Annotated in this window: 42 protein-coding genes and 1 other annotated feature; of the genes, 40 read left to right on the forward strand and 2 right to left on the reverse strand. The window is 53.5% G+C overall.

Annotation, left to right across the window (positions count from 1 at the left end; translation table 11 throughout):
- The first annotated feature begins 352 nt into the window (after nt 1-352).
- The 32 genes from mraZ (at nt 353) to PKO01S_RS21685 (ending at nt 35,729) form a co-directional block, all read left to right on the forward strand.
- The gene (gene mraZ, locus PKO01S_RS21530; protein ID WP_127533502.1) at nt 353-790 is read left to right on the forward strand and encodes a division/cell wall cluster transcriptional repressor MraZ; all 438 of its coding nucleotides are present in this window, start codon (nt 353-355) and stop codon (nt 788-790) included.
- Nucleotides 791-836: 46 nt separating this feature from the next.
- Complete coding sequence (rsmH, locus tag PKO01S_RS21535) at nt 837-1,787, forward strand: 16S rRNA (cytosine(1402)-N(4))-methyltransferase RsmH (RefSeq protein WP_127533503.1); 951 nt, start codon at nt 837-839, stop codon at nt 1,785-1,787.
- Between the two features lie 112 nt (nt 1,788-1,899).
- Nucleotides 1,900-2,316 carry an FtsL-like putative cell division protein gene (locus tag PKO01S_RS21540; protein WP_127533504.1) on the forward strand — a complete coding sequence of 139 codons (417 nt, stop codon included), beginning with the start codon at nt 1,900-1,902 and terminating at the stop codon, nt 2,314-2,316.
- A 9-nt stretch (nt 2,317-2,325) separates the two neighbouring features.
- Entirely contained in the window at nt 2,326-4,578 is a 2,253-nt protein-coding gene (locus tag PKO01S_RS21545) for a penicillin-binding protein (RefSeq protein ID WP_127533505.1), read from the forward strand.
- A gap of 133 nt (nt 4,579-4,711) precedes the next feature.
- Nucleotides 4,712-6,670 carry a stage V sporulation protein D gene (locus PKO01S_RS21550; protein WP_127533506.1) on the forward strand — a complete coding sequence of 653 codons (1,959 nt, stop codon included), beginning with the start codon at nt 4,712-4,714 and terminating at the stop codon, nt 6,668-6,670.
- Between the two features lie 161 nt (nt 6,671-6,831).
- A complete protein-coding gene (locus PKO01S_RS21555; RefSeq protein ID WP_127533507.1) occupies nt 6,832-8,319 on the forward strand; it encodes a UDP-N-acetylmuramoyl-L-alanyl-D-glutamate--2,6-diaminopimelate ligase in 1,488 nt (495 codons plus the stop codon).
- On the forward strand, nt 8,316-9,746 hold the full coding sequence (locus PKO01S_RS21560) for a UDP-N-acetylmuramoyl-tripeptide--D-alanyl-D-alanine ligase (protein ID WP_127533508.1): 1,431 nt from the start codon (nt 8,316-8,318) through the stop codon (nt 9,744-9,746). Before PKO01S_RS21555 ends, PKO01S_RS21560 begins: the two co-directional genes overlap by 4 nt.
- A gap of 15 nt (nt 9,747-9,761) precedes the next feature.
- Nucleotides 9,762-10,724, forward strand: coding sequence for a phospho-N-acetylmuramoyl-pentapeptide-transferase (gene mraY, locus PKO01S_RS21565; protein ID WP_127533509.1), 963 nt, complete (start codon nt 9,762-9,764; stop codon nt 10,722-10,724).
- 99 nt (nt 10,725-10,823) lie between these two features.
- The gene (gene murD, locus PKO01S_RS21570) at nt 10,824-12,278 is read left to right on the forward strand and encodes a UDP-N-acetylmuramoyl-L-alanine--D-glutamate ligase (protein ID WP_127533510.1); all 1,455 of its coding nucleotides are present in this window, start codon (nt 10,824-10,826) and stop codon (nt 12,276-12,278) included.
- 46 nt (nt 12,279-12,324) lie between these two features.
- Nucleotides 12,325-13,422, forward strand: a complete 1,098-nt coding sequence (gene spoVE, locus PKO01S_RS21575) for a stage V sporulation protein E (RefSeq protein WP_127533511.1) — start codon at nt 12,325-12,327, stop codon at nt 13,420-13,422.
- Between the two features lie 7 nt (nt 13,423-13,429).
- Nucleotides 13,430-14,536, forward strand: a complete 1,107-nt coding sequence (murG, locus tag PKO01S_RS21580; protein WP_127533512.1) for an undecaprenyldiphospho-muramoylpentapeptide beta-N-acetylglucosaminyltransferase — start codon at nt 13,430-13,432, stop codon at nt 14,534-14,536.
- Nucleotides 14,537-14,754: 218 nt separating this feature from the next.
- Complete coding sequence (murB, locus tag PKO01S_RS21585) at nt 14,755-15,660, forward strand: UDP-N-acetylmuramate dehydrogenase (RefSeq protein ID WP_127533513.1); 906 nt, start codon at nt 14,755-14,757, stop codon at nt 15,658-15,660.
- Between the two features lie 15 nt (nt 15,661-15,675).
- The gene (gene murA / locus PKO01S_RS21590) at nt 15,676-16,962 is read left to right on the forward strand and encodes a UDP-N-acetylglucosamine 1-carboxyvinyltransferase (RefSeq protein ID WP_127533514.1); all 1,287 of its coding nucleotides are present in this window, start codon (nt 15,676-15,678) and stop codon (nt 16,960-16,962) included.
- A gap of 196 nt (nt 16,963-17,158) precedes the next feature.
- Nucleotides 17,159-17,926, forward strand: coding sequence for a cell division protein FtsQ/DivIB (locus tag PKO01S_RS21595; RefSeq protein WP_127533515.1), 768 nt, complete (start codon nt 17,159-17,161; stop codon nt 17,924-17,926).
- A 208-nt stretch (nt 17,927-18,134) separates the two neighbouring features.
- The gene (gene ftsA / locus PKO01S_RS21600) at nt 18,135-19,388 is read left to right on the forward strand and encodes a cell division protein FtsA (protein WP_127533516.1); all 1,254 of its coding nucleotides are present in this window, start codon (nt 18,135-18,137) and stop codon (nt 19,386-19,388) included.
- Between the two features lie 15 nt (nt 19,389-19,403).
- The gene (ftsZ, locus tag PKO01S_RS21605) at nt 19,404-20,537 is read left to right on the forward strand and encodes a cell division protein FtsZ (protein WP_127533517.1); all 1,134 of its coding nucleotides are present in this window, start codon (nt 19,404-19,406) and stop codon (nt 20,535-20,537) included.
- Between the two features lie 194 nt (nt 20,538-20,731).
- On the forward strand, nt 20,732-21,700 hold the full coding sequence (gene spoIIGA / locus PKO01S_RS21610; RefSeq protein WP_246070674.1) for a sigma-E processing peptidase SpoIIGA: 969 nt from the start codon (nt 20,732-20,734) through the stop codon (nt 21,698-21,700).
- Between the two features lie 35 nt (nt 21,701-21,735).
- Nucleotides 21,736-22,458 (forward strand): RNA polymerase sporulation sigma factor SigE, encoded by a 723-nt coding sequence (sigE, locus tag PKO01S_RS21615; protein WP_127533518.1) that lies wholly within the window; start codon nt 21,736-21,738, stop codon nt 22,456-22,458.
- Nucleotides 22,459-23,322: 864 nt separating this feature from the next.
- Nucleotides 23,323-23,724 carry a GntR family transcriptional regulator gene (locus PKO01S_RS21620; protein WP_127533519.1) on the forward strand — a complete coding sequence of 134 codons (402 nt, stop codon included), beginning with the start codon at nt 23,323-23,325 and terminating at the stop codon, nt 23,722-23,724.
- Nucleotides 23,721-24,410, forward strand: coding sequence for an ATP-binding cassette domain-containing protein (locus tag PKO01S_RS21625; protein ID WP_127533520.1), 690 nt, complete (start codon nt 23,721-23,723; stop codon nt 24,408-24,410). The genes PKO01S_RS21620 and PKO01S_RS21625 overlap by 4 nt, the downstream gene beginning before the upstream one ends.
- Nucleotides 24,407-25,237 (forward strand): hypothetical protein, encoded by an 831-nt coding sequence (locus PKO01S_RS21630; RefSeq protein ID WP_127533521.1) that lies wholly within the window; start codon nt 24,407-24,409, stop codon nt 25,235-25,237. The genes PKO01S_RS21625 and PKO01S_RS21630 overlap by 4 nt, the downstream gene beginning before the upstream one ends.
- Nucleotides 25,234-26,421, forward strand: coding sequence for a hypothetical protein (locus PKO01S_RS21635; protein WP_127533522.1), 1,188 nt, complete (start codon nt 25,234-25,236; stop codon nt 26,419-26,421). The genes PKO01S_RS21630 and PKO01S_RS21635 overlap by 4 nt, the downstream gene beginning before the upstream one ends.
- A gap of 225 nt (nt 26,422-26,646) precedes the next feature.
- Nucleotides 26,647-27,429 (forward strand): RNA polymerase sporulation sigma factor SigG, encoded by a 783-nt coding sequence (gene sigG, locus PKO01S_RS21640; RefSeq protein WP_127533523.1) that lies wholly within the window; start codon nt 26,647-26,649, stop codon nt 27,427-27,429.
- Nucleotides 27,430-27,607: 178 nt separating this feature from the next.
- The gene (locus tag PKO01S_RS21645) at nt 27,608-27,889 is read left to right on the forward strand and encodes a YlmC/YmxH family sporulation protein (protein WP_127533524.1); all 282 of its coding nucleotides are present in this window, start codon (nt 27,608-27,610) and stop codon (nt 27,887-27,889) included.
- Nucleotides 27,890-28,017: 128 nt separating this feature from the next.
- Nucleotides 28,018-28,878 (forward strand): peptidoglycan editing factor PgeF, encoded by an 861-nt coding sequence (pgeF, locus tag PKO01S_RS21650; protein ID WP_127533525.1) that lies wholly within the window; start codon nt 28,018-28,020, stop codon nt 28,876-28,878.
- A complete protein-coding gene (locus PKO01S_RS21655) occupies nt 28,875-29,591 on the forward strand; it encodes a YggS family pyridoxal phosphate-dependent enzyme (protein WP_127533526.1) in 717 nt (238 codons plus the stop codon). Before pgeF ends, PKO01S_RS21655 begins: the two co-directional genes overlap by 4 nt.
- Before the next feature lie 3 nt (nt 29,592-29,594).
- Nucleotides 29,595-30,059 carry a cell division protein SepF gene (locus PKO01S_RS21660; protein WP_127533527.1) on the forward strand — a complete coding sequence of 155 codons (465 nt, stop codon included), beginning with the start codon at nt 29,595-29,597 and terminating at the stop codon, nt 30,057-30,059.
- Between the two features lie 7 nt (nt 30,060-30,066).
- A complete protein-coding gene (locus tag PKO01S_RS21665) occupies nt 30,067-30,333 on the forward strand; it encodes a YggT family protein (RefSeq protein WP_127533528.1) in 267 nt (88 codons plus the stop codon).
- An 18-nt stretch (nt 30,334-30,351) separates the two neighbouring features.
- A complete protein-coding gene (locus PKO01S_RS21670; RefSeq protein WP_127533529.1) occupies nt 30,352-31,140 on the forward strand; it encodes a YlmH family RNA-binding protein in 789 nt (262 codons plus the stop codon).
- Between the two features lie 84 nt (nt 31,141-31,224).
- The gene (locus PKO01S_RS21675; protein ID WP_127533530.1) at nt 31,225-31,716 is read left to right on the forward strand and encodes a DivIVA domain-containing protein; all 492 of its coding nucleotides are present in this window, start codon (nt 31,225-31,227) and stop codon (nt 31,714-31,716) included.
- Between the two features lie 86 nt (nt 31,717-31,802).
- Nucleotides 31,803-32,123, forward strand: a binding site (T-box leader).
- A 51-nt stretch (nt 32,124-32,174) separates the two neighbouring features.
- Complete coding sequence (gene ileS, locus PKO01S_RS21680) at nt 32,175-35,276, forward strand: isoleucine--tRNA ligase (protein ID WP_127533531.1); 3,102 nt, start codon at nt 32,175-32,177, stop codon at nt 35,274-35,276.
- Nucleotides 35,277-35,381: 105 nt separating this feature from the next.
- Complete coding sequence (locus PKO01S_RS21685) at nt 35,382-35,729, forward strand: DUF5665 domain-containing protein (RefSeq protein WP_407669690.1); 348 nt, start codon at nt 35,382-35,384, stop codon at nt 35,727-35,729.
- On the opposite strand, the gene PKO01S_RS21690 is transcribed toward PKO01S_RS21685, so the two are convergent.
- Nucleotides 35,726-36,454 carry a TraR/DksA C4-type zinc finger protein gene (locus tag PKO01S_RS21690; RefSeq protein WP_127533532.1) on the reverse strand — a complete coding sequence of 243 codons (729 nt, stop codon included), beginning with the start codon at nt 36,452-36,454 and terminating at the stop codon, nt 35,726-35,728. The genes PKO01S_RS21685 and PKO01S_RS21690 overlap by 4 nt on opposite strands.
- Before the next feature lie 214 nt (nt 36,455-36,668).
- Here PKO01S_RS21690 and lspA point away from each other — a divergent pair, with 214 nt between their 5' ends.
- The 3 genes from lspA to PKO01S_RS21705 all read left to right on the forward strand — a co-directional run bounded on the left by lspA (nt 36,669) and on the right by PKO01S_RS21705 (nt 39,570).
- Nucleotides 36,669-37,202: a signal peptidase II gene (lspA, locus tag PKO01S_RS21695; protein ID WP_127533542.1), complete on the forward strand. Its 534-nt coding sequence runs from the start codon at nt 36,669-36,671 to the stop codon at nt 37,200-37,202.
- Nucleotides 37,203-37,228: 26 nt separating this feature from the next.
- Nucleotides 37,229-38,203, forward strand: a complete 975-nt coding sequence (locus PKO01S_RS21700; RefSeq protein ID WP_127533543.1) for an RluA family pseudouridine synthase — start codon at nt 37,229-37,231, stop codon at nt 38,201-38,203.
- Nucleotides 38,204-38,334: 131 nt separating this feature from the next.
- A complete protein-coding gene (locus PKO01S_RS21705; protein WP_127533533.1) occupies nt 38,335-39,570 on the forward strand; it encodes an LL-diaminopimelate aminotransferase in 1,236 nt (411 codons plus the stop codon).
- 60 nt (nt 39,571-39,630) lie between these two features.
- Here the strand turns inward: PKO01S_RS21705 and PKO01S_RS21710 are convergent, their stop codons facing one another.
- Nucleotides 39,631-40,125: an 8-oxo-dGTP diphosphatase gene (locus PKO01S_RS21710; RefSeq protein WP_127533534.1), complete on the reverse strand. Its 495-nt coding sequence runs from the start codon at nt 40,123-40,125 to the stop codon at nt 39,631-39,633.
- 587 nt (nt 40,126-40,712) lie between these two features.
- Between PKO01S_RS21710 and pyrR the strand changes: the two genes are divergently transcribed.
- The 5 genes from pyrR to carB all read left to right on the forward strand — a co-directional run bounded on the left by pyrR (nt 40,713) and on the right by carB (nt 48,155).
- Entirely contained in the window at nt 40,713-41,255 is a 543-nt protein-coding gene (pyrR, locus tag PKO01S_RS21715) for a bifunctional pyr operon transcriptional regulator/uracil phosphoribosyltransferase PyrR (protein ID WP_127533535.1), read from the forward strand.
- A gap of 61 nt (nt 41,256-41,316) precedes the next feature.
- Nucleotides 41,317-42,216 (forward strand): aspartate carbamoyltransferase catalytic subunit, encoded by a 900-nt coding sequence (locus PKO01S_RS21720; RefSeq protein ID WP_127533536.1) that lies wholly within the window; start codon nt 41,317-41,319, stop codon nt 42,214-42,216.
- A gap of 53 nt (nt 42,217-42,269) precedes the next feature.
- Nucleotides 42,270-43,559 carry a dihydroorotase gene (locus PKO01S_RS21725; protein WP_127533537.1) on the forward strand — a complete coding sequence of 430 codons (1,290 nt, stop codon included), beginning with the start codon at nt 42,270-42,272 and terminating at the stop codon, nt 43,557-43,559.
- 251 nt (nt 43,560-43,810) lie between these two features.
- Nucleotides 43,811-44,956, forward strand: coding sequence for a carbamoyl phosphate synthase small subunit (locus PKO01S_RS21730; RefSeq protein WP_127533538.1), 1,146 nt, complete (start codon nt 43,811-43,813; stop codon nt 44,954-44,956).
- Complete coding sequence (gene carB / locus PKO01S_RS21735) at nt 44,943-48,155, forward strand: carbamoyl-phosphate synthase large subunit (RefSeq protein ID WP_127533539.1); 3,213 nt, start codon at nt 44,943-44,945, stop codon at nt 48,153-48,155. Before PKO01S_RS21730 ends, carB begins: the two co-directional genes overlap by 14 nt.
- The last annotated feature ends 81 nt before the right edge of the window (nt 48,156-48,236 follow it).

The following is a 48,236-nucleotide window of genomic DNA, read 5'->3' on the forward strand; positions in this document are numbered from 1 at the left end:
AGGGAGAGCCTTTGAGGGTTTGGGTGGGTAGGGAGAGCCTTTGAGGGTTTGGGTGGGTAGGGAGAGCCTTTGAAGGTTTGGATGTTACGTGGGAGTCCAGAGGGCGCGGGCCCTTTGATCACTTGTATTTCGGGAGTCCAGAGGGCGGAGCCTTCGGAAATAGCCTCCGGAGTCCAGAGGGCACAAGTCCTCTGGCGCCCCCGCCCAGGGCGGGTTATATAATTTACTACCTAAAATTTATTGCGATATTATCAAAAAGGAGAAGGATTTTTATTTTAGGTGGCGAATAAGTGTGACTTAGTGGTGAAAAGTGGGGCGATGTGGTGAACTTGGGGGAAGGAGTGGAGCGGTCGTGTTCATGGGCGAGCATCAGCATAGCATTGATGACAAAGGCCGTCTCATTATTCCAGCCAAGTTTCGAGATGAACTAGGTTCTACTTTCATCGTCACAAGAGGTTTGGACAACTGCTTATTCGTGTATCCGATGAGCGAGTGGAGTGTGCTCGAGCAGAAGCTCAAAGCGCTGCCGCTGATGAAATCGGACGCACGCGCCTTTACCCGCTTTTTCTTCTCAGGGGCTACAGAATGCGAGCTCGATAAACAGGGAAGGGTAAATTTGCCGAAGCATCTGTGTGAATATGCCAAGCTGGATAAGGATTGTATGGTGCTGGGTGTGTCAAGCCGCGTGGAAATATGGAGCAAAGAAACTTGGTCGGGCTATTACGAACAGTCTGAACAAGCCTTTAACGAAATTGCCGAGAAGCTCGTCGATTTCGATATTAACTTTTAGAAGATACTCATCTTAGATTAAGCAGCAGGAACGGGAGGTTTGCCGCGTGTTTCAACATGTAACAGTGCTCATGGAAGAAGCGATAGAAGGGCTGGACATTAAGCCGGACGGCATTTATGTCGATTGTACGCTTGGCGGAGCAGGACATAGCTCGGGGATCGTATCAAGGCTTGGCGAAGGCGGCCGCTTGATCGCGTTCGACCAGGATGAATGGGCGCATGATAACGCGCAAGTCAGACTCGGGCCTTATATGGATAAAGTGACGCTGGTCAAAAGCAACTTCAGATATCTCGAGCAGAAGCTGCTCGAATGCGGTGTGCCGCAGAAGGACGGTATTCCTCAGGTTGACGGCATTTTATTCGATCTGGGTGTATCGAGTCCGCAACTGGACGAAGCAGAGCGGGGCTTTAGCTACAATCACGATGCGCCGCTGGATATGCGAATGGACCGCGGAATCGCACTGACGGCCGGAGACATCGTGAACACGTGGGACGAGCGTGACATCGCGCGTGTGCTCATCGAATATGGCGAGGAGAAGTTCGCCCGCAAAATAGCGAAAGTGATCGTTGCCGCAAGAGCGGAAGCGCCGATCGAGACGACGGGTGAACTCGTAGAGCTGGTGAAAGCAGGCATTCCTGCGGCAGCTAGACGAACGGGAGGCCATCCGGCGAAGCGGACGTTCCAAGCGCTGCGCATTGCCGTTAATGACGAGCTGGGCGCCGAAGAAGATGCGCTGGAGCAGGCGGTTCGTTGCCTGAAGCCAGGAGGCAGAGCTTCGGTTATTACGTTCCACTCGCTCGAAGACCGGATATGCAAGCAGACCTTCGCGCAATACCTCGAGAAATGCACATGTCCTCCGGACTTCCCGATGTGCGTATGCGGCGGTAAAGGGACGCTGAAGCTCGTCAACCGGAAACCGATTGTACCAAGCGAGGAAGAACTGGAAGCGAATCCGCGAGCCCGTTCAGCGAAGCTGCGGGTAGCCGAGAAGCTGTAAGCAGAGCGGAAGAATAACGAACGACGGAAACCGTAATCAACTGTACCTCAAGCAGTGAACATAGAATAGAGCCGGCAAACGGCGGACCGTATGAATGAGAGGGGGATCACGAATGGCTTATACGAATGGAAATCTGGCGCTTCAACCGAAGAAGAAGCCGCAGCAGCAACAGAAACAGCAACAGCTCTACCGGGATACGAAACGGACTGTCGTTGTGAAGAAGACGTTGCCTACTAAGGAGCGTCTGCTCGTCATGCTAATGATCGCGGCTGCTGTATTCGTCGCGTTCATTGTCATTTACCGAAGCTCGCAAGTATACGAGATGAAGTATGAAGTGAAGCAATTGACCGATCAGCAGTCGAAGCTGACGACCGAACTTGGCGACCTTCAGCAGATGGTTCAGACGATGAAAGATCCGAAGACGATCGCAGAAGCGGCCGAAGCGCAAGGTTTCTATTACCCGAATAACGAAGAAGATGCAATCAAAGTACGCAAAAAAGACACCGAGACGGAACTTGCAAGAAATTAGGTGACGGATATGAAGAGAAGAATTCAACTGCGCGTGCTGTTTTTGATCGGGGGGCTAATTACCCTCCTTTTTGTTGTCTTAATCGGCAGGTTGTACTGGGTCCAGGTTGTGAAAGCGGACTTCTGGCTCGGCAACGCCGAGCAGTATTGGGCGGCATCGGAGAAGCTGGTCGCCAAGCGCGGCGAGCTGACGGACCGGAACGGCGACGTGTTGGCAATGGACGGGAAATCCTATACCGTAGCTGTTAGCCCGGAGCAGCTGGATAAGCTAGGTATCGTCGATAAGGTGTCGATCAAGCTTGCTCAACTGCTCGGGATGTCAGAGACGTCCATGAAACAGATCGCAACGGCGCGTAATCCGGATAAGGGCAATGCGCTGTATGCGCAGCGCGAGGTTCGTCCGAAGGGCTGGAAGATCGATAAAGAACTGGGCGACAAAATCGAAGCATTCAAGAAAGAGCTGTCGGACGTAACAGGCAGCGTGGACGTCGGCATTTACTTGATGAATGAAACCAAGCGCTATTATCCGAAAAATACGATGGCGGCGCAGCTGCTAGGCTACGTCGATAAGGAAGGCAAAGCGAACTATGGATTGGAATCGTTCTTCGACACAATGCTTCGCGGCGAGGACGGTTACCGCAAGTACCAGAAGGACGGCAATCGGATTCAGCTGGACGGCGGATCGGTCGACTATAAGCCGGCCCACGACGGCAAGAATGTGATGCTGACGATCGACTCGGAGATTCAGAACTATGTCGAGCAAGCGATTCAGAAAGCGTACGACAAGTACAGTCCGAAGAGTATTACAGCTATCGCCGTCGATCCGAATACGATGGAAATTCTCGGTATGGCGAACCTTCCTAGCGCGAATCCGAACTATTATTGGACCCAAGATGCTGCAGGCTTTTATAACCACGCGACCCGTTCGTTATATGAGCCAGGCTCGACGTTCAAAATCGTAACGCTCGCCGGCGCCGTGCAGGAAGGGATCTTCAATCCGAATGCGACCTACATGTCCGGTTCCATTCGTGTGGCAGACCGGACCATTCGGGATATCAAGCGCGGCGGTTGGGGCCCCATCACTTATCTTGAAGGATTGAAGCGGTCGAGTAACGTTGCGTTCGTCCATCTCGGTTACGAGGGCCTCGGCGAGGACAAGCTGCGCAGCTATATTACGAACTTCGGCTTCGGTGCGAAGACGGGCGTCGAGCTTCCCGGCGAACTCGTCGGCTCGATCAAGTTCCACTATGCGAGTGAGATTGCGACGGCAACGTTCGGTCAGGGTGTATCGGTAACGCCGATTCAACAGGTAGCGGCCGTATCGGCCGTCGCGAACGGCGGCAAGCTTATGAAGCCGCTTATCGTCAAGCAAGTCGAGGACCCGGTAACGGGGAAGATTGAAGTTCGCAAGCCGGAAGTCGTCCGGCAGGTCATCTCGCCTGAGACGTCCCGTAAAGTAAGCGAGTATTTGGAGCAGGTCGTATCCGACCAAGAAATCGGTACCGGTAAGAACGCCTACATCGAAGGCTATCGTGTCGCCGGCAAAACAGGCACGGCCCAAAAGTGGGACAATACGGCTAATGGCGGCAAGGGCGATTGGTCAGATGATAAATTCGTCGTATCGTTCATCGGCTTTGCGCCGGTCGGCAATCCGAAGATTTTGGTCTATGTCGTCATTGACGAGCCGAACGACAAGTATGTCGGCGGCGGTGCCGCGGCTGCTCCAGTATTCAAAGAGATCGTTCAGCAAAGCTTGCGCCGCATGGGCATAAAGCCGCAACTGACAGCGGCGGAAGAAGCGGCTAATAAGAAGGAAGAAGCCGGAGAAGACAAGAAAGCGCCGACGATTGAGGTGCCGGATTTGAACGGCTTGAGTGCGATAACGGCAAAGTCGAAGCTGCAGGGCAATGGCATGCAATTCGTCGTGGTCGGCAACGGGAAGAACGTTGAGCAGCAAATTCCGCGTGCAGGGTCGGTCGTGCCGACAACCCAGCGGGTCTATCTGATTACGGAGAAGAGAGACAAGCTGACCGTTCCGGATTTGAAAGGTCTGTCGCTGCGCGATGCGATGGAGGTCAGCACGCTGCTCGGTATGAAGACGGTCACAGAGGGCGAAGGCTATGTCGTCTCTCAGACGATGGCGAAATTAAAAGGCGAACGGGTGCTGAAGCTGGTGCTCAAGCCGCAAAGCAACGATAACAGCGAGTCGTCCGGCAGCGGAAAAGCGCCGGACGGTTCGACCGCTGCCGCTGGCGGCGGCTGATCCGACAAGCCCGGCGCTCTATACGAGCGCGGGCTTGTTCTATTGCTCCCTTGTCCCGAATACGATGGCTGTAAGCGGCGTACGGTCTGTCCGATCCGGACGGCATATGCTGCCCGGAAGGGGGACAAGGGAAGTGAAAGTATCCAATGTGACCGTACGAAGACGAATGTATGTCGCGTTGATCTTCGGCATCGTCGCATTCGCAGCATTGATCGGGCGTCTTGCTTACGTTCAACTGTGGAAGGGCGAGGAGTTGGCGGCCAAGGCAGAAGATTCGTGGCGCCGCGAAGTGCCGTTCACCGCGAAGCGAGGTGAAATATTAGACCGCAACGGCGTTCGCCTTGCCTACAATATTAGCTCGCCGACAATCTGGGCTGTGCCGGTCCAGATTAAAGATAAGGAAAAGGCTGCCCGCGAGCTTGCGCCGGTGCTCGGCATGACGGCAGAGAAGCTTCTGCCGATGCTGAAGAAATCGGAACGGATCGTGCAGGTGAAGCCTCAAGGCCGCAAAATTACGTTGGAAAAAGCGCAGCAAGTGCGTGAACTCGCCATTCCGGGCATTATGATCGGCGAGGACAATAAACGGTTCTATCCTTACGGGACGCTCGCTGCGCATGTGCTTGGCTTTACGGGCATCGATAACCAGGGACTGACGGGCGTCGAGGCGAAGTACAACAAATATTTGGAGGGCATTCAGGGCAACGTCGCTTACCTGGCAGACGCTGCGGGCAATCTGATGCCCGGTTCTGGCGATACGTATAATGCGCCGAAAGACGGCCTCAATCTGCAGTTGACGATAGACAAGCAGATTCAGACAATCATGGAGCGGGAACTCGATGCTGCGATGGCGAGGTTGAATCCCGATCATATTATCGCTATCGCGATGAATCCGAACAACGGTGAAGTGTTGGCGATGTCGAGCCGGCCGACGTACCAGCCGGATCTGTACCGCGAGGTTCCGGCCGAGGTATATAACCGGAACTTGCCGGTATGGATGACCTATGAGCCGGGCTCTACGTTCAAGATCATCACGCTAGCTGCAGCGATCGAGGAGAATAAGGTTAATTTGACGAACGAGCGGTTCTTCGATCCGGGCGCTGTCGAAGTCGGCGGGGCGAGGCTGCGCTGTTGGAAGAAAGGCGGCCATGGCAGCCAGACGTTCCTAGAGGTTGTGCAAAACTCCTGCAACCCGGGGTTTGTCGCACTCGGCCAGCGGCTTGGCAAAGAGAAACTGTTCGAATATATTCGCGGCTTCGGCTTCGGGACGAAGACGGGCATCGATATTAACGGCGAGGAGAACGGCATTCTGTTCAAACTGAGCCGAGTCGGTCCTGTCGAACTGGCAACGACTGCTTTCGGGCAAGGCGTATCGGTCACTCCGATCCAACAGATTACAGCCGTTGCCGCAGCGATCAATGGAGGCACGCTGTATAAGCCTCACTTGGCCAAGGGGTGGATCAATCCGGAAACGGGCGAAACCGTGGAGTCGTTCGATCCGGAGCCTGTTCGCACCGTTATTAGCGAATCAACCTCTAAGCAAGTCAGAGAGGCGCTTGAGAGCGTCGTAGCGCAGGGGACAGGCGGCAACGCCTTTATTGACGGGTATCGGGTTGGCGGCAAGACCGGTACGGCCCAGAAGGTCGTGAACGGCCGCTACTCGCCGAATGAGCATATCGTTTCGTTCGTCGGCTTCGCGCCAGCGGACGATCCGCAAATTATCGTCTACCTGGCTGTCGATAATCCGCAGGGCATCCAGTTCGGGGGTGTCGTAGCAGCGCCGATTGTACGCAATATTATGGACGACTCGCTGCAGTACCTCGGCATTCCGCCAAGAACGAAGCAGATCGAGAAGGAATATAAGCTTGGCGAGAACAAAATCGTAGCTGTGCCGAATTTGGTCGGCAAGACCGTTTCCGATATTTATGAAGATATGAATATGAATTTTAATCTGGCAACAGCTGGAACAGGCACGACGGTTATACGTCAAGCTCCGGCCGCCGGCACGCGCGTAGAGAAAGGCTCCACCATTCGGATATACTTAGGAAGCGAAGACATGATAGAAGACGGTACTGACGGCCATTCTCACCCTTAATATGGAAAATAATGCGGCGCCTGACTCAAGTTATGGACGGGCGCCGCAAAGGAATGGTTGAAAATCGGTTGAGATCGATCATAATGGTGTAATAACGACAGTAGTAAAAGAGAATGATGTCGATCCATGATAGTTCGTGATGACGGAAGGGGATGCACTTTATGACGCTTAATGAAATTGCGCAATGGCTTGCAACTGCATCGGTAGATGGAGACGGCGGCATTCAGATAACGGGGCTGGAGGACGATTCCCGCAAAGTACAGCCGGGCACCTTGTTCTTCTGCGTACCTGGATATAAAACCGACGGGCACGACTATGCGGGGAAGGCAGCTGAGAATGGTGCGGCAGCGCTCGTCGTCGAGCGTAAGCTTGACATCCCGCTGCCGCAGCTCGTCGTGAAAAGCAGCAGGCTGGCAATGGCCGTCATCGCAGACCGGTTCTACAGCCATCCGAGCCGCAAGCTCCGGTTGATCGGCGTAACCGGTACGAACGGAAAGACGACGACGACGTATTTGATCGAACGGATTATGGCTGATGCAGGCCGCTCTTCGGGCGTCATCGGTACAATCGAGACCCGGTATGCGGGACGTACGGTTCCGATGTCGGGGACGACGCCAGGCGCTCTCGAGCTGCAGCGCCATCTTGCCGATATGACGGAAGCGGGAGTGGAAGTGTGCGCGATGGAAGTGTCGTCGCATGCGCTCGATCAAGGACGCGTTCTCGGCTGCCGGTTCAAAACGGCCGTGTTTACGAACTTAACGCAGGATCATCTCGATTATCACCATACGATGGAAGAGTATGCTGCGGCCAAGGGGCTGCTGTTCTCGCGGCTGGGCAACGAGTTCGGCTCAACAGAAGATGAGCGCAGCTATGCGGTGCTCAATGCAGACGATGCGGCTTCTGCAATCTTCGCTAAGTTAACGGCTGCGGAGACCATTACATACGGGATTGATGCTTCAGCCGATGTCCGCGCATCCAACATTCGCATTACGTCGAAAGGCACGTCGTTCCGCCTTCACTCCTTCCGGGGCGATGCGGACATTTCAATTCGAATGGTTGGCAAGTTTAATGTATATAATGCTTTAGCTGCATCTTCCGTTGCTCTGCTGGAGGGGCTGCCGGTTGAGCAAATCAAAGCCAGCTTAGAGGCGCTGCCAGGTGTGCCTGGCCGCGTTGAATCGGTCGATGCGGGACAGCCGTTCGCTGTGGTTGTCGATTACGCGCATACGCCGGACGGGCTTGAGAATGTGCTTCGCGCCGTGAAGGAGTTCGCGGAGAAACGGGTTATTACCGTATTCGGCTGCGGAGGAGACCGCGACCGGACGAAGCGGCCGATCATGGGCAGCATCGCGGCGAAGTATTCTGATATTAGTGTCATTACGAGCGACAATCCGAGATCGGAAGAGCCAGGTGCCATCCTGCTCGACGTAGAGGAAGGGCTTAAGGCTGACGGCGTTCCGAAGGAACGGTACGTGATGATTGTCGACCGCCGGAAAGCGATTGAAAAAGCGGTTGAAATGGCAAGCCCGGGCGATGTAGTATTGATTGCGGGGAAAGGTCATGAGACGTATCAGTTAATCGGCGGGGAAACGTTCTCGTTCGACGATCGTCTTGTGGCCGAAGAAGCGATAAGGGGAACGGTATTGTGATTAAACGAAATTTGGGGCAGGTAGCCCGAATGTGCGGCGGAACATTAGCCCATGGAGAACGGGACTCGCACATCGAGATTCAAGGCGTGACGAGAGATTCCCGTACGGCAGGAGCAGGCGAGCTGTACGTGCCGCTCATCGGAGAAAATTTCGACGGCCATGAATTTGCGGCGGAGACGCTTGTAAAAGGAGCAGCGGCATCGCTCTGGGAGGAAGGCTGTCCTGTGCCGGACGAATTGCAAGAGGCTCCGCTCGTTCTTGTGCCGGACACGCTGTCGGCGCTGCAGCGGCTCGCATCCGCGTACCGCGATGAGCTCGGTTTGCGGGTTATCGGCATAACGGGTAGCAACGGCAAGACGACGACGAAGGATTTGACGGCTGCGGTGCTCGGCACCGTGTTCCGCGTTCATAAAACGGAAGGCAATTTGAACAATCATATCGGGGTTCCGCTTACGATTCTTCAGCTTGACGAGACGGTTGATACGGCTGTGCTCGAGATGGGCATGAGCGACTTCGGCGAGATCGAACTGTTGACAATGATCGCTTCGCCGGATGCTGCGATCATTACAAACATCGGCGACGCCCATATGCAGCAGCTCGGGTCGCGAGCCGGCATTGCACAGGCGAAGCTGGAGATTGCAGCCGGACTGAAGGAGAGCGGAGCGTTGATATTCAATGGTGACGAGCCGCTTCTTCGGGAACGGCTGGATTCGTTGGAGCTGTCTGAAGGAGCGGAGCTTATTCCGTTCGGCAGCGCTCCCGACTGTTTGTGGTCGGCAGCTAACGTATCAGTGAGCTTTGACTCGTCGACATTCGACGTCGTCTCGCCGTTACTGACGGCAGACGAAGCCGAGGTGCTGCGCGGTGTTGTACTGCCTGTACCAGGTGAACACAACGTCATGAACGCGCTGGCGGCAATCGCGGTTGCATACCGGTTCGGGGTGCCCGCGGCTTCCATTCGGGATGGCCTGGCTAAGGTCGTATTGACGGGTATGCGAATCCAACCGGTGAATGCATTCAACGGCGCCAAGTTGCTGAATGATGCGTACAATGCGAATCCGACGGCAGTAAGAGCGGCCGTCGACCTGGTCGAGCAGTTGAACGGCTACCGCCGCAAATGGGTCGTGCTCGCCGACATGCTGGAGCTTGGCGAGGAAGAGATAGAGATGCACCGCTCCGTCGGTGCATACGTAACGCCTAAAAAGGCGGATGCCCTGCTCACATGGGGACCGCTTGCGCAATATATTGCTGAGGGAGCATCCGGGGCTTTCGCGGCCGACGGCCGCGCGGACGACATCCGCCATTTTGAACAAAAGGAAGAGCTGGCGGCATGGCTGCGGGAGCAGCTGCAACCGGGCGATCTTGTGCTTGTCAAAGGGTCGCGCGGCATGCGTATGGAGCAAGTCGTCCAAGCTTTGGAGAGCTGACGGGGGGGTGAAACTATGGACATAAAGGTCATATTGCTTACGATTGGAGCTTCATTTCTTCTAGCGGTGCTGCTGGGGCCTTTGTTCATCCCTCTTCTGCGCCGAATGAAGTTCGGGCAGCAGATCCGGACGGACGGCCCGCAAAGCCATCTGAAGAAGCAAGGGACGCCGACAATGGGCGGCATCATCATCATGCTGGCCCTGTTGCTCGCTTTTCTGAAATTTTCCGATAAGACCGACGAGTTCTGGGTGCTGCTTGTCGCATCGCTGGGGTTCGGGCTAGTCGGGTTTCTCGACGATTATATCAAGATCGTATTCAAGCGCTCGCTCGGACTTACGGCGAAGCAGAAGCTGGCCGGTCAATTGCTGTTCAGCGTTATCGTCTGCGTGCTGTTGAACCGGATGGGCCACAGTACAGAGATCGGCTTGCCGGGGACGGATTTCTCGTTCGATCTAGGTTGGTTCTATTATGCTTTCGTTGTCATTATCATGTTCGCGACGAGTAACTCGGTTAATTTCACGGACGGCCTGGACGGCTTGCTTGCGGGCACGAGCGCGATAGCATTCGGCGCTTTCACGATTCTAGCTCTGAGTGTTAATGAGTATGAATCGGCCGTATTCTCGGCTGCTATGATCGGCGCGGTGCTAGGCTTTCTCGTATTCAACGCACACCCTGCGAAAGTGTTTATGGGCGACGCAGGCTCACTGGGCATCGGCGGCGGCTTAGCCGCAGTTGCCATGCTGACGAAGATGGAACTTATTCTAATCATTGTCGGCGGCGTCTTCGTGTTCGAGATGCTGTCGGTTATTATTCAAGTCACATCGTTTAAGCTGCGCGGCAAGCGGGTGTTCAAAATGAGCCCGATCCACCATCACTTCGAATTGTCAGGCTGGTCGGAGTGGCGGGTCGTCACGACGTTCTGGATCGCGGGCTTCATTCTGGCGGCCATCGGTCTTATCGTAGGTAATGCGTTCTAAGGCAGTACAAGTGAGCCCGCCGTCCTTTCGCTTGCCGAGAGGACGGCGAAGCCGTTTTCAGATACAAGTCATGATTCGATAGAGAGAGAGGTCAAGCATATGGATCACCCGTCATTGTACCGCGGCCGCCGTGTCGCTGTACTCGGTCTTGCGAAGAGCGGCGTCAGCGTCGCGAAAGTGTTTCATCAGCTCGGCGCGGACGTCGTCGTTAACGATAAGAAGGACCGGGAGCAAAGCCCGGAGGCAGCAGAACTGGAGGCATTAGGCATTCCGGTTATTTGCGGCTATCATCCGGACGATTTCGTTACGGCAGATACGGCTCTGCTCATTAAGAATCCAGGCATTCCGTATTCGGCGAGCCCGGTGCAGCAAGCGGAGGCGCACGGCGTTGAGATCGTGACGGAGGTGGAAGTCGCTTATTTCCTGTCGCCGGCGCCGATGATCGGGATTACCGGCTCGAACGGCAAGACGACAACGACGACGTGGATCGGCGAATTGCTTAAGGGAGCGGGAATGGCTCCGATCGTGGCAGGGAATATCGGAACTCCTCTGTGCGAGGCGGCTCAGCAGGCGAAGGAGAGCGACATTATCGTAGCGGAGCTGAGCAGCTTCCAACTGAAAGGAACGACGGCTTTCCGTCCGCGTGTCGCGCTGCTGCTTAACGTCGTCGAGACGCATTTGGATTATCATGGCGGAATGGACGATTATGTTACATCCAAGGCGAAGTTGTTCGCGAATCAATCGGCTGATGATACGGCAGTCCTGAACTGGGATGATAAGACGTGCCGGGCCATCGCTGAGCGAATTAACGCGCGTCTGCTGCCGTTCTCGCTGATCGAGACGCTTCCTCACGGTCTCTATATTGATCCGCCGTTCCCGGCGGAATCCGATGAGCCGCAGGACGGTCAGGGTGAGGTTGAAGCGGAAGAAACGCTCCGCTCCATCATCTATGCATCCGGTGACGGAGAAAAGTCGGTCATTCTGCCGGTTACAGAGCTCGGCATACCGGGCAGACATAATGCGGCTAATGCGATGGCGGCCATAGCTGCAGCGATTGCTGCGGGCGCGCCGCTGGAAACGCTCGCCGGTCCGCTTCGTTCGTTCCGGGGCGTGGAACATCGTCTCGAATTCGTATGCGAGCGCAATGGCGTGTCGTTCTATAACAACTCCAAAGCGACGAATCCCGTCGCCACGATTACCGGGTTGAAGTCGTTCCCGCTTGAACGGGTCGTCCTTATTGCAGGCGGCCTCGACCGCGGCTCGGACTATATGGAGCTGCTCCCTTGGTTCAGCGGCCTGAAAGCGTTAGTGGCGCTTGGCGAAACGCGCAACAAGCTTGCGCATGTGGCTGGCCTTGCAGGTTTAACCGCAGTTGAAACGGTCGAACCTGAAGAGGACGCCGAAGCGACGCTGCAAGAGGCGGTACGGCGCGCTGCTGCGCTGGCCGGCTCCGGTGATGTCGTTCTTTTGTCGCCTGCATGCGCTAGCTGGGACATGTTCAAGTCCTATGAGCAGCGCGGGCGCATTTTTAAACAATCGGCGCATACCTTGTAAATAGGGGGCATGTCCCTACTATTGACGGTTCAGAGGTGTCAGCGCGATGGCAAAAGCACGGTCCGCCCCGGACGTATGGATGATCGGTTCGATAGCGTTAATTTTGACAATCGGCATCGTAATGGTGTACAGCGCTAGCGCTGTTCTCGCCTTTCATGAATTCGGAGACAAGTTCTATTATGTGAAGCGTCAGCTGTTGTTCGCCGCTCTTGGCGTTGGCGCGATGATTTTCACCATGAATTTGGACTATAGCATTTGGAAAAGGTGGGGAGGCATCGGCCTGCTCATCTGCTTCGGCTTGCTTGTCATCGTATTGATTCCCGGCGTAGGCGTCGTTCGCGGCGGTGCGCGGAGCTGGCTCGGCATCAGCTCGTTCGGCATCCAGCCGTCGGAGTTTATGAAGCTTGCCATGGTTATTTTTCTGGCCCGCTGGCTGTCCGATAATCAACAGAAGGTAACGCATTTTACCAAAGGATTGCTGCCGCCGCTCGGTTTCATGGGAACGGCATTCGGCCTTATTATGCTGCAGCCTGACCTCGGCACCGGTGCCGTCATGGTTGGCGCGTCGCTGCTTATGATTTATTCCGCAGGCGCTAGACTGAAGCATCTGGGCTCGTTTGCGCTCGTCGGTGTAGCGGGGCTTGTCGTCCTGATCGCCATTGCGCCTTACCGGCTTCAGCGGATTACCGCGTTTCTTGATCCGTGGCAGGATCCGCTGGGAGCCGGCTATCAATCGATTCAATCGCTGTATGCCGTCGGACCCGGCGGCTTGATCGGACTTGGGCTCGGCATGAGCAGGCAGAAGTATAATTATTTGCCGGAGCCGCAGACCGACTTCATCTTCTCGATTCTTGCGGAAGAGATGGGCTTTATCGGCGGTACGCTGCTGATCTGTCTATTCTTGGTGCTCGTCTGGCGCGGAATCCGAACGGCGATTGCATCTCAGGATACGTTCGGAAGCTTGCTGGCGGCAGGCATTATCGGCATTGTCGGCGTACAAGTGTTGATTAATATAGGCGTCGTCATCGGCATGATGCCGGTTACCGGCATTACGCTGCCGCTAGTCAGCTACGGGGGCTCTTCGCTCACGCTGCTGTTGACGGCGCTTGGCATTTTACTTAATATATCCCGTTATTCGAGGTGACGAGTTCATGCGTATCGTATTGACCGGAGGAGGGACTGGCGGACATATTTATCCCGCAGTCGCCGTCGGCAGACAGGCTCAAGAGGAGGCGGGTGCCGAATTATTATACATTGGCACGACGCGCGGGCTGGAGAGCCGGATCGTACCGAAGATGGGCATCCCTTTCGAAGCTGTTGAAATTACCGGCTTTAAGCGGAAGCTGTCGCTGGATAATGTGAAAACAGTGCTCCGGTTTATGAAAGGCGTCAGGAAAGCGAAGCGGCTGCTGCGCGAATATAAGCCGGATGCCGTCGTCGGCACGGGCGGTTACGTATGCGGTCCTGTCGTGTATGCGGCAGCGAAGCTCGGCATACCGACGCTTATCCATGAGCAGAACGTCATCCCAGGGTTGACGAACCAATTTCTAGCCCGCTATGCGGATTGTGTAGCGGTCAGCTTCCCGGATTCCGAGCGCTACTTCAAACGTGCGAAGCGGACGGTTTACGCCGGAAACCCATGCGCGACGAACGTCATGCGCGCAGATGCGGATAAAGGGCGGACGTCGCTCGAGCTTAAAGGCGCGCAGCAGATCGTACTCGTGTTCGGCGGCAGCCGGGGCGCGAAAGCGATCAATGAAGCGATGTATGCGATGGCGGCGAAGCTGGATAGGCTGCCAGGCGTACACTTCGTGTTCGTGCCCGGCGAGATTTATTACGAAGATGCGCTTGACCGGGTAAAGCCGTTGCCGGCTTACAAGAACGGCCAGCTGCATATCGTGCCGTATTTGCACAATATGCCTGACGTTCTTGCCGCATCTTCGCTCGTCGTGTGCCGTGCCGGCGCTTCGACAATTGCAGAGATGACGGCGCTTGGCATCCCGTCGATTCTTATTCCGTCGCCGAACGTAACGAACAATCATCAGGAGGCGAACGCGCGCAGCTTGGTCGATGCCGGAGCGGCCCGGATGATTCTCGAACGGGAGCTGAGCGGCGACCGGTTGTTCGACACGGTTGCTTCTATGCTTCAGGACGGGAAGAGATTGTCCGAGACTGGGCATGCAGCCCAGAAGCTCGGGATGCCGGACGCAGCTGTGACGATCGTTAGCGAGCTGCGCAGACTGCGTGCTCACCGCTAATTGCATCATGATTGAATAATCGTTTAATTATAGAAACGTGGCACCGCTTAGGCGACTGTCACACTCCATATGCCGGGGGCATAAGATACGTTATAAATCGCGACCGTTACCGTGCGGAACGATTTGTACAACGTATTCGATGCGCTCGGCAGCGCCGCGTTTTGAGACACTATGATCGGGACGCGGCTTTCTACGGACAGAAGGGGAGGTACGACTCAATGGACGCAATTATGGCGGAATTGGAGCAAAACGGATGGGGAAAAGTTTTGTTCCAGGAACCGCTTGCCAAACATACAACTTGGAAAATCGGCGGCCCCGCTGATTGTCTAATTATACCGAACGGAACCGAAGAACTTGTGTCGACCATCCGTCTGTTGAATGAACACGGCATTCCTTGGACCAGCTTGGGACGTGGCTCGAACATGCTCGTATCCGATAAGGGCATTCGAGGCGTCGTCATTAAGACGGGAGCAGGTCTTGATTTCGTGCAGTTCGACGGAAAGACTGTTCGTGCCGGCGCAGCTTATTCGTTCATCAAGTTGTCGGTCATGTCGGCCAAGGCGGGATTGACTGGACTGGAATTCGCAGGCGGAATTCCAGGAACGGTCGGCGGCGCGGTCTACATGAACGCAGGTGCGCACGGATCGGATGTGTCGCGTATTTTCAAATCGGCTGTCGTTGTTCGGGAGACAGGAGAAATCGTGACGTACGGACTGGAGGATATGGCGTTCTCTTACCGCCATTCCATCCTCCACGAGCAGCAGGGCATCGTTGTTGAGGCGACGTTTGAACTTGAGGAAGGCGACCGCGCTCAGATCGAATCGGTTCTGGCCGCATACAAAGAACGCAGGCTGAATACGCAGCCGCTGCAGCTAGCCTGCGCGGGAAGCGTCTTCCGGAATCCGCCGGGCGATTTTGCCGCTAGACTCATTCAAGAAGCCGGACTTAAAGGGCTTCGCGTCGGCGCCGCCGAAGTATCTCCATTGCATGCCAATTTCATTGTCAATACCGGGCAAGCGAAAGCCGAAGACGTTCTCACCCTAATGGCGCAAATTAAGCGCACCGTCCAAGACCGCTACGGCATCGAGCTGGTGCCGGAAGTATTGGTGGTGGGTGAGCGGTAATTCGGAGGTGATACATTGGACAAATTGGTGATTGAAGGCGGGAAACCTCTCTCAGGAACCATTGCGATCCAAGGAGCGAAAAACGCCGCTTTGCCGATACTGGCCGCAAGCATGCTCGTTAGCGGCACTGTAACGATCGACCATGTGCCGAAGCTGCTCGACATCGATGTCATGCTGAGCATATTGCGCGATCTTGGCTGCAAGGCTGACCACATTGGAGATACGGTCGTGCTCGACACGTCGTCGGCGCATTCGCCGCACGTGCCGGAAACCCTTATGCGCCAAATGCGTTCTTCGATTTTCCTCATGGGACCGCTGCTCGCACGCTTCGGAGAAGTTCACGTTTATCAGCCTGGCGGCTGTGCAATCGGTGAACGCAAAATCGATCTTCATTTGTCGGGACTTGAGGCGCTTGGGGCGACGATTACGGAGTCGGGCAACAAGATGATATGCCAGGCCGACAAGCTGATCGGAGCCGATATCCACCTTAGCTTCCCAAGCGTCGGCGCAACAGAGAACATTATGATGGCGGCCGTTCTTGCCGAAGGCCGCACGACGATCAACAATGCAGCCCGAGAGCCGGAAATTCAAGATTTGCAGCGGTTCTTGAACGCAATGGGAGCGCGCATTATCGGCGCAGGCACCGATACGATTACGATTGAAGGCGTAGAGATGCTGACGCCTTGCCGGTATCAGGTCATCCCGGACCGAATCGTGACAGGCACGCTTATGGTTGCCGCAGCGGCTACTAGAGGTCAGGTCGTATTGCAGAATACGAATCCGTCGCATGTATCTTCTCTCATTCACGTCTTGCGCAGGTCTGGTGTTCAGGTGTTAGCTGACGGTGATATAATAAAAGTAAACGCCACATCGCGTCCCAAAGCGATTGAGCGCATCGTAACGTCGCCTTATCCGGCATTTCCGACGGATTTGCAGTCGCTCGTAATGGTGCTTCTAACGCTGGCCGACGGGGTAAGTATCATGAAAGAAACGATTTTCGAAGGACGCTTCAAGCATGTGGGCGAGCTGACACGCATGGGAGCAGATATAAGGGTCGATATGAATGCGGCGTTCATCCGCGGCGTGCCGAGACTGTATGGCGCAACCGTAGAAGCGACTGATCTGCGCGCAGGAGCGGCGCTCGTTATTGCGGGCCTTGCCGCGCAAGGGCGAACCGTCGTCGAGCAGGTGCATCATATTGATCGAGGCTATGATCGTATCGAACAAATGCTTACCCATTTAGGAGCCCGCGTTAGCCGCTATACGCCAGTACCAGACGACAGGGCGGTAACGAACGGCTGATGACGGGAGCAACAAGCCGGCGTCCCTCGCGCAAGCTGCGGAAGCCGGATGCTTTTGACCACATAGGAAAGTTTACGATCACTATTGTTTTCAGGTGAGATGGACTTTCCTATTGGCGTTAAAACCTGCCTATAGACGCGGCCGCTCATCACTGAACGGCCGCGATAGAGGTTTTCTCACAAAGGAAGGGACAAGCATGAAACAACCGATGCCCGTTCTGCGGGAACCCGTGATCAAGCGCCGCGGCGGCCGCAAATTGAAAATCGTTTTATTGCTGCTTTTTATCGTTGTATTGTCGGTATTATTCTTTAACTCCTCTATAAGTGAAGTTTCCAGCGTAAACATCGAAGGTGAACGGTTTATCAGCCAAGATGTCATTCGGAAGACGGCTGGCATTTCGGCCGGCGATGCTTTCTTCGGCTTTACGGAGAGTTCGATTGAAAAGAAGCTGAGCACGAATCCTGCCATCGAGCATGCGGAAGTGACGAAGAAATTTCCGGGTGATGTCCGAATTCATGTTCAAGAGTATGCAGCTGTCGCTTATGAGTTGTCGGCCAAAGGGGAAATTATGGCCATTCTGTCGAATGGGACAAGCGTTAGTGCGACAAATGGCGACTTTGTTGTCGATAAACCGTTGCTGTCAGGCTGGAAACAAAAGGATCCGGTGAAGACAGCGCTTTCGAAGCAGTTGGCTGCAATTACGGCACAGCAGTTGTCCGATTTATCTGAAATTAGGCCCGATCCGACGAAAGCATATCCCGACCGCATACGAATTTATACAAGAACCCGATTCGAGGTCATCACAGCCGTGTCTGTGCTGGCGGAGAAATTGGAGACGCTCAACGCGGTTACAGAGACGCAGGAGCCCGGCAAAGTTACGATGCTGCTGGCCGATACGTATGAACCATATATTACGGATCAAGCAGAAAATATGGAATCTATTGAAAAAGAGTCTACTCAATAGCGCCAATCGATGGTAAAATTTTAGTTATGGATTCAGGCAGGTCGGGACTCGGCCGCTTATTGGAGCAGTCTTTCGGCTGCTGGAAATTGGAAGCTGCAAAAGTGTCGAAAATTTTGTAGAAAAAAGAGGAAAGCCGTCATTCATGTTGAATATGTAGATTGTTAAAGACTGAATGTCCTACTTTCTGTTGAAATGGAGGTGCCGCGCGATGAGCAACAACGATATCATCGTCAGTTTGGACATCGGTACATCCAAAATTCGTGCTATTATTGGTGAAGTGACGAATGGAACCATTAATATTATTGGAGTTGGATCTGCCGACTCGGAAGGAATACGCAAGGGTGCTATCGTCGACATCGATCAAACCGTACGGTCGATTCGCAGCGCAATCGATCACGCTGAACGAATGGTCGGCATTCAAATAGACGAAGTATATGTTGGCATCCAAGGCAATCATATCTCATTACAAACGAATCACGGTGTAGTAGCAGTATCGAATGAAGACCGAGAGATCGGTGAGGAAGATATCGAGCGTGTCATGCAGGCGGCGCAGGTCGTTGCATTGCCGCCAGAGCGCGAAATCATCGGAGTTGTACCGAAACAGTTTCTAGTTGACGGTTTGGAGGGAATTTCTGATCCGCGAGGAATGATCGGCGTTCGTCTCGAGGTGGAAGCTACGATCATAACCGGGACGAAGACATCGTTACATAATTTGATGCGCTGCGTAGAGAAATCCGATCTGCAGATTGCGGACCGCGTTCTGATGTCGCTTGCATCCGGCTCGATGTCGCTGACGAAAGACGAGAAGTCGATCGGTACGGCGCTTATTGATGTCGGGGCAGGATCTACGGGCATTTCGATTTTTGAAGGCGGCGGACTTGTCGCTTCGTCTACGCTTCCAGTTGGCGGCGAGCATGTGACGAACGATATTTCGTACGGATTGCGTACCCATGCCGAGCAAGCAGAGAAGATTAAACTGAAATTCGGCTGTTCGCTCGTGAGTGACGCGGCGGAAGACCAGAAGTTCAAAGTGATGCGGATGGGCAGCAATGTAGAGAAAGAATTTTCGCAAGTGGATTTGGCGAACATTATTGAGCCTCGGATGCAAGAGATATTCCATCTTGTTCGGCAGGAAATTAGACGACTCGGCTATGGCGATAAAGTGCACGGCTACGTGCTGACAGGCGGAGCGGTCTCGATGCCGGGAACGCTTGGACTAGCCCAGCAGGAGCTGGAATCGTCGGTCCGGATTGCAGTTCCGGACTTTATCGGTGTGCGTGATCCCGCATTCAATAATGGCGTAGGCATTCTTTATTACGCCTTGCGAATGGCACGCAACCGGAGCATGTCCGTTTCAACGAAGAAAACGGCATCCCGCAAAACAACGACCAGCAGCGTCTCAGCATCGCCGAAACCCGGATTGTTCGAGAAACTCAAAAATATATTTAGCGAATTCATTTGATCGGGGGAAACGGAGATGTTGGAGTTCGACATGGATATGGAACAACTAGCACAAATCAAAGTAATCGGCTGTGGCGGCGGCGGCAGCAACGCCGTTAACCGGATGATTGAGAACGGCGTTAAAGGCGTCGAGTTTATTACGGTGAATACAGACGCTCAAGCGCTCCATCTGGCGCATTCGGAACATAAGCTGCAGATCGGGGACAAGCTGACGCGCGGACTTGGTGCGGGAGCGAATCCGGAGGTTGGCAAGAAAGCAGCGGAAGAGTCCCGCGAACTGATCAGCAACACGCTTAAAGGCGCGGACATGGTATTCGTAACGGCAGGCATGGGCGGCGGTACGGGCACAGGCGCTGCTCCTGTCATTGCAGAGATCGCACGCGAGTGCGGCGCGCTGACTGTCGGCGTCGTCACGCGTCCGTTCACATTCGAAGGACGCAAACGTTCCGGGCAAGCTGACAACGGCATTGAAGCACTGAAAGAAAAAGTCGATACGCTGATCGTCATTCCGAACGACCGCTTGCTCGAGATTGTCGACAAGAAGACGCCGATGCTGGAAGCGTTCCGGGTTGCCGACACTGTATTGCTGCAAGCTGTACAAGGCATTTCCGACTTGATCCAAGTTCCGGGTCTGATCAACCTCGACTTCGCTGACGTGAAGACGATTATGACGGAGCGCGGTTCGGCCCTGATGGGAATCGGCATGGCATCGGGAGAGAACCGTGCGGCTGAAGCTGCCCGCAAGGCGATCATGAGCCCGTTGCTTGAGACGTCGATCGACGGCGCACGCGGTGTCATTATGAACATTACGGGCGGAGCGAACTTGTCGCTTTACGAAGTGAACGAAGCGGCAGAAATCGTTATCGCAGCATGCGATCCGGAAGTGAACATGATCTTCGGCGCTATCATCGACGAAGATTTGAAAGAAGAATTCAAAGTTACGGTTATTGCGACGGGGTTCGAGCATAAGATTCCTGAACCGGTTCGCCGTCCGAGCACGCCTACGGAATCGACAGAGTCGCGTTCTGCGGCAACGTCCTCCTCTTCGTCCTCGTCGGCCAATTCGACGAGATCGTACGGCGCACCGACGTCCAGCGACCAATTAGACATTCCAGCTTTTTTGCGGAACCGCCCGCGCGGTGACCGTTAATTAGCTACTATCAGGTATAAAACATTAGCCATTCACGGGCGGAGCATCCGCTTGTGAATGGCTTTTTTGCGAGTCAAGGCGCATCAAGTTACGACAAAAAAAGATCGTCGCGAGCGTCATGAATAGACAGACATTGAAATACGATTACAATATACTAGTCTCAATCGTTCCTGCTGATATACGGACGTACGGCCGTGAGGCAAGGAATTGGCGGGCAGGTGAACGTCCTGGCGATATACGTAGACGTACTTTTTATGAGGGAGCTGTTAATTGACGGAGCACTGCTGCTCGTAACTGCTTGGGTTAGAGGGATTCGTGCCGCTTGGTATCGCATTGTCGGAGCAGGCGCTGTCGGCGCCCTATATGTCGCCTTGTTGTTCGTTCCGTCATTGTCGTTTCTTTATACGTTTCTGTTCAAGGTTGGAATATCGGTCATTATGCTTCTCATTGCTTTCGGTTATGGCGGATTACGCGCGTTCGCGAGGACGTTAGCCGCTTTTTACGCCATTAATTTCATTGCGGCCGGCGCTGTACTCGGGTTTTATTATTTGATCATGCAGCAAGGCTCGAATGCGCTATGGCGTGGACTGCAGTTTATCGATGGCGGTATTCGTTCTGAAATGAAGACAGGGTTTATTTTTGTCGGATCGGCTGTCTGTGTTGGTCTGTATATTGCACGATCGGTCATCGTCCAGCGGCGTGAGAAGTCGCTCATTCAAGCGCATGTTGCGCGGATGAAAGTAACGATTGGCCAGAAGGAATATGAATGCGAAGGGTTAATCGATACGGGCAACCAATTGTATGATCCGCTGACGCGGACGCCGGTGACGATCATCGAGGCGTCGCTGCTGGAAGCGGATTTGCCGTCTACTTGGATGAAAAGAATACGCGAAGCCGAAGTTGATAAGCTTGTGATTGGAGATTCGGCGGAAGATGAGTTTGTATGGCAGGACCGGCTGCGGCTGGTGCCTTACCGGGGTATAAACCGCGGAACGCAGTTTATGCTCGCATTGAAGCCGGATGCCGTTACCGTTCAATTAGGAGAAGAGACCATCGTCACCCGCAGGGCATTGATTGGTCTGGACGGCGGACAATTGTCATCGGACCGCGCGTACCGGGCAGTCATCCATCCGTCGATGGCGGAGCGGAGCGGCGGGGCGTAACGGCGCACACCATCTTGACGGGGAGGCATGAAGCCATGCTAGTGAAGTGGAAACTGATTCTTCAGCTATATTATTATCGCGTTCTGTTTTTATTCGGACTAAAGAGCGATGAAATTTATTATATCGGCGGCAGCGAAGCGCTTCCTCCTCCGCTGACCCGTGAAGAAGAAGAATATTTGCTTGAGAAGCTTCCTTCCGGAGATACGGCCATTCGGGCTATGCTTATTGAACGCAATTTGAGGCTCGTTGTGTATATTGCCCGCAAGTTCGAGAACACGGGCATACATATCGAGGATTTGGTGTCTATCGGCGCAATCGGGCTGATTAAGGCAGTCAACACGTTTGATCCGGAGAAAAAGATTAAGCTTGCCACTTATGCTTCCCGCTGCATCGAGAATGAAATCCTTATGTATCTGCGCCGGAACAGCAAGACGCGCACGGAAGTTTCATTCGATGAGCCGCTGAATATCGACTGGGACGGCAATGAACTGCTGCTCTCGGATGTACTCGGGACAGAGAATGATACGATCTACCGGAATATTGAAGAACAGGTCGACCGCAAGCTGCTTCATAAAGCGCTCGACAAGCTCACGGAGCGGGAGCGAATCATTATGGAGCTTCGCTTCGGCCTCGCCGACGGTGAGGAGAAAACGCAGAAGGATGTTGCCGATCTGCTTGGCATCTCACAGTCGTACATCTCTCGTCTGGAGAAGCGGATCATTAAACGGCTGCGCAAAGAATTTAATAAGATGGTTTAGAAGAACTGCCCGTCCGGCTCTCGCCGGCGGGCAGTTTTGTTGTTAGTAGGATGCTGCTGGCGTCGGACTGTACCTTAGGTGTTCATATCCTTCTAGGATGCGTGTTACATGTCGCTAACCGTGCCCTTGGTGGCAACATGCACCAAGGGAACAGGTGCGACCCAGCGGGCTGCGCCCTAGGTGTATTTACGCACCCTGGATTCACTTGCGGGCGACGGATTGGAGTGGTAAGAGTTCTTACGAACCGTAGAGACGCTAATTGCACGGAATGACCTCTTTTCAAAATCTAACGAATCCAGGAAGCGTTATTGGTCTTGAAATTGCTCGAAATCGGATAAAAACGATGAAATAGAGCTTCTGAGGTTCTTTATCTTCAGAAAACCGCCCTAAACAGCTGAATAGCGCTTGTACGATTTGTTAATGTTTATGGGTGCGAGCGATCGATTGGATTCAGCAAGAAGAAGAAATAATAGCCAGAGGGATTAGGGGTTGGGTCCCATCTCTGCAAAAGTGGGGAGCGCGCAAGTGGAGCGTGTCCTGCAAGGACGAAAGCGAGGATGCTCTATTGGATGCTAGGGGCGTCTATTATGGTGCGGACGTGTGAGAGCAGCAAGATGCGTAACCAGTTAGCGTGCCCCGAAAGGGGAGGAAAGCGAGCATATGGTCCAAGGGTATGCAGATACGGCTAAGGGGAGTCCAGAGGGCGCAAGCCCTTTGGGGCCCTCCTTTGCAGGGAGGGTTTGGGTGGGTAGATGTTATTAGGGTTGACGGAAAGGTGTATTACGAGCATAATACAGGTAAAGTGTATGAACCACATAATACATACACCAAATATTGGTTAACATCACAAAAGGGAGAACGCCAATGGAGCTGTTGTTTAACAACCGCGATCCCGTATACTTGCAGGTCGTCAAACATTTTAAAGAGCGGATCGCAACTGGGAAGCTGACGGCAGGTCAGACGATCCCGTCGCGCCGGGAGCTTGCAAGCCAGCTGAACATTAACCCGAACACGGCGCAGAAGGCTTATAAGGAAATGGAGGAGCAGGGCTTGATCGTGACAGAAGGCAACTCGCCGAGCCGGATTACCGGAGACACCGCAATTCTTAGCCGCATACGCGACGAATTGCTGACGGAAGCAATCGATATGTTCTTAGCATCGGTCCGCAATATTGAGGTTCCTCCAGAACAACTGCTCTCCTTGGTGCAGCGCAGACTGGAGTCGAATCGGAGCGAGCCTAGCAGCGAAAGAGGTGGCACGGAATGATTGAACTGAACAATGTGAAGAAAAGGTTCGGCTTCCGCACTGTGCTAAGCGGCGTCAGCTTTCAAGCGCCGAAGGATGCCATCACCTGCCTGACCGGACTGAACGGCACGGGTAAGACGACCATACTTAAATCGATTATGGGGTTAACGCCGATTCACGGCGGGACCATTACGATAGATGGAAGTCCGCTTCATCATACATCGTACGAGCGGATCGTCTTCGTACCGGATCAGTTGCCGATGCCAGGGAGAATGACGGTGGAGGGCTGTCTCGAATTTATGAGTGACCACTACCGGAATTGGAATCCGGAACGGGCGGCTGAATTGACCCAAATGTTCAAGCTTGGACTTCAAGACCGGGTCGGCTCCATGTCCAAAGGTACGGCTGCGAAGCTGAATTTGCTGCTAGCTCTAGCGATGAACGCTGATTACATGCTTATGGACGAGCCGTTCTCCGGCATTGACATGTTCAGCCGCGAACAGATTGCATCCGTCTTCTCCAGTGAACTGGTGGAAGGACGCGGCGTCATCCTGACGACGCACGAAGTGAAGGAAATCGAGCATTTGCTCGATTATGTCGTCATGCTGGATAACGGGCGTATAACGAAACAGTTCGCATGCGAGGATATCCGTCTGGCCGAAGGAAAGTCGGTCGTCGATGTCATGCGGGAGGTGTACGAGACATGATGACATTCTGGAAGCTTCTGAATTTGGAAGTGAAACGTCTCGTCATCCCGTTCGTCATTATGGCGATTATGGTGGCGGCCGTTCAAATGTACGGGGCGCATGCAATGGCAAGGCACACCGAGAACGAAGCGAAGGAAATCATGGCAAGAGAAAAGTTGGCGACTGTGCAGCAGCTTGAGGAATTGCACGGTCTTGCAAGTTATGCAGACGTCATTCGGATAAATCAATCACCGTGGATCATTCTGCCGATCGGTCTGTGCATCGCATTCTTGTTGTTTTATCTATTTTTTGTCTGGTACAGGGATTTTATTGGCAAACATTCCTTCATGAGCAGGCTGCTAATGGTGCCGGCTTCGAGGCACCACATATACTTCGCGAAACTCTTCGCACCTCTGCTCGTCATATTCGCATTGCTTGCTGTCCAACTGCTGGTGCTGCCGGTCGAGAACCGTTATTACAATTCTCTCTTGCCGGATGAGATGCGCGTGGAATATCCATTGAACTATTTAATTTCGGCTATTCCGTTCCTTCGGAAACTAATTCCTTTATCGGCCGAACAGTTTGCATTCAATTATGGTATGGGGATCGCAGCTGTTATTGTCCTTTACACGGGAGTCTTGTTGGAAAGAAGCTTTAGACTGCTTGGATTGTTTGGGGCCATTGTATATGCAGTCGCAGCAGTGTACATCGCTACCATTCCGTTGGGGCTGGGCGATCATTGGTTCTTTTATGAGAAAGCCCGTTTGCTTGCTGGAATTATTTCAGTGATCGGAGCACTGTCATTGTGGCTCAGTCTCTATTTGTTGAAAAGGAAGATTACCGTATGAGTCGAGCGATAGCAAAATATTGGATTACATCGGTCATGGTCGGGCTTGTCATCGTATTCGCTTTCCTCTATGTTCGGCCGGGGTGGGAGACCAAAGGCGATCCTAAGCTTCGGCTTGCAACGCTGGAAGGTGATCCGAAGGCTGTTGCGAATCTGTCGGTGTGGGGGACTTATCGTTATTCCAGGGATTTTAACAGCCGGATCGGATTGGACGTAGATGGAATCATTCACGAGAAGGAGCCGACTTTGTATGAACAAACGTTCGAACCGTGGCTGTCGGCCAAGACTGTAAAGAATATGTTCGACGGCAATTTGGATTTTCTTAGAGGGAAGAAAAACTACGGAACCTTCTATTCGGATGATGAGATGCTCGCATATGCGAACACCGAGCATGTTAACGACGATTGGGTACTTCAGATTTCAGTCCTCGATAAAGATACGAAACAGCAGTCAGACTTCGAAGTCCAATATCCGGACAGCAATACGAGAAATTATTGGTTTACGGATGCCCTGCAACGGGCCGCTAACGGCGATATTATCGTACTCTCTACTCACAGCGTGAATGTCGATGCAGAGGAAACTCGACATGATAAGGAACTTGTAAGATTGCAGATCGATACAGGGAAGAAAGCAATCTCAAGCGTAACGACGGTCATAGCTGGAAGAGAGGAGGACAAGAAACAGCTTGGACTACTAAGAAATACAAAAGTTTATAACCCAATGCCGTACATGTTGATTTCGGCACCGATGAACGGCAAGTGGGGTTATTATAGTTATCAGACAGCAACAGGCAAGCTTTCGCCGATCAGCATCGTCAAGGCTGGAACAGAAATTCCTACTATGTTCGATGTTGCGGACGATCGACTTGATTACGCGTATACAGACGGCAGTCGTATTCATCTCCAGTCGTTCGATTTGGCGACCGGCCAGCCAGAGTCAGAGGAAATCTTGATCGACACATCCCAGTGGAACGCAGTATCTGCCCGCGCAGTAGCTGCCAATCCGAAAGCATTTAGTATTATTTATGAGAACAAGAAGGCCGATGATCCGATTGCCGGCGTTGCAATCGTAGACAGGAAGACCGGGAAAGTCATTTATCGAGCCGAAGTACAGGCAGACGGAACGGAACAAGAACGGCAGGAAGCATTGCGTAAGTTCGATTTGGTAAGCGGATTAGCATTGTAAGACAAGAGAGATATAGAAAAAGGTTAGAACACAAGAGCCGGCGTGCCATCATGGCGAAGCCGGCTCTTTCGCTATGCAAAATTGTAAGACGCTATACGTATGGAACGTACTCGGGCGAAAATATTTTACTCCACAAGAACGTGTCGAACGATGTCGCAGACAGGAATATTTCGGGGGGCCGGGGAGATAATGAACATTAATGTTTCTCCTTGGGAGGTAATCACGTTGACCCGAAACAAAGTCGAGATCTGTGGTGTGGATACCAGTAAACTGCCTGTACTGACGAACGCGGAAATGCGCGAGCTGTTTACGGCGCTGCAAACGCGTGGCGAACGGGCAGCAAGAGAGAAATTGGTGAACGGCAACCTTAGGCTTGTGCTCAGCGTTATTCAGCGGTTTAACAACCGCGGCGAATATGTGGACGATTTGTTCCAAGTCGGCTGCATCGGCCTCATGAAGGCGATCGATAATTTCGATTTGAGCCAAAATGTAAAATTCAGCACCTATGCCGTTCCGATGATTATCGGTGAAATCCGCCGCTATTTGCGCGACAACAACCCGATCCGCGTTTCCCGGAGTCTGCGGGATATCGCATACAAGGCGCTCCAAGTACGCGACAGCCTGACCAATCAGAATTCGAGAGAGCCGACGATCTTCGAAATATCGGAAGTACTCGGCGTGCCGAAGGAGGATGTCGTCTTCGCGCTGGACGCGATTCAAGACCCCGTCTCGCTGTTCGAGCCGATCTATCACGACGGCGGCGATCCGATCTATGTGATGGATCAAATTAGCGACGATAAGAACAAGGACATCTCCTGGATCGAGGAGATTGCGCTTCGCGAAGCGATGCATAAGCTGAACGAGCGGGAGAAAATGATTCTTTCGATGCGTTTCTTCGAAGGCAAGACACAGATGGAAGTGGCCGATGAGATCGGCATTTCGCAGGCGCAGGTGTCGAGGCTGGAGAAGTCGGCTATACAACAAATGCAGAAGCATGTAAAAACTTAATAGCGACAAACGAGCAGCCGGTACGGACGGCGTAACGGCTGCTGCTCTCCCAACGAACGGCGTACAGTGCGCCGTTTTTTTGCGTCGGGCAGGACATTTTGCGGGCGGCGCTCATATAGTAGTAACAGAAGCCCATCGGCACTTGTCTTCCATCCGGTGAAGAAAGCGGTGATTCAGCATGAAAATATCGGATTTCCAGACGAAGGACGTCATTAATATCGTCGACGGCAAGAAGCTCGGCCAAGTAAGCGATCTGGAGCTCGACCTGAGGCACGGGCGCATCGATTCGATTGTCGTGCCGACGTTTACCCGTTTTTTCGGCATGTTCGGCGGCGGGACCGATGTCATTATTCCGTGGCGCAACATCGTGAAGATCGGCGCCGACGTGGTTCTTGTTCGGCTAGATGAAGCGAAGGTAGCGGCTTACCGCGAGGAAGAGGACGTGCAAGTCCGAACGTAAGCAAGGTCCGGGATGCTGGCGCGTCGTGGGCCTCTTTTTTGTAGCTGCGGCAACGAGCCCCTCTCCTTGCTTTTCCAACCATCGGCCCTATGGTACACTTATGTGAACAGAATGATGAGGTGGAAACGATGGAGCCATTCGTATGGGAACAAGCGCAGAGGAGCGGGGCGTCGCTTCTAACGCTTAACAGTTGGACGCAGCAGCATGCCGGCATAACGGCCGGGTTTACAACGCGTCTTGGCGGCGTGAGCGGTAAGCCATGGGAATCGCTTAATATGGGGCTGCATGTCGGCGACAAGAATGAGGATGTCGTGGCGAACCGAATGCTTCTAACAGAAGCGTTGGGGTGGCCGTTCGAAGCGTTCACCTGTGCGGAACAAGTGCATGGCCACCGCGTGCAAGTTGTTTCAGCGGAGGACGCCGGTAAGGGACGCGATTCGCGGCAAACGGCATTTCAGGATACGGATGCCCTCATTACGAACGTGCCAGGCGTACTGCTCGCATCCTTTTACGCCGACTGTGTGCCTCTTTATTTTTATGACTCGGAGAATAATGCCGTCGGTCTAGCTCATGCGGGTTGGAAAGGAACGGCCCTCGAAATCGCGGTCCGGACGGTCGAAGCGATGCGAGAGGAATATGGCACGGACCCGGCCAAGCTGCGCGGAGCGGTTGGTCCTGCGATCGGCGTCTGCTGCTACGAAGTGGATGGCCCTGTCATCGGCAGAATGGAAGAGCTGTGCCTCAGTCTCGGCGATGACCGCGGTGCGGACGCTACCGATAGAATGGTCCAGCATAAGGGCAATGGCAAGGCGATGCTTGACTTGAAAGAAATCAACCGACACATTATGATAAAAGCAGGAATTTTGCCGATCCATATCGAATTATCCACTTGGTGCACCAGTTGCAAGAGCGATATATTGTTCTCTCATCGTGCAGAGCACGGAGCAACAGGGCGGATGGCAAGCTGGATTGGCATAGAGAAGAGGTGAGCCTCTTGTCGACGTTAGCTGAACGGATACAAGAAGTCGAGACATTAATTACAGCAGCTTGCGAGCGGAGCGGCCGCAGCAAGGATGAGATTCATGTTGTTGCCGTAACGAAATATGTATCGGTCGATACGGTACGCGATGTTGTGAATCATCATATCGTCCACCTGGGCGAGAACCGCTGGCAGAATGCGAAGCCGAAGTGGGAAGCGCTGCAGCAATTGCCTGAAGAGGAGCAACCGGTCTGGCATTACATCGGATCGCTTCAGACGAACAAAGTGAAGGACGTCATCGGCAAGTTTACATACATTCACTCACTGGACAGGCTGTCGCTGGCGGAAGCAATTGCAGAACGCGCGGACAAGCTGGGCATCACGGTTCCATGCTTTGTGCAGGTGAACGTGTCGGGCGAAGAAAGCAAGCAAGGGCTGATGCCGGAAGCGTTGCCTGATTTTCTGCACATGCTTCGCCAGTATCCTTCCATCAAACCGATCGGACTCATGACGATGGCACCGTTCGAAGCGGAGGCCGAGGAGACGAGGCCGGTATTCCGCAGTTTGAGGCATCTTAGAGACCGGATTAATGAGTCGGGCCTATTGGCTGAGCCATTAACGGAACTCTCAATGGGCATGTCGAACGATTTCACGGTTGCGATTGAAGAAGGTGCAACATGGGTACGATTGGGTACGATACTAGTAGGGAAAGAGGAGGCATGAGGAATGAGTGTAATTAACCGGTTTATGAACTATTTTGGTCTGCAGGACGAAGAAGAAGTTGTTGAGCGCGAGAAGGTTGCGCCGCAAATGGAAGAGCCGGAGCACGAATTTGAAACTTCGCCTTTCGAAGCGCGTAAACATTCTAAAAGCAGCAACTCCAACATTGTAAGCATCCATTCGCAGAAGAACGTGCGTGTCGTACTGAATGAACCGCGCTCCTTCGAAGAAGCGCAAGAAATCGCTGATCATTTGCGGGCCCGCCGCGGAGTTGTCGTGAACTTGCAGCGGGTGCCTAATGACGTTGCCAAGCGGATTTTCGACTTCCTGCTCGGTACGCTCTATGCCGTCAGCGGGACAATGAACCGGATTGGTCCGGGCATTTTCTTCTGCGCTCCAGAGAATGTGGAAATTCAAGGCACCATCTCCGAACTGCTGGTGGACGAACAGGATTACAAACGAATGAGGTGACCTTGATTTGAACGATGTACAAAATTTTGTGTTTCTGCTTGAAAGAATCTATACCTTTATGATCATTGGTTATGTGCTGCTATCGTGGCTGCCTAATGCAAGAGAAAGTTTCATCGGTCAAACGCTGGGCAAGCTGGTCGAGCCGTACTTGTCTATCTTCCGCAGGTTTATTCCGCCAATCGGCGGCATGCTTGATCTGTCTCCGATCATTGCCGTATTCGCGCTTAACTTCGTAGCATACGGTATTATCTTCGTGCTCAATCTGTTCGTGTAGAGGCGAAGGGCGGTCAGCATGAATTCGAATAAGAAAGTATACGATCATTTCCACCCGGACGAGCGTGCGTTCGTCGACCGGGTGGAGGAATGGATCGAACGGGCAGCGGAGCGCCATGAGTGGAAGCGAACCGACTTTATGGATCCGAGGCAGCTCGAAATTGTACGCTCCCTGGCGAATCGAAGCGGGAATGTAGCTCTCCGGTTCGAGGGCGGCTCACCGGATTCGGAACGTCAGCGCGTGCTTATTGCTCCGGACTACGCATATCTGGAAGATGAGCCGATGGGGGTTCAAGCCATAGCGGTAACCGCTGATTCCCAAGGGCATTTGGATCTTGATCATGGCGATTATTTGGGAGCATTGCTTGGACTCGGCGTCAAACGGGACCTCATTGGCGACGTTCATGTGCTGGAGGATGGCTGCCACTGCTTAGTGACGGAAGAGATCGCGGATTACGTCAATATTCATCTCAGGCAAGTCCACCGAGTCCATGTCCTAACGGAGCTGATTCCGTTGTCTTCGCTTCGCGTCATTAAGCCGAAGCTGGAGGAGATGAGCATATCGGTGGCTTCTCTGCGTTTGGACGGCATCAGCAGCGATGCGTTCCGGATTAGCCGGACGAAGATTGTGGACCCGATTCGAGCGGGCCGCTGCCGTGTCAATTGGAAGGTGGAGGAGAATCCTTCAGCCGTTCTCAAAGCGGGCGACATCGTTTCGATGAAAGGGCTTGGCAGGTTCAAAGTGATGGACGTGGAAGGCGTGACAAAAAAAGGCAGATTTCGTGTGTCCATCGGGAAATATATTTGATCTGATGCAGGATTTTGGACGGAGCTGTCGAAACATTCTTTTACAATCAACTACAGAACCGTCATATCCATAGGAGGTGCGCCAATGCCGCTTACGCCATTGGACATACATAATAAGGAATTCGGGAGAAGACTGCGCGGTTACGACGAGGATGAAGTTAACGAATTTCTCGATCAAGTCATTAAAGATTATGAGTCGCTGATCCGCGAGAATAAAGAAATGCAGAATCAGTTGCTCTCGCTGCAAGAGAAGCTGAATCATTTCGCGAACATCGAGGAGACGCTTAGCAAGACGATTATCGTCGCGCAGGAAGCGGCTGACGAAGTGAAGAACAACGCGAAGAAAGAAGCTCAGCTGATCGTGAAGGAAGCAGAGAAGAACGCTGACCGGATCATTAACGAATCGTTGTCCAAGTCACGCAAGGTCGCGCTGGAAGTCGAAGAGCTCAAGAAGCAGGCATCGATCTACCGCGCCCGTTTCCGCACGCTGGTCGAAGCGCAGCTGGAGCTGCTCAGCCAGGATGGCTGGGAGGCGCTGGAATCCTCGAATGCTGCGGCGACGCAGGAGAAATATTAATCGCCAGCCGTTCGCGCGGAATGGGCGGTTGTCATTTGACAATTGCGAAGCATTCGGCTATAACTAGTAATATTATGAATGATCTTTTACTTTCGTTGACGAGAACAAGTACGTTGCGTTAACCGTTCTCCAGAGAGCCGGCAGGAGCTGAAAGCCGGCGTTCGGTGCGCATCGGAATATCCTCTCCGAGAAGCGGCGCAGAACATGTGCAGGTCGGCAACCCGGCTGTCATCAGTAAGCGTCGACGGCTTTCCACCGTTACCCGGAACGCGGACATCCTGCGAAGGAGCAGTCCGTGAATGAGGCGGCATTCGCTGCTTCGGCTTTAAGCCGGATGTTTCCATGATGGGAACTGTACTTCAGCGATTGGAACAAGGGTGGTAACGCGAGCATGACTCGTCCCTTATGGGACGGGTCTTTTTGTTATTTCTTGCGATGATGAAAGGGGATTGAATGGCATGCAGCGCGTAGACGTCAAAGAACGCGCGCGGAGCCGCGAGCTTCGCGTATTGGAACAATGGAAGAAGAACGACACATTCAAGGAATCGATCAAGAGCCGGGAGGGCAAGCCGAACTTCGTATTCTACGAGGGTCCGCCTACCGCTAACGGTGCGCCTCATATCGGACACGTGCTTGGCCGTGTAATCAAAGATTTTATTTGCCGCTACAAGACGATGTCCGGCTATCGCGTCGTGCGCAAAGCGGGCTGGGACACGCACGGCTTGCCGGTTGAACTTGGCGTGGAGAAGCAGCTTGGCATCTCGGGTAAACAAGAGATCGAGAAATACGGCGTTGAAGCGTTCATTAAGAAATGTAAGGCCAGCGTATTCGAATATGAGAAGCAATGGCGCGAACTGACAGAAGCGATCGCTTACTGGACGGATATGGATAACCCTTACATCACGCTTGATAACAGATATATCGAGAGCGTATGGCACATTCTGTCGACGATTCATAGCAAAGGCCTGCTGTACCGCGGCCACCGCGTCAGCCCGTACTGCCCTTGCTGCCAGACGACGCTCAGCTCGCATGAAGTAGCGCAAGGCTACGAGGATGTTAAAGATTTGAGTGCAACAGCTAAATTCAAGCTTGCAGACTCGAACGAGTACGTGCTGGCTTGGACGACGACGCCATGGACGCTTCCTGCAAACGTAGCGCTGGCCGTTAATCCGTCGCTGACGTATGCGAAAGTAAAGCGCGGCGAAGAGACTTACATTGTTGCGCAGGCGCTCATTGAATCTGTGTTTAAGGAAAAGGATGGCGAGTACGAAATCGTCGGCACCGTGCAAGGCGCTGATCTCGTTGGCTTGAGCTACGAGCCGCCGTTCCGCTATGTACCGGTCGAGAAGGGCCATGTAGTGATTGGTGCCGAGTTCGTCAGCGACACGAGCGGTACCGGTATCGTTCATATCGCGCCGGCTCACGGCGATGATGACTACAAAGCAGCACGCGCGGCTGGCCTCAGCATGCTGAGCGTCGTGAATAATGCAGGACGTTACGTGGATGAAGTGACGGATCTTGCTGGTCGCTTCGTGAAAGATTGCGACGTTGATATCGTCAAAATGCTTAGCGAGCGCGGTCTTCTGTTCAGCAAGGAAAGATACGAGCACAGCTATCCGTTCTGCTGGCGCTGCAAATCGCCGCTGCTCTATTATGCAACAGAGAGCTGGTTCATCGAGACGACAGCGATCAAGGATCAGTTGATCGCGAACAACAGCGAAGTGAACTGGTACCCGGGCCATATCCGCGAAGGCCGCTTCGGTAAATTCCTTGAGGATCTGGTCGACTGGAACATCAGCCGCAACCGTTACTGGGGAACGCCGCTTAACGTATGGGTGTGCGAAGCGACAGGCAAAGAATATGCGCCAAGCAGCATCGCTGATCTGCGCGAACGTGCTGTCGGCTTCGTACCGGAAGACATTGAACTTCACAAGCCATACGTTGACGATATCAAGCTGAAATCGCCGTTCGCCGAAGGCGCCGTGATGACACGCACGCCGGAAGTAATCGACGTCTGGTTCGACAGCGGCTCGATGCCGTTCGCACAGCAGCACTATCCGTTCGGCGATGCGCAGCAGTTCGCAGACCAATATCCAGCGGACATCATTTGCGAAGGCATCGACCAAACACGCGGCTGGTTCTTCAGCTTGCTGGCTGTATCGACGTTGTTCAATGGCAAAGCGCCATATAAAGCGGTTATCTCAACCGGTCATATTCTGGATGAGAACGGCCAGAAGATGTCGAAGTCGAAAGGCAATGTTATCGACCCTTGGGAAATCATCAACGAGTACGGCACCGATGCATTCCGTTGGGCTTTGCTTGCAGACAGTGCGCCGTGGAACAGCAAACGGTTCTCCCGCGGCATCGTAGGTGAAGCGAAGTCGAAGGTGATCGATACTATCGTAAATACGCATGCGTTCTTCGCACTGTACGCGACGATCGATGGCTACAACCCGGCTGATCATCCGTACCGTCCATCGGCAGCCAAGCTGGACCGTTGGATCGTATCCCGCTTGAATACGCTAATTCGCCAAGTTATCAAAGGGCTGGAAGACAACGACTTCCTCAATCCGGCCAAAGAAATCGAGACGTTCGTCGACGAGCTCAGCAACTGGTATATCCGCCGTTCGCGCGACCGGTTCTGGGGCAGCGGCTTGACGGACGACAAGCTAGATGCCTACGGCACGCTGCGCCATGTGCTGCTGACGCTGTCACGGGTTATCGCGCCATATGCGCCGCTTATTGCGGAAGACGTGTATGGCAATCTCGGAGGAGAAGGCAGCGTTCACCTTGCCGACTATCCGGCGGCTGATGAGTCGGCAATCGACGAGCAGCTCGAACGCGATATGGAGACTGCGCGCCAAATCGTTGAACTTGCTCGCAATGTCCGCAACGAGACGAGTATTAAAACCCGCCAACCATTGTCGGAGCTGATCGTTTCGCTTAACCGCGATTTCGATGTTGCTGCATATGAAGAGATCATCAAAGACGAGATCAATGTGAAATCGATCGTTATTGAGAACAGCGACAGCGGCTTCGTCAACTTCGCGCTGAAGCTGAACTTGAAAGTAGCGGGCAAGAAGTTCGGTAAAAACGTCGGTCCGATCCAAGGCTACTTGAAATCCCTGCCGGCAGATGAGACTCGCGCAGCTGTGCAAGGCGGCGGCTTGACATTCGTATCGCCAGAAGGCGAAGCGATCGCGATTGCGACGGATGAGCTGCTTGTCGAGAAGCAAGCCAAAGAAGGCTTCGCATCGGCTTCCGGCTACTCGTTGACGGTCGCATTGAATACGGATATTACGCCAGAGCTGGAACAAGAGGGTTGGGTTCGCGAAGTCATTCGCGCCGTGCAAGACACGCGCAAAAAACTCGACCTGCCGATCGAGAAGCGCATCGATCTGGTGCTTGACACGGATGCGGAGCTGCAAGCGGCACTGCAAACGTTCGAGAGTGTCCTGCGCGACAACGTCCTGTTGAACAGTGTAGCATTCGCCTCGTCTGCGGAGATGGAGCGTGTCGAGCTGGGCGAGAAGACAATCGGAATTCAAATTCGCGGTTAAGGACAAACTGAATAGAAGCAAACAAAAAAACGAGCGATTCTCAGGTGGACGGCTTAGCCGGACGCCGAGGCTCGTTTTTTTGCTGATCGAAAGGGTGAATGAGCTGTGAAAGCAACGGATGCGATGGATGCGGACGAGAAAAAGAATCTGACTGCGCTGACCATATCTTTGGGGGCAGTCGACCGGCAGTTGCAGAAAGTAGCGGCAGACATGGAACGGTCGCACATTCGGGATTATATTGAGCTGCTGCAGCGCCCGTTCTTGATGATGTGGCGCAGCTTCTTGTCCGGAACGGCGCGCGGCATCGGCATTGCGCTTGGGTTTTCCGTATTTGCCGCGACCATTCTGTATGTGCTTCGAATGTTAGGTGCGCTTAACCTGCCAATCATCGGCGACTATATTGCGGATTTGGTTCGAGTCGTGCAAGCGCAGCTTGAAGGCAAAGTGTATTAATATTCTCGTTCTTCATCGGTCGCCAAGCCGTCATCGCCTTCGCCATGCGACATATATTCGTGATATTGACGGTTGCGGACGACGGAGACGACCCGTCCGGTAATATCTGTCGCGATAAAGCTTTCGAGCGGCTCGACGAAACCTTCGTTCTCATCGGCTTCAGAATACATCTCGCTGTAAGAGTCGACTTCCCGATTGTCTGACATCGCTGGTGAATTGGAGTTGCCGTAGTGCTCGACGATTTGCCAGGCGTCCTCGCCGTCGAAGCCGTTGTATCCGTCCTCGCCGTCCCTGTTGCTTCGGCCGAAGGCAGGCTGCAGGAAGTCTTCTTCGGCTGGCCGGTTATTGGATAATTCTTGTCTTGGCGCATGCTCGACGCAGTACAGCGAATCCGGCAGCGCGTCTAAGCGTTCGAATGGAATGTCCTTGCCGCATGTCCGGCATTTGCCGTAAGTACCATTGTCGATCGCTTCTAGCGCTTGGTCGATTCGTTCGATCTTGAAATCCTGAAGCTCATGTATAGCCATGTCTTTGCTTCGTTCAAACATATCGGTAGCGACATCACCGGGATGGTTATCGATCGGTGATAGCTCTCCGGTCTGATCTTTTAACGAGTTGGCCAGTCCCCCGTGCTCGCTGTCATGCCAAGAGCGTTCAATGGATTGCTTCATATGTGCCAGTCTGCTGCGAAATCCGCTCAACTGCTGCTGTGTCAAGGACGACATGAGTATGCACCTTCCTCTCTTCGTATCGATGCGGTATAGCTATTAGGTTGAACCGATGAGCGCTGTTTTAACAGCTTGGCGTTGCTTAGATTCCATCCTGTATTGAAAACATTCGCCAATGCTGCCTCAAGCTGTGATTGTGGTAGGGCGTGCTGGCTTTATGTTACAATAGACAGGACTTTCACTAGGGAGGAATCGGGAATTGGTGCGCTTATTGATGTATTTTGTACTTAGCGGCTTAGTATTTGCAATCGACTGGGTTTCGAAAAGAATGATCGAGAACAAGCTTGATTTGCACGAGGAAATAAGTGTAATCGGCGATTTCTTCATAATCACGTCCTTTCGAAATACGGGAGCGGCATTCAGCTTGCTCGAAAACCAGCGCGTGTTCTTTCTGATTGTGACCATAGTCGTAACGGCAGGTATCGTATGGTATATGGCGCGCACCGTCCGCAATAACGGAAAAGCACTGCTTCTCTCCGGACTTGCGCTCGTGCTTGGCGGCGCTCTAGGCAACTTCATCGACCGTGCTCGTGCGGGTGAAGTCGTTGACTTCCTGCAATTCACATTCGGCAGTTATACATTTGCGATCTTTAACCTTGCTGATACGGCAATTTGTATCGGTGTCGGAATGATATTGCTCGATTCGCTGCTTGGCGCCAGAGCCGAGAAAGCAGCGGCCGCACAGACGGCGGCAGCATCGGGCGCAAATCTTCAACCAGATTATGACCGGAAGGATCGAACGTAATAATGAATAAGAATGAAGAGCAGTACATGAACACCGAAGTGGAATATGTATACGAAGATGATGCGGAATTGGACGAGGAAGCGGAAGGCGCCTTGGAATGGCTCATCGATGGAGAATCGGCTGGCGAACGGCTGGATAAATTTATGGCAGAGGCGTTCAACGATGCAGCTGTCTCCCGGACTCAAATCCAAGATTGGATAAAGGGCGGAGCGGTGCTGGTTAACGGCGCTGAGACGAAACCGAAGCATAAGCTGCTTGCAGGAGACATGGTGACCGTCGAAGTGCCGGAGGCGGAGCCGACGGAGCTGGCGGCAGAACCGATTCCGCTGGACGTCGTCTACGAAGATTCCGACGTCATTGTCATTAACAAGCAGCGCGGACTAGTGGTGCATCCAGCGCCGGGCCACTCATCCGGAACGGTTGTGAATGCGCTGTTATATCACTGCAACGATTTGTCGGGTATAAATGGCTCGATCCGTCCGGGCATCGTACACCGGATCGACAAAGATACTTCGGGTCTATTGATGGCAGCGAAGAACGACGCCGCTCACGCTTCGCTTTCCGAACAATTGAAGGAGCACAGCGTAACGCGCAAATATATTGCGCTTGTGCACGGCAATGTGCCGCATGACAGGGGAACGATTGATGCGCCGATCGGACGGGACGAACGCGACCGCAAGATGTTCACCGTAACAGAGAAGAACAGCAGACATGCTGTGACGCATTTTTCCGTTATCGAACGACTCGATGATTATTCACTGCTTGAGCTGCAGCTCGAGACAGGACGCACGCATCAGATCCGTGTCCATATGAAATATATCGGCCATCCGCTTGCCGGGGACCCGATGTACGGCAGAAGCAAAACCGTAGACTTGAATGGACAAGCACTGCATGCTGCGGTACTTGGCTTCAAGCATCCGAGAACGGGCGAGTACTTGGAGTTTCAAGCGCCTATTCCGGCTGATATGGAACATGTATTGCACAGCCTTCGACAGCGTTAAGGTCAAATAGTACAAATTTTTTGCGTAATCGTATATTTATGTGAATGCATCGAATAAGCTATGCTGAGTACATAAATATAATCGGTTCGGGAGCGTGTTTCCCGCGGCTGTCACGGAAAGGTGATTAAGCAATGACGCAAATTAACCAGAACTATTTGGAGCTGCAAGGCAGCTATTTATTTTCCGAGGTGGCAAGACGCCGCACGAAATTTATGCAAGAAAATCCGAATGCCGAGATTATTAGCCTTGGCATAGGCGATGTAACGCGCGGATTGCCGGAAGCGGTCATTCAAGCGATGCATGCTGCAGTGGACGAGATGGCACAACCGGGATCGTTCCGCGGTTATGGTCCAGAGCAAGGCTACGATTTCCTTATCCAAGCGATTATCGAGAACGACTACAAATCGCGCGGCGTCGATATCAATTCGAATGAAGTGTTCCTGAGTGACGGCTCCAAGTGCGACGTCGGCAACATCCAAGAAATTTTTAGCCAAGATGCGATCGTTGCGGTACAAGATCCGGTCTATCCGGTTTACGTTGATACGAACGTCATGGCGGGTCGTTCCGGCAAGTTCAACAAAGAGACGAACCGTTATGAAAATATTGAGTATCTCTCCTGCACGGCAGAGAACAACTTTACGCCGGAGCTGCCGAAGCGTAAAGTCGATGTCATCTACTTGTGCTACCCGAACAACCCGACGGGTATGACGCTGTCGAAAGAAGAACTGAAGCGTTGGGTCGACTATGCGAAAGAAAACAATTGCATCATCCTGTACGACTCGGCATATGAGGCGTTCATTCAAGAAGCAGACGTACCTCGCAGCATCTATGAGATCGAAGGCGCGAAGGAAGTTGCGATCGAATTCCGCAGTTTCTCGAAGACGGCAGGCTTCACGGGTATTCGCTGCGCATACACAGTTGTTCCGCGCGAGCTGAAGGGCTATGACAAAGACGGCAACGAGCTGCTCGTTAACGACCTGTGGAACCGCCGTCACACGACGAAGTTCAATGGTGTATCCTATGTTACGCAACGGGGCGCAGCTGCAATCTATTCACCGGAAGGCAGAGCGCAAATTCAAGCGACGATCGATTATTACATGACGAACGCAAGCATTATCCGCGACGGTCTTGCTTCGATCGGTCTGGAAGTATTCGGCGGCGTAAACGCACCGTACATCTGGCTGAAAACGCCTAATGGCATGGACTCATGGTCGTTCTTCGACAAGCTGTTGTCGGAAGCGAACATCGTCGGTACGCCAGGCGTTGGTTTCGGACAATCCGGTCAAGGCTATTTCCGTCTGACGGCGTTCGGCAGCCGCGAGAACACGGAGAAAGCGATCGAACGTATTCGCAATCTTAAATTCTAATAGTTAAAGAGGGCTTTTCCCGGAAGTCATAATATGGCTTCGGGAAAGCCCCTTTTTTTATTATCCGAGCTGTATAACACGGTCTTCGATTTCGCTTTTTGTTTCTTCGTCCCAAACGGCGCATATCTCGAAAGTGCCTGGTTCAAAGAACAGAGGCAGTCTGCGTTTAAACCAGGATTGCATCGGGAGGCCGGCTGCTTCATTCCTGTCGACCCAAGCCAGTTCGCCTTCGGGCGGGTCTTGGAGGAGCTCGCCCTCATACTTAGTTGCCAAGTAGTTGAACACCATATAACGGTATTTCGTTGCCGGCACGACATATTCGTCGATTCCTTTAAAAATTAGATCCTCTTCGCGCACGCGAAGTCCCGTCTCTTCCCAAAGCTCGCGAACGGCTGCGGCTGTAATACGTTCATTAGGCTCAACCTTTCCGCCGGGTCCTATGTAACCGGGAAAGCCAAGCTTGTCTGGACGGTTAGCTAGCAGAATGCGGCTTCCGTCCTGAACGATGCACATGGTATATATTCCGCATTGCACGATGTAGGGGTTGTTCGCCATATGAAGCCTCCAGATGAGTGAATGATGATAATTAGACAATTCTGTTTCCATAATATCACATCCGTGGATAGGCACGGGCGTCATTTGCGCTTCTGTGCACGGCGTTAAGGTAAGAAAGCGCGTTGGTTACGGTCCTTCAGGTGTGCGGCTCTGGGTGTATCCGAAAGGCGAAGCAAATTAAACCTAACGGGCCAGCAAAACTCTTGTGCGCGGCAGATTATAATACAACGGCTCCAACCATAATAAGACCATACAAATTGCAAAGAACAAACGGGAAAAAACGAGCCTAAAGTCTTGACAGCTCGTGTCGAATATGTGATAATTTTTTCGATAAAGCTGTACCTTTAATTCAGTCCAGAGAGACTGGCAAGGTAGCGTGATAACTAAAGTCTCGGTCGGCCCGCAGCCGGCAAGACGGGAGATTGCTATGAATGTTCGGATCCGTCCGAAACGTCATAAGCGGTCGCTTGTCTTCGCTGACGGACACCGCCGGGTTATCGTGCTAACTCCTTGCCTCTGGCAAGGAGTTTTTTGTATACGCCAGCCTGCATCGTGAAGGGATAGCGCGAAAGGAGGAAGCAGCTTCTGTGACGGTTGAACAGCATCGGATCTTAATGGACGAAACGGCGATTCGACGGGCATTAACGCGAATTGCGCATGAAATTGTCGAGAAGAACAAAGGAATCGACAACTGTCTGCTGGTCGGCATTCGTACGCGAGGCATCTACCTCGCAGAGCGGATTGCGACGTTGATTGAAGAGATCGAAGGCAAGCCAGTCGAAGTAATCGATCTCGACATCACGGCTTACCGTGATGACCGCCGGGCTAAGAAGGCCGATCGGACAGCAGCGGGGATGATCGATGAACGGCTGCAGGTCGAAGGCCGGAAAATCATTTTGTTCGACGATGTGCTCTATACGGGCAGAACGATTCGCGCAGCGATGGATGCTGTTATGGATTGCGGACGGCCGGAATTGATCCAGCTCGGTGTGCTGGTCGACCGCGGACACCGCGAGCTTCCTATCCGCCCTGATTACGTAGGCAAGAACGTACCGACATCGAAGCAGGAAGAAATTCAAGTACTGCTGTCGGAAGTAGATGGCGACGATAAGGTGACGATTACGCATTAACCATGCAGGTTGAGGTCTTGAGGCAGCTAACAAGCAAGTGATATCTAGGGAGGCGAGCCGGATGACGACAACGGCATTGAAGCAACGCAGTTTATTAGGCTTGAAGGATCTGGATGCAGCGGAGATCGAATCGATTCTCGATCGGGCGGCTTACTGGGAAAGCCGGCCGGAGAAGCTGGACCCGGTACTGCAAGGCAAATTCGTAGCGAATATGTTTTTCGAGAACAGCACGCGTACGAGATTCTCGTTCGAAATGGCGGAGAAACGTCTTGGCGCGGAGGTCATGAATTTCGCGGCAGCGGCATCGAGCGTCGAGAAGGGCGAATCGATCTACGACACAGTGAAGACGCTCGAATCGATGGGGATCGATGCAGGCGTTATCCGGCTGAAGCCGGTCGGCATGCTCGAAGGTATCGCAGCGAACGTGAAGGTGCCGCTCATTAACGCAGGCGACGGCAACAACGAGCATCCGACGCAGGCGCTGCTCGACCTGTACACGATGCGCAAGCATTTTGGCCACCTCAAAGGGTTGAACGTAGCGATTATCGGCGATGTCCGCCACAGCCGCGTAGCCCGCTCGAATCTGTGGGCGCTGCGCAAGTTCGGCGCGAACGTAAGCTTCTGCTCGCCAAGCGAAATGCAAGCTTCGGAGCTCGATGTGCCTTACATCTCGATGGACGAAGCGATTCGTGCAGACGTCGTTATGATGCTGAGAGTGCAGCTGGAGCGGCATACTACTGGCGTGATGAAGTCTGCCGAGCAATATCGGGAAGGCTACGGATTGACGGTCGACCGCGTGAAACAAATTCAATCGCATGCCATCATCATGCATCCAGCGCCGATTAACCGGAACGTCGAGATCGATGATGAAGTGGTGGAACATCCACAATCCCGCATTTTCCCGCAAATGTCCAATGGAGTACCGATCCGGATGGCGGTTATGGAACGGGCGCTAAGCTAACGTCAAGCGTCGCATACAAGCGAATGGGTAGCAAGAAGGGAGACGAAAGACGAATGGCAATTTGGATATTGAATGGTCTGGTTTGGAACGAAGAGACAGGTACGGTAGAAAAGAAGCATGTTCGTACAGAAGACGGCGTCATTGCTGAGATTGTGGATGGAGCGGTTCAGCCGGACACAAGCGGTTCGGAAGTCGTCGACGCCGCAGGCAAGCTCATCAGCGCAGGCTTCATCGATATGCACGTGCATCTGCGCGATCCGGGATTTGAATATAAAGAAGACATAGCAACAGGGACGCGTTCTGCTGCGGCTGGCGGTTTTACGACGATTGCCTGCATGCCGAATACGCGTCCGGTAACGGATACGGCCGAAACCGTGAAATACATTCTCGACAAAGCGGCACGCGAAGGCGTCGTACGCGTCCTGCCTTACGCAGCAATTACGAAGAACGAGCTCGGCCGCGAGCTGACCGACTTCGCAGCGCTTAAGGAAGCGGGCGCAATCGGCTTCACGGACGACGGCGTGGGCGTACAGAACGCACAGATGATGAAGAATGCCATGACGCTGGCTCACTCGCTCGGCATGCCGGTCATCGCGCACTGCGAAGACGATTCGCTGGTTGAAGGCGCGTGGGCGTCGGAAGGCAATTTTGCGAAGAAGCATGGTCTGAAAGGCATTCCGAACGAGTCGGAAGCGATCCATGTCGGACGTGACGCGCTGCTCGCTGAAGCGACGGGCGTACATTATCATGTCTGCCACGTCAGCACGGAGCAATCGGTTCGCCTGATCCGTCTCGCGAAATCGATCGGCGTGAACATTACGGCAGAGGTATGCCCGCACCATCTGGTGTTGTCGGATGAAGATATCCCAGGCGTAGACGATGCGAATTGGAAAATGAACCCGCCGCTGCGTACGCCGCGCGACGTTCAAGCTGTAATCGAAGGTCTGGAGGACGGCACGATCGACATCGTCGTCACCGACCATGCGCCGCACAGCGCGGAAGAGAAGGCCCGCGGCCCGCTGCTTGCGCCATTCGGCATCGTCGGCTTCGAGACGGCATTCCCGCTGCTGTACACGAAATTCGTCCGCACGGGACAATGGACGCTCGGCTTCCTGCTGAAGCGGATGACGTCCGACCCGGCTCGCGTATTCGGTCTCCCTACAGGCCGCTTGGAAGTCGGCGCACCTGCCGACATCACGGTTGTCGACCTGGAGACGGAGCGTGAGGTTCGTCCAGAGACGTTCTCGTCGAAGAGCAACAACACGCCGTTCGGCGGCTGGAAGCTCTACGGCTGGACAACGACGACGATCTACAACGGCAAAGTTGTTTTCAACAAAGCATAGTAACTAACTTACTAAAATTTAATGAATAGAAGATGCTTGAGCGGAGAGTGCGGAATCGTTCTGTAGAAAGCTTATGCTTTCGATGCGGTTTTCCTCCGGAAAACTTCAAGTGGTCGCCTTTGTCCTCGGATTTCGACAATATCATGTATACCTAATCATGAAATCCGAGGACAACAGCGATCGAAAGAATGATCCGCACTTGCAGCGAGGCATGACACTATTCAATTAATACACTTCAAGGAGTGATACGGATGCAAGCGAGATTGTTGTTGGAAGACGGAACGCTGTTCACGGGCCTCGCGTTCGGCGCAGAGGGCCAATCGACTGGCGAAGTCGTATTTAATACAGGAATTACCGGTTATCAAGAGGTGCTGTCCGATCCATCGTACTGCGGTCAAATCGTAACGATGACGTACCCGCTCATCGGCAACTACGGCATTACGCGTGATGACTTCGAAGCTGTGCGCCCTTACATTCACGGCTTTGTTGTACGCCGCCATGAGCCTGTGCCGTCCAACTGGCGCGGCGAATACTCGCTGGACCGCCTGCTGAAGGAATACGGCATCGTCGGCATCAGCGACATCGATACTCGGATGCTTACGCGCAAGCTGCGTAACTTCGGTACGATGAAAGGCATTCTGACGACGGGCAACGACCGCATCGAAGAGCTGCAAGAGCGTCTGAACATTACGGAATTGCTGCGCGACCAAGTGGCACGCACGTCGACGAAGAGCCTGTTCTCGGCTCCGGGCAACAAAGAGCGCATCGTCCTGATGGACTTCGGCGCGAAGAGCGGCATCGTGAAAGAACTGTCCAAGCGCGGCTGCGACGTTATCGTTGTGCCACACGATACGACGGCTGACGAAATCCGCAAGCTGAACCCGGACGGCGTTCAACTGTCCAACGGCCCTGGGGATCCAAAAGATGTGCCATATGCGGTTGAAACGATCAAGCAACTGATCGGCGAGTTCCCAATCTTCGGTATCTGCCTTGGACACCAATTGTTCGCACTGGCGAGCGGCGCAGATACGACGCGTCTGAAGTTCGGACACCGCGGCGGCAACCACCCGGTTAAAGAACTGGCAACGAACCGCTGCTACATCACGTCCCAGAACCACGGCTACACGGTACTGGAAGAGTCGGTCAAAGGCACGGACCTTGAAGTGACGCACATCAACAACAACGACGGTTCGATCGAAGGCTTGAAACATAAGAAACATCCGGTATTCACCGTTCAATACCACCCGGAAGCGGCGCCAGGACCGTTCGACTCGAGCTACCTGTTCGACCAATTCCTCGAAATGATTCGTGAACATAAAAGAAATAACCCTAAGAAGCCGCTTCAAACCCGGCTGCAGGAGACGCTGAAGGGAGAACTGCAGTATGCCCAAAAATAATGAACTGAAAAAAATTCTCGTCATCGGCTCCGGTCCGATCGTCATCGGACAAGCGGCAGAGTTCGACTATGCCGGTACGCAAGCTTGCCAAGCGCTTATGGAAGAGGGCTATGAAGTTGTCCTGATTAACAGCAACCCAGCTACGATCATGACGGATACGAACATGGCTTCCAAAGTATACATCGAGCCAATTACGCTCGAGTTCGTCTCGCAAATTATTCGCAAAGAAAAGCCAGACGGCTTGCTGCCGACGCTCGGAGGCCAGACGGGTCTGAACATGGCAGTAGAATTGGCACGCGCAGGCGTTCTGGAACGTGAGAACGTGAAGCTGCTCGGTACGCAGTTGACGGCGATCGAGAAAGCAGAAGACCGCGACCTGTTCCGTGAACTGATGCGCGAACTGGAACAACCGGTTCCAGAATCCGTTATCGTAACGACGGTTCAAGAAGCATTGGACTTCGCGAACGAAATCGGCTATCCGATTATCGTACGTCCGGCATATACGCTGGGCGGTACAGGCGGCGGCATTTGTGCCAATGAAGAAGAACTGCTCGAGACGGTTGCATCGGGTATCCGTTACAGCCCGATCGGCCAATGTTTGATCGAGAAATCGATTGCAGGCATGAAGGAAGTTGAATACGAAGTTATGCGCGATGCGAACGATAACTGCATCGTCGTATGTAACATGGAGAACTTCGACCCGGTAGGCGTTCACACGGGCGACTCGATCGTCGTAGCGCCGAGCCAGACGCTGTCCGACCGTGAGTACCAAATGCTTCGTTCGGCATCGCTGAAGATCATCCGCGCGCTGAACATCGAAGGCGGCTGTAACGTACAGTTCGCACTCGATCCGCACAGCTACCAGTACTACGTCATCGAAGTTAACCCGCGCGTAAGCCGTTCTTCGGCTCTCGCGTCGAAAGCGACGGGCTACCCAATCGCTAAGATGGCTGCTAAGATCGCAATCGGATACACGCTGGATGAAATCATCAACCCGGTAACGGGTCAAACATACGCTTGCTTCGAGCCAACGCTCGACTACATCGTATCCAAAATCCCGCGCTGGCCGTTCGACAAGTTCACGTCGGCTAACCGCAAACTCGGCACGCAGATGAAAGCAACGGGCGAAGTCATGGCGATCGGCCGCACGTTCGAAGAGTCGATCCACAAAGCGGTTCGCTCGCTCGAAATCGGCGTACACCGTCTGAACCTGAAAGAAGCATCGTCGATTGATGACGAAACGCTCAAGGCTCGCCTGATCAAGCCGGACGACGAGCGCATGTTCCTGATCGCCGAAGCATTCCGCCGCGGCTGGGCACTGCTCGACATCCAAGACCTGACGAAGGTCGACTGGTGGTTCCTTGACAAAATCGAAGGTCTCGTAGCATTCGAGGACCGCATTCGCAAAGAAGCGACGCTGTCCCGCGAAACGCTGTACGAAGCAAAACGCAAAGGCTTCTCCGACCGCTCGATCGCTGAGCTCCGCCGTGAAGGCGCTGCGAAATCGCACACGCATGAGGACGAAATCCGCGCGCTGCGTCTGGAGCAAGGTCTGAAGCCTGTATATAAAATGGTTGATACGTGCGCAGCAGAATTCGAAGCGACGACGCCATACTACTACTCGACGTACGAAACCGAGAACGAAGTGACGGAGTCGGACAAGCAGAAAGTGCTCGTACTCGGTTCCGGTCCAATCCGTATCGGCCAGGGCATCGAGTTCGACTACTCGACTGTACACGCCGTATGGGCGATTCAGAAAGCCGGCTATGAAGCGGTTATCATCAACAACAACCCAGAGACGGTATCGACGGACTTCTCGACGTCCGACCGACTGTACTTCGAGCCGCTGTTCTTCGAAGACGTTATGAACGTTATCGAGCAAGAAAAGCCGATCGGCGTAATCGTTCAATTCGGCGGCCAGACGGCAATCAACCTGGCAGCGCCGCTGGCGAAAGCTGGCGTTCGCATTCTGGGCTCGAGCCTCGAGAGCATTGACGCTGCCGAAGACCGCAAGAAATTCGAAGCGATGCTTCGCAAGCTGAACATTCCACAGCCGGAAGGCAGCACAGTCACGAACGTTGACGAAGCGGTTGTTGTTGCTCAAGGCCTTGGCTATCCAGTGCTTGTTCGTCCGTCGTACGTACTCGGCGGCCGTGCAATGGAAATCGTGTACTCGGATACCGAACTGCTAGGCTACATGAAAGAAGCTGTCAAAATCAATCCGGAGCACCCGGTTCTGATCGACCGCTACATGCTGGGCAAAGAAGCAGAAGTCGACGCGATCTGCGACGGCGAGACCGTTCTAATCCCAGGCATCATGGAGCATGTCGAGCGCGCAGGCGTTCACTCCGGCGACTCGATCGCGGTATACCCTCCGCAATCGCTGTCGGATGACATTAAGAAACAAATCATCGACATCACGATCAACATCTCGAAAGAACTTCAGGTAATCGGTCTGGTTAACATTCAGTTCGTTATCCACGAAGAGAAAGTGTATGTTATCGAGGTTAACCCGCGTTCGTCCCGTACGGTTCCGTTCCTGTCCAAAGTAACGAACCTGCCAATGGCGAACCTGGCAACGCAAGCGATTCTCGGCACGAAGCTGTCCGCGCTCGGCTATACGGACGGTCTGTGGCCGGAAGACGAGTACGTCTCGGTCAAAGTACCGGTGTTCTCGTTCGCGAAGCTGCGCCGCGTTGACCCAACGCTGACGCCGGAGATGAAATCGACGGGCGAAGTAATGGGCCGTGACGTACAGTATGAGAAAGCACTGTATAAAGGTCTGATCGGCGCCGGAATGAAAATTCCGACGACGGGCGCGATCGTCGTAACGGTAGCAGACAAAGACAAGCAGGACGCAGTCGAGCTGATGGAAGGCTTCGCCGCGCTCGGCTACAAGCTGATCGCAACGGGCGGCACGGCAACGGCTCTCGAAGACGCTGGTCTGCGCGTTACTCGCGTGAACAAGCTGAGCGAAGGCACGCCGAACATCCTTGACCTCATTCGCACGGGCCAAGCGAACTTCGTCGTCAACACGCTGACGAAAGGCAAAACGCCGGAGCGCGACGGCTTCCGCATTCGCCGCGAAGCAGTCGAGAACGGCGCAGTATGCTTGACGTCGCTCGATACAGTGCGGGCGCTGCTCCGCATGCTCGAGACGCTCAACTTCTCGTCCCGTTCGATGCCGGTGTTCAAATAAGATAACGAAAGCGGCCAACGTTCGGCCGTCTGCCCATACGCTGCACAAGGCGATGGACAGGCGGGCGGCGGATGGCCGCCT

It is taken from the genome of Paenibacillus kobensis NBRC 15729, assembly GCF_004000825.1.
GTDB classification, from domain to species: domain Bacteria; phylum Bacillota; class Bacilli; order Paenibacillales; family Paenibacillaceae; genus Paenibacillus_T; species Paenibacillus_T kobensis.

What these genes read in the sequence shown, in the direction of transcription:
- PKO01S_RS21675 (WP_127533530.1), top strand. Translation starts at nt 31,225, where the DNA reads ATGCCGCTTACGCCATTGGACATACATAATAAGGAATTCGGGAGAAGA.
- PKO01S_RS21635 (WP_127533522.1), top strand. Translation starts at nt 25,234, where the DNA reads ATGAGTCGAGCGATAGCAAAATATTGGATTACATCGGTCATGGTCGGG.
- PKO01S_RS21725 (WP_127533537.1), top strand. Translation starts at nt 42,270, where the DNA reads ATGGCAATTTGGATATTGAATGGTCTGGTTTGGAACGAAGAGACAGGT.
- PKO01S_RS21620 (WP_127533519.1), top strand. Translation starts at nt 23,323, where the DNA reads ATGGAGCTGTTGTTTAACAACCGCGATCCCGTATACTTGCAGGTCGTC.
- PKO01S_RS21690 (WP_127533532.1), bottom strand. Translation starts at nt 36,454, where the DNA reads ATGTCGTCCTTGACACAGCAGCAGTTGAGCGGATTTCGCAGCAGACTG.
- PKO01S_RS21545 (WP_127533505.1), top strand. Translation starts at nt 2,326, where the DNA reads ATGAAGAGAAGAATTCAACTGCGCGTGCTGTTTTTGATCGGGGGGCTA.
- murB (WP_127533513.1), top strand. Translation starts at nt 14,755, where the DNA reads ATGGACGCAATTATGGCGGAATTGGAGCAAAACGGATGGGGAAAAGTT.
- PKO01S_RS21720 (WP_127533536.1), top strand. Translation starts at nt 41,317, where the DNA reads ATGACGACAACGGCATTGAAGCAACGCAGTTTATTAGGCTTGAAGGAT.
- ftsZ (WP_127533517.1), top strand. Translation starts at nt 19,404, where the DNA reads ATGTTGGAGTTCGACATGGATATGGAACAACTAGCACAAATCAAAGTA.
- pgeF (WP_127533525.1), top strand. Translation starts at nt 28,018, where the DNA reads ATGGAGCCATTCGTATGGGAACAAGCGCAGAGGAGCGGGGCGTCGCTT.
- sigE (WP_127533518.1), top strand. Translation starts at nt 21,736, where the DNA reads ATGCTAGTGAAGTGGAAACTGATTCTTCAGCTATATTATTATCGCGTT.
- PKO01S_RS21670 (WP_127533529.1), top strand. Translation starts at nt 30,352, where the DNA reads ATGAATTCGAATAAGAAAGTATACGATCATTTCCACCCGGACGAGCGT.
- murD (WP_127533510.1), top strand. Translation starts at nt 10,824, where the DNA reads ATGGATCACCCGTCATTGTACCGCGGCCGCCGTGTCGCTGTACTCGGT.
- PKO01S_RS21700 (WP_127533543.1), top strand. Translation starts at nt 37,229, where the DNA reads ATGAACACCGAAGTGGAATATGTATACGAAGATGATGCGGAATTGGAC.
- PKO01S_RS21710 (WP_127533534.1), bottom strand. Translation starts at nt 40,125, where the DNA reads ATGGCGAACAACCCCTACATCGTGCAATGCGGAATATATACCATGTGC.
- murG (WP_127533512.1), top strand. Translation starts at nt 13,430, where the DNA reads ATGCGTATCGTATTGACCGGAGGAGGGACTGGCGGACATATTTATCCC.
- PKO01S_RS21645 (WP_127533524.1), top strand. Translation starts at nt 27,608, where the DNA reads ATGAAAATATCGGATTTCCAGACGAAGGACGTCATTAATATCGTCGAC.
- PKO01S_RS21555 (WP_127533507.1), top strand. Translation starts at nt 6,832, where the DNA reads ATGACGCTTAATGAAATTGCGCAATGGCTTGCAACTGCATCGGTAGAT.
- PKO01S_RS21730 (WP_127533538.1), top strand. Translation starts at nt 43,811, where the DNA reads ATGCAAGCGAGATTGTTGTTGGAAGACGGAACGCTGTTCACGGGCCTC.
- mraY (WP_127533509.1), top strand. Translation starts at nt 9,762, where the DNA reads ATGGACATAAAGGTCATATTGCTTACGATTGGAGCTTCATTTCTTCTA.
- PKO01S_RS21705 (WP_127533533.1), top strand. Translation starts at nt 38,335, where the DNA reads ATGACGCAAATTAACCAGAACTATTTGGAGCTGCAAGGCAGCTATTTA.
- PKO01S_RS21540 (WP_127533504.1), top strand. Translation starts at nt 1,900, where the DNA reads ATGGCTTATACGAATGGAAATCTGGCGCTTCAACCGAAGAAGAAGCCG.
- carB (WP_127533539.1), top strand. Translation starts at nt 44,943, where the DNA reads ATGCCCAAAAATAATGAACTGAAAAAAATTCTCGTCATCGGCTCCGGT.
- spoVE (WP_127533511.1), top strand. Translation starts at nt 12,325, where the DNA reads ATGGCAAAAGCACGGTCCGCCCCGGACGTATGGATGATCGGTTCGATA.
- PKO01S_RS21595 (WP_127533515.1), top strand. Translation starts at nt 17,159, where the DNA reads ATGAAACAACCGATGCCCGTTCTGCGGGAACCCGTGATCAAGCGCCGC.
- PKO01S_RS21625 (WP_127533520.1), top strand. Translation starts at nt 23,721, where the DNA reads ATGATTGAACTGAACAATGTGAAGAAAAGGTTCGGCTTCCGCACTGTG.
- PKO01S_RS21660 (WP_127533527.1), top strand. Translation starts at nt 29,595, where the DNA reads ATGAGTGTAATTAACCGGTTTATGAACTATTTTGGTCTGCAGGACGAA.
- ftsA (WP_127533516.1), top strand. Translation starts at nt 18,135, where the DNA reads ATGAGCAACAACGATATCATCGTCAGTTTGGACATCGGTACATCCAAA.
- PKO01S_RS21630 (WP_127533521.1), top strand. Translation starts at nt 24,407, where the DNA reads ATGATGACATTCTGGAAGCTTCTGAATTTGGAAGTGAAACGTCTCGTC.
- ileS (WP_127533531.1), top strand. Translation starts at nt 32,175, where the DNA reads ATGCAGCGCGTAGACGTCAAAGAACGCGCGCGGAGCCGCGAGCTTCGC.